Source organism: Paenibacillus puerhi, assembly GCF_009846885.1.
GTDB classification, from domain to species: domain Bacteria; phylum Bacillota; class Bacilli; order Paenibacillales; family NBRC-103111; genus Paenibacillus_G; species Paenibacillus_G puerhi.
Genome location: NZ_WUWM01000012.1, coordinates 1 through 57,671, shown reverse-complemented (window position 1 = coordinate 57,671; position 57,671 = coordinate 1). Strand labels below are relative to the sequence as shown.

Here is a 57,671-nt window from a genome sequence, read left to right as displayed (position 1 = left end):
CGCTAATTGATGGTAGATAAATAAGATATTATCGTAAGAGATGTAGTCCGCGGAACGGATTTCTCCACCGATCGTCTCCAATTCCCTAACGATGCAGTCGAGATCGCCGTGATCCAGGAAGTTGAGAATACGCCGTTCGCTATTGACGGGATAAACATATTTCTTATCGCTCCTGTCTTTCTCCTTCCAATAGGTGATGCCGCCGCTTCCCGCGATCATGCGATGCTTGATCACCTCCATCGCTTCGGCCACACGATCCGAGACCATGTCGCTCGAGTCCGCCGGACTGCTTACGCCGATGGTCACGGTGTGGGCTAGCAGCTCGGCCGCTTTATCCCGAAGCTCGCTGAGCGCGGAATGAACCCCCCTGCAATCGTTTTCATTTTCCGCCAGGCCATAGTTGATCACGAATACGAAACAGTCTTCGCCTTGGTAGACGCCGCGCGCATTCACCCCTTCCGGGAACAAGACGTCGCAAGCGGAGATGATCAGGTACCGGTGGTAGCTGCGTGTCTCCGGATTATGCGTGCTTACATACCTCCTGTATCCGTCGATGGAGACGACAGCCACGAGGAAGTACGGGGACGGAAACATATCGGCAGCCTGCGGTGGCGATTCGCCTCGCAGCAGATTATGTATCGCGAGACTACGGGCATCTTGTTCGCGGGCATTCAGCAGCCTATGGAGCACTTCCTCTTCTTCCTGCATGCGCCGGAACGCCGCATCGAGAAACGCGAGCTCATTCTTGCCCTTAATCTCCAAATTACCGCGCCTGCGAAGCGTCCGGACCAGCTCCCTAGCCGGCTTGGACAGCCATGTCGCTAGAAACACCGCCAGAACAGTCCCAGCCAAAATAATGACGGCGGTAAGAAAGATGATCTTTCGCTGCAAGGTATGTGTTTTGGTCATCAGTTCATCGACCGAGTAAATGTTCACGTTGATCCACCCGAATTGCTTCGACCTGGACCACGTATACAGCAAGCGTTCGCCCTCCAGCCCGTGGAATGCATATCCCTCCGACGAGTCATGATCCATAATCTCACGAATATACGGCACCTCGCCGCCGTTCTTGAGCAGCAAGCTCTTGTCATTATGGGAGATAACGGTTCCATGCGCATCCATGAGCAAATAGGCTTTCTCGTCCGCTTCTGCAGAGTGCACATAATGTTCGATCTGACTTTCCCGCAAATTGACAACGATCGTGCCTCGCGTCGTAGTGGAGAGTCGGTTGAGAGGAAACACATACGATACGACATGAATCCCCGAATCAAGCTTACGCGGATACCAGACGCCGGTGATTCCCCCTCGATTCGCCAGTGCCTCCTGCATCCAATCCAAGGACTCGTACCCGTCCAGCCTTGTGATGCCCTTGTCGGTGGACACCACATAATCCGAATCGCTGAGGTAGAAGAAAGAGGAATAGACGCCGTCACTCGATTTATTTAAATTCAACAGGTCCTGGTGCACGGCCAACGCATCACTGATGTTATCGAAATTCGAATTGAGCTCGGTAAAGGTTTTGTACGGACGGATTCGATCGAAGATGTGGGTATCGGCATGACGTATCGTGTTCTCGGACATGACGTTCAGCGCATGTTCGTTCAGATTGCGGCTTGCCTTCAAACCGGCGAGTGAGGATTCCGCAATGGCGTGCTCCGAATCCCGCAAGATTTGATCGCCGCTATACCAGGTTAAGATCCCCGTCGGAACAGCCATGACGCTGAACAGGATTAATGCCAGTTGAAGCATCATCGGAAATCGCTTCATATAGACCTCCCTTCCATCTATTAGCTTAGCATAAATTTCAAATAAAATCATAAATCCACCGGCTTTGGTTTTGTTTGACAGGCAGTATTCCTTCATATTCAATTATCATTTATTGTATGACTGATCCCTTTAAAACCTGGATGCTGTGTTGAATGCAGAAATGGAAAAACTGAAAAATCAAACATAAAAAAGGAGAGATCTTTCCGATGTATGCAAGTGCCGGCAAGCAAGACATTGTCATTACGCGCGAGTTTGATTATCCGGTGGAACTAGTTTGGAAGGCTTGGACGGATCCGGCGCTGGTTATGAAATGGTGGGGACCGACGCACTATACCTCGCCTCGATGCGAGATCGATTTTCGCGAAGGCGGGAAGTACGTGTTCTGCATGCGCGCACCGGATACGCACGGCGGCCTGGAATCGTATTCGGCGGGCATCTATACGAAGATCGTGCCGATGGAGCGGCTGGAATTCACTTCCTACTTATCCGACCGAGACGGAAACGCCATCGATCCAGCTCAAGCGGGCGTCCCGTCGGATTTTCCGCGACATATCGAGTTCGTTATCGAATTCATAGCCAAAGGCGAACGAACCGATCTTAAGATCACGGAGTTCGGATGGACAGTCGGAGAAATGCTGAAATACGCCATCATGGGTATGAACCAGTCATTAGATAAGCTTGCTGCAAATTTGATTGAATTCAAATAAATAAATCCGAGGTCCCCCGACGTAAGTCATCAACATACCAATAAGAATCGAGGAGAAAATACATGGGTAAAATTATTGCATCGGTTAGTTGTACCTTGGATGGAATCTACACAGGTCCGCACGGTGATGAGAATAACATGGTGAGCTGGGCAATGCCCGGAATTATTGACTCCACCACCGACAATTTGATTATGTTCCAGAAAGCGGATGCCATCTTGATGGGGCGGGTTAATTACGAAGGTCTCGCAAGCTATTGGCCATTCCAGGAGGGAGAGTTTGCCGAGGCCATGAACAAACCCCCCAAGTATGTGGCCTCGCGCAATCCTGAGGTAACGGAAGTGCAATGGGGGGACTTCGGCGACACCATTTCACTCCTAGCCGATGACCTACACGAAAGCATAGTTGCGCTTAAGAGCGACATTGAAGGCACGATTATCGTTCCGGGAAGTGCCGGTCTTGTGCAAAGTCTACTGAATGCAGGACTCGTGGATGAAATTAATATGATTATCCACCCTGTCGTTCTCGGGAACGGTAAGAGATACCTGGATAGCATTTCTGCAAGGAACGATTTGAAGCTCATAGGTACACAACTTTATGAAACGAGCGGGTCCATGAGACTGCGTTATGAGGTTGTGACCGTTAAGTGACCATTATTTAAGGCCGGTGGCCACGATATTCTATCCTACTAAAGTCAAGCTGGAATCTGGCTGTACCACCGACAGTTTATTATTGACTAATCATTCAACCAATAATAAAATAAATAAAAGAAGATGAATTTGGAACCGCTGATTATAATGACAAGCTGGAGGCTTGATAGTAAAAATGCCACGAACACCTGAAGAGAACGACCGTATTCGTCAGCTTTCCAAGAAAAAAATTTGCGACGCCGCCATCGAGCTATTTATTAAGCAAGGGTATTATGCGACTTCCATTAACGATATAGCGGAACGAGCGGGTGTTTCCAAAGGGCTGCTTTACAATTATTACCGCGGAAAGGAAGAGTTACTCGGGGAGTTGGTCGACGCCCGAATCAAGGAAGTAACCGACGTCATGGAAGGCGCGGCTTCTGGGGCTTCCCCCGGCAAACAGCTTGAACATATTGTGAATGGGGCGATCGATAATATCCGGCAAAGACCAGATGTTCACCGATTCTATTTGCACCTCCAAACGCAACCAGAGGCAGACGAAGAGCTCATCAAGTACAGCAACCGCCTCGTTGAAGAGAACGCGAAGCTATTTGAACTGCAATGCGAGTTGTTTGAAAAGCTGGGAGTGAAGGACCCGCGGCAGCGGTCATTATACTTTTCATCCGCACTTCAAGGCATCATGTTGATGATAGCTACCTACCCTCAGCAGTTCCCGACCGATACATTAAGAAAGCAGATTATTGAGGAATTTTGTCATCAATCCTACATGTAAAGGAGGAAGACGGAGATGGAAACAAAGGTACATCAAATTGCATTAAATGGGCTCAGTTTCCAATATCGTGAAAGCGGAGAGTCTTCTGCACCGCCGATTATTGCCCTTCATGCCATTGGAACAGGTGCGAAATCATGGGACTCAGTGGCTTCCGAACTTGGGAAATCTTATCGTTTCTTGGCTTTGGATCAACGAGGCCACGGAGGAAGTGCGAGAACAGGGACCTACACGTTTGAACTAATGTGCGACGATGTGCTTCATTTTGCCGATGCCATGAATTTGGAGCGGTTTACTCTGCTCGGTCATTCCATGGGGGGAACTGTATCTTATTTATTCGCGGAAACTTATCCGTCCCGAGTAGAAAGACTGATTGTCGAAGACACTCCTCCGCCCTTTCCGGATAAAAAGCTCGAAGCACCCTCCAAGCCCTCCGATCCTCTACCGTTCGATTGGCCGGTTGTGCCTTCGATTTTACAGCAGCTTAATGAACCCGATCCCGTATGGTGGTCACGATTGACAGACATCATCGCGCCGACTCTTATTATTGGCGGCGGAGCCAGCCATATTCCTCAAAACAAACTGCATGAAGTTTCCGAGCTTATTCCAAATTGCGAATTGGTGACGATCGAAGATGCGGGACATTTTGTGCACGATGACAACTTGCCGGCATTTTTAGCTGCTGTACAAAGTTTTCTTCCTTTCATAAAGGGGCATAAGTAAGCCGTTCGTTAATCGCGGCAGGCGGCTGAATCTGGAAGATCCGTCATACTCACATTCTCCTTGTGCACTATGTCCCTACCGTTAGAAATCGACGACCGCCTTCGCTAGCGCTTCCGGTGCCATTATAACTGCAGAATGATCTTGACCTTCCAGCGTATGAATCGCTGTATGAGGAAGAAGATCAACAAGTGTGCGTGCTGCGTCATGGAAAAGCGGCTCGCTGTTTTCCCCTGTCACGATCAACGTAGGGGCGTTCACTGCCCATCTGTTGGTTGGCAACGGCCTCCCTGACTGCGTACTGCCCATAATGAGGCCATCATACGCAAGCGTGTGCGCCAACGTCTTCATCCTATTCCAGGAGGGATCAGCCTTCATATAGCCGATAAATTCTTCAGGAATGCCGAGAGCCTCGGATGCGAAATATTCGACGGCTTCAGATCTTTTACCGGCTTCGGTCAGTGAATTCAATTGTTGTACGTAGTCCGCAGGCACAGGCTAGCGACTGTCATGGATAATGAACGGCGGTTCATACAGACAGAGCTTCGTAACTCGATCCCCAGTAAATTTGCCGTCTCAAGTGCCAACACGGCGCCGGACGAGCTTCCGAACAAGCTGGCTTGTCCGCCGTCAACCTCAATCAGTGCCCCGATATCTTCCACTTCTCTCCCAACGCTGTATGGTGCTGTATCCGTACTGTGTCCTCGTCCACGACGATCATAACCACAAAATGCTGAAAGAATCAAACCATTCATCCAGTTCCTGAAAAGGTCCGGCTTAGAGGCTATATATACGCTGTTGTGCCTTGCTGCGGGATCGCACGAGTCCGGCTTCGCTCAAAATGTGCAAATGACGAGACACATCGGCTGGCTGATACCCAGTGCTTTGACGATTTCCCCCACCAATCGCGGCCCCTTTTTTAGTAGTTCAACAATATTAAATCGATTCGGCTCGGCGAGTGTGAGCAACGTTAATTGCATGGCTGTTGTGTTCAAGCATTTAATATATATAAATGTATATACATGTAAATATATATAATGAATTTGAACCGATCTATAATGCTGGAACTACTCTTGCTGCCAAGCTAACCCGGCTGATGTTAAGCTAACAATCACAAAAAAAGCGCCCCTGATTTACAGGGGAACGCTCATCGGCTCATTTTCTTTATGTTTTGTAATCTCGTCCCTACACCTTAAACCTTCCCACGACCGCCTCGAGTTCATTCGTCAGTTTCTTCAATTGCATGGATAACGAATTCACTTCTTCTAATTGAGACGCTTGCTCCTCAGTTGCTGCTACAGCATCCTCAGAGGAGTCCGTATTCTCTTGAGCAATTCTAAGCAGCTTATTCATCGTTTCTTTAACTTGTTGAACATTATCGTCTATGGTGTACACCGTATTAGAAACTTTATCGAATTGAAGAGCTATTTGGCTGACCCCATCTTGGATCGCATGAAACTTGTCAATCGTTTGCTTGGAGACCTGTAATCCTGACTCCACACTCTTCGTTGACCCGCTCATGGCTTTCACCGAAAGTGCAGAATCATTACGAACCGCATGAATCTTCTCAAAGATTTCATCGGCGGAAATTTTTGTTTGATCAGCAAGCTTCTTAACCTCGTCTGCTACTATGGCAAACCCAAGGCCATGCTCCCCCGCTCTCGCCGCTTCAATGGAAGCATTCAATGCGAGCAATGTCGTTTGTTTAGTAATTCCTCCGATAACTTGAACAAGCTTATCAATCTGTTGCGAACGTTCATGTACCGATTGGACAATTTCATTCGAATCGGTAATGTTCTGATGGATATCCTCCATTTGATGCATAGTTTCATACACAGCATGCTGGCCTTCTGCAGCTAATTGTGTCGCTGTTACAGCAAGCTCGTTCACATGGGAGAAGCTATCTCGAATTCCCTTCATCCCCATATTAATTTGATCGACAGCTTCAGCAGCTTGCTGAATGACGGAGGCTTGTAGAACAGCCCCAGAGGATATTTGCTGGATAGCCGAAGCAATCTGTTCGGATGCCATCCTGCATTCGGACGTAGAGATCGTCATATGATTTGAAGCATCGGCAACCTGCAAGGTATTTTCATTTGCTTGTCTGATTACTAACCGTAAATTCTCTTTCATCTGTTGGAAAGACAAGGCTACGTCCCCAATTTCATCTTGATTGCTTATGTTAATATCTTGGGTAAGATCTCCTTGACTAACTAGATTAGCATTTGTTTGTATATCTAAGATCGGTCTAGTGATTGATCTAGTGAACAACACGGCAAAAATAGATCCAAACATAAAAGAGACCAGCACCGTGATGAATGTTTTGGTGAAAATCGGCTTTGAACTAGCTTCAATTTCATCCAGATACGCAACTGCGACATACTTCCATCCGGTTACGGTTTGTGTTTTAGCATGAATACGAACTTTCCCTTTCTCAGTCATGTATTCAAACTTATCCGCGTTGCCGTTATCAATTATGTCGAATAATGGATCATCAGGGATGCTTCCAGCTTCGAGTACCGGATGGTTAATGATCACTTTTCCGTTGTCCATGAGGAAAACATATCCCTTTTGGCCTATTTTAATTCTCCGTGTCATTTCATTAATAGAAGCGATCTTAAACTCAATGCCTAGAACGGAGGAGTGGTCTGATGCAGCCTTGGCCACCGTAATAGAAGTTACACCCTTTGAGAGAGAAGACGGTTTGGATATTGCAATTCGATTGGTATCCTTAAGGGCGTTCTGGTACCAACTCTGAGCATACAACGGATTCTTTTCATTAACATTGTTTTTCGTCAATAGATGTACCTGCATGACATCCATGCTCATACTGACGTATTGATCGACCTTAGCGCTGAAACCGGGGTCATCCATTCCTTGAGGGAGAGTGTCTGACATGCGAAGAAGCGATTCCAGATCTTGCATCTTCGTTAACAGAACATCCGTAATAAACGAATCTAATAATTCGCCATTACTCTCCACCGTAAATGAAATTTGTTCTTCCATTTCATCCTTTGCGCTAAAATAAGATAATATACCGGTTACGAGTGAAGGAGTAATCAGGATGAGCAGAAACGCCAATATCAATTTGGTTCTCAGATACAATCTGATCCCTTTGAATCTAGGTAGTAAGCGGAAATTTCCCTTTTCCATCATGTTCTCTCCTCCACCCCTTCATGTTCGACATCTTACTATTCTTGTTTCGTATTACCGATCCAAGTATCCCGGTCACTGAACTTAGATCCACTCAGCGTCGGGATGATACCCATGTCAGACAAAATCGGGGATTTCCAAACATTGCGGGTAGACGTAATCTGAACACTATCACTAACAAAGTGACAGGTGATCCGATCCGAAAGCGGATATTGAGTCATGAACAAGGTAATGTCTAGTACGTTTCTTTTTCTCCATGTTCCGCATGCCGCATAGTTAAAGGAAAAACCGTTCAGTTCGCCTTCCCCATATGAAAAGCATCCTAAGCCTGCACGCAATTCGAAGCTTCCTTTATCGCCGATTAAAGATAGGGAGATTTCCTGTTCATCTTCCGAGAAGACAGCTTGAGTGAACTGGTTAGCATTAGGCGCGATGCTATATGCAGCTGAATGACTTCTCCATTGGAATGGAGTTCTATGAACCCCCTGATCTGACACATAAGAGAGAGCATTTAACCGGGTAGACAAATCCGTATACCGTGCTGACTCGGGTAGAAGCTGACGATCTGTCATGCCCGGAAGAAGGTGCTTCCACACCAACGCTAGTACATCCTGCATTTCCATTAGACCCGCTGTAATCGCGATAACGGCATTTTGTTTGGGCATTACGATGCAGAACTGACCAAAAGCACCGTCGCCGCGATAGCTGTCATGTCGGCAACGCCAGAATTGATAGCCGTAGCCCTGTGACCAATCACTATGTTCATCATCACCATTAGAAACCTGCTTGCTAGTTGCAGCTTGAACCCAGCCCTCGGGAAGAATCCGTACCCCCTCCCAAACCCCATTCTGAAGGTATAACTGTCCAAACTTGGCGATGTCCTCTGTCCTCATGCTCATTCCAAAACCGCCGACATGAACCCCTTGCGGACAAGAAATTGTAGGAACGTCTTGAATGCCAAGCGGATCGAACAGTCTAGGGCGCAAAAAATCAAGCAGCTTTTGTCCGCTTACCCTCTCCAAGATAGCGGAAAGCATATAGGTGGCCCCGGTATTATACAGGAAATGGGTGCCTGGTTCATGTTTAATCGGCATTTCAAGAAACACTTTCGCCCAGTTGCTGTGATCCTCCCACATGACAAACGTTGTATCTTGATCGTGACCCGTAGACATGGAAAGTAAATGCCTGATCTTCATGTCCTTCATATTGGACTCGATTTCCTCGGTGACAAGTTCGGGGAAAAAGGAGATCACCTGGTCGTCCAAAGATAGTAACCCTTCATATTCGGCTATGCCAACGGCAGTAGAAGTAAAACTCTTACTTAAGGAATTCAGGAGATGAGGGCTCTCTGCCTCATATGGTTTCCACCAGCCTTCAGTCACTACATGACCATTGCGCACGATCATGATACTATGAAGCTCGAATTCTTCCTCATCCACTGCATCAAGAAAAGCCACTATCGAGTCGGAGCTCATTCCCTGTTGTTCGGGAACGCTACGAGGAAGTTTCTTCATTGGTTATCCCCCTCTGCATTATGCTGTTCCGGCAGCTTCAATCGTTTTGCTTGCTTTTTTCTTCTTGCTTGTCCGTTCAAGACCATCCAAACCGATTGCAACTAGGAGCACAATCCCTTTGATAATACTCTGGTAGTAATCGCCAACATTGAGCAGGATAAGTCCATTGCTGAGAACTCCGATTATCAATACTCCTGTCAGTACCCCCGAGATTCTTCCTACGCCGCCCATAATACTAACTCCGCCCAAGACGGCTGCCGTCAGTACATCAAACTCAAAGCCTGCGCCAATATTCGGCTGACCCGAATTCATTCTTGACAGCATAACAACCCCTGCGACACCTGTAAAAAATCCGCAAATAGAGAATATAGCTAACTTTATTTTGTTAGTATTAATCCCTGACAATCGGGCTGCTTCTTCGTTTCCGCCAAGAGCGTAGACATAACGACCAAAGTAGGTTTTATTAAGGATCCAGCTTCCTAACAGCGTCACAACGATAAGAATAATAACCGGAACCGGAATAATTCCGAGATACCCTTGCCCGATAACCGAAAAAGATTTAGGAAACCCAAAAATCGATAAGCCTCCGCTCACCATTTTGCTAGCCCCAGCAAGAATGGTCATCGTAGCTAGCGTGATCATAAGTGGATGGATCTTCATTCGTACCGTTAAAATACCGTTGAGCAGCCCAACCAAAGTGGACGTGATCAGTATAAGAACAATGGTTAGAACAGGATGGAGCCCCGCCTTCACCATCATCCAAGCGCCCAATATATTCACGACCGATATTTGAGAGCCTACGGACAGATCAATCCCCCCCGCAATTAATACGAAAGAGATTCCAACCGCCACTATGCCAATCATAGACACCTGCCGCAATACATTCATCAGATTGGACGTTGTTAGAAAGGCCTCCGTGGTAAGCGAGAAAAATACAACGAGTAAAGCGAGAACAAAATAAATCCCATATTTTTTTAGAAAGATAAGCATACTAAAAAGCTCCTCTACGATCAGTTTGCTGATGCAAGTTCCATAATAGCTTGTTGGGAAAAGTTATCCCTGTTCACTTCCCCTGTCTTTCTGCCTTCACACAGAACAATCACCCGGTCAGACATGCCTAGCAATTCTTCCATATCGGAGGAAATCATAATAACGGCAACACCTTGCTCTGCAAGGCTGCTCATGAGCTTATAGATTTCTTGCTTGGCTCCTACATCGATTCCCCGTGTCGGCTCATCGAAAATTAATATCTTACAGTTTTTCGCCAGCCATTTGGCTAGGACGATTTTCTGTTGGTTTCCGCCGGATAAATTATTGACAAGTTGAGAGATGGTTGGTGTTTTTATGAGAAGACTGCTCTTATAATCCTCGGCAAGCTGGATTTCCTTTTTCGAGTCAACCAGCTGCCACTTCGACAATCCCTTCAAGTTTGGCAGGGCAATGTTATCCTTAACCGTACTCCTTAAAATAACGCCTTGCCTTTTTCTATCCTCGGGAATTAATCCGATCCCGTAGTTAATTGCATCGAGCGGCCTTCTAATCTTGACTTCTCGGCCTTCCAGCTTAATCTTGCCCGATTCCGGGCGCTCTGCCCCAAATATGGCTCGCATGAGCTCTGTACGCCCAGCGCCGACAAGTCCGGAAAAGCCTAATATCTCTCCTTTTTGTAAAGAGAACGATATATTCTGGAAGCCATTACCGCTAAGTGATTCGACTTCCAAAATCGTTTCCTTGGGAGCGGTATTTCTTTCGGGATAGCTCTCTTTCAGAGCCCTTCCAACCATTAAATTGACCAATTCCTGCCGATTTGTATCTTTGGTGTCTTTCGTCGCGATATAGGTTCCGTCTCTCATGATCGTAATACGGTCTGATATTTCAAAAAGCTCATCCATACGATGAGATATATAAATGATCGTAACACCATCGTCCTTCAGCTTACGCACGATATCAAACATTGACTTCACTTCGCTAATCGAAAGAGGAGCAGAAGGTTCGTCCATGATTAAAACCTTTGCCTTTTTGGAAACAGACTTTGCGATTTCAACAATCTGTTGTTGAGCGGAGGATAAGTCGCCGACCAGCGTTTTCGGATTGAGATTGACGTTCATTTGTTGAAATAATTGTTCCGTTTTTTGATACATCGCTTTTTTATTCACGGTAATGCCATTACCTATCAATTCATCTAGGAAGATATTCTCCGCAGCCGAAAGCGTAGGAACAAGATTGAACTCTTGGTAAATAACTTGAATCCCTAGCTCTTTAGCCAAACGCGGATTCATCTGGTTGTATTCCGAGCCTCCAAATTGGATATAGCCTTCATCCGGAGTATAAGCGCCTGAAAGTATTTTAATTAATGTAGATTTTCCAGCTCCGTTTTCTCCGAGAAGAGCATGCACCTCGCCTTTACGAAATTCAATGGATAATCCGTCTAAGGCAAGAACGCCGGGGAATCGCTTCGTAATGTTATTCAATGTCAGTAGACTGGCTTCTTGTGGCACCAACACCCTCACTCCTACTTTCAAGTATTGTTTCTCCGGCTTCCGTTATCGCAGCTGTTCACCCATGAATAGCTTCTCTAGGTTAGTAGGAAGGCAGGGGCATGACCCCCTGCCCTAGCTGGTTAAATATGAGCTTAATAATTTTTCACATTCGTAGAGTCAACCAAGGTCAATGAGGCGTACTGAATTCTTTCCACCTGCTCACCTTTAGCCAGCTTGATAGCCGCTTCAACGGTCATATCAGGGATTCTCATAATTCCCATATCGAGAGTAGCCCGTAAAATCCCGTTAGCCTTTATTTTTTGAATCGCTTCAGGAGTGGCGTCACTGCCATTAATGTAGAAATCGTCACTTGCTTTGCCAGCAGCATTCACGGCTTCAAACGCTCCTAAGGCAACAGCATCACTATTTGTAGCGATCACTTTAATATTCGGGTAAGCCTGAATCATGTTCTCGGCGACCTGCTGCGCTTCAGCAACCGTAGTCGCTTCCTGTTTTGCCACTAATTTGGCATTCGGTGCGTCGGCCTTTAAAGACTCTTGCAATGTTTTGGCACGTACGGCTACGTTATTCGTCTGGGTCGTCACAATTAATCCAACTTCAGCAGTACCCCCGAGCCGCTCATTTATCCATTTCGCCGCATCTTTACCGAGGGCCATACCAATCCCGGCTTGGTCGGCTAGGATGTTCACGTCCGTATTAGTCAAATCTCCGCCGAACGAAATAACTTTTACTCCCGCATCACGCGCCGCTTTTAGAGAAGGCTCTATGCCTCGATCATCAACAGGTGCTACGATCAAAACATTAACTTTCGACGCCACGAAGTTTTCAATCGTATTGATTTGCTTATTCATGTCCATATCGCCGGATGAGACTTGTAGAGTAATATTTTCCTTGGCAAGCCCCTCTTTGATCATGTCGGCCATTTGAATAAAGAACGGGTTCGTGTTGTCCGGAACAGCGAAGCCGACCTTGATTTTTGAGCCTCCAGAATTGCTAGCGCCGCTAGGTTCAGAGCTCTTCTCCTGACCACACGCCGTCATGAGAACAAGCAGCATAGACAGCATCAGAAACATAAACACTCTCTTTTTATGCATACAAAAAAACCTCCCTTTGATGGTACGCCTTCAGATTCAACAACGGCTCAGAATCCTTGAAAGCTTTATACTCAGCATAAGGGAGGTTTGACTAAAATGAAATGGATGCATTATAGGCGACCACATGTATATATTGTACAGGGAAATTTTGGGGCGAATTGTTATAGTCTTCTTCCTTGTTCGAATAACATATCTAAAGCTTGCAACACATCTTCCGGAGTCTTCTCTTCGGCTAGCATATCAATAAGTAGCGAGGGGAAGTCTCCCGTCCATAACGTTGTATCTGTTAATTCCGACAAACCGAACTGTGTTAATCCATCATGAATATAAGGGCCAACCTCTGTTAATATCGGGTCAAGGTCTGTTTCAATACTCGACCAAGCAGGAACCATCCTCCTCAACATGTAATATTGACCCAGGGTCTCTGCTTGAGTAAGAAATGATACAAACTCTTTAGCCTGCGTTAAGTGCTGCGTCTGATTCAGTATGAATAGTTCATATGGAAAGCTGTAGGTGACCACCCGATTCTCCCCGTTAGGAAAAGGAAAGATACCGATCTCAGCTTCCGGATTGTTCCGCTTAAGCTGGGGGATGATGAAATCGGACTGAAATATCATGCCGACTTTGCCAGACGCCAGTAATGACAACGACTCGGAATAAGTACCGGAGAATAAATTTTTATTCACATAGCCCTTGTCCTTTAATTCAAGCTGCTTGTACAGAAGTTCTCTGAACGGCTCTAGTCCACTAAAAGTAAGCTCACCCGCATGCAGCTGATCTATTATTTCCGGCTTGTCCTTCAGGTTGCTTGAAAAGCCCATTAAAGAAAATTGGATCAACGGCCATTTATCTCCGCCAGATTCGTATATCGGAGTAACTCCAATACTCTTGATTCTCTCACATGCTTCAATGAATGCTTCCCAGGTTTCGGGGATGTCGGTTATGTCGGCTTTACGGAAAACATCCTTATTATAGAAGACTCCGTTTACAAAAATTCCGGACATGGGGATTCCGTATGTTTTTCCCCTTAGATTCCCATACAGCTTTCTAACTTCAGGGTTAATATAGGTTACGTACGGTTCGTTGGAAAGATCGACAAAATTCTTCTGTGGCTGCAGTTGTTCGATGTACGATTTAGTAGGAATATATAACAATAAATCCGGATAATCCTGTGTCGCAATTTTTGCAGTAACAATTTCTTCAAATCGTTGTCCTCCCGGTACTACTTGAACCTGAATGTGATTTCCGGATTTCTTCTGATACTCATGGAACAGTTGCTGATACACTCCATCAGCCATCCAATCGATATTCGTCAAAATAGTTAAGGTAACTTTCTCCTCCTGCGCATTAACCTGGTCCGTTTCCGAATCGTTATGTTGTAGGCAGCTAGTAGTCACTAGAACTAATCCAACTAAGACAATGCTTAATCGCCACATTTTCTTATTGCTCCGCTCTTTAGAGTAGTATTTATATTTTCCTATATGACAACATTATACGCTATAATGGATGGAATGAGGTGACTACCTGTGAGAAGAGTTGGTATTCAAACTAGAATATTTATGGCTCAAGCTCTTGTTATTACTTTTATTATATCTACATTAAGCATTCTGTACTATCAAAGAACCTCATCTATACTCGTCGAAAATTCACAAGAGCAAACACGACAAATCGTGCTTCGAATACATACTATGCTAGAGCAGAAGATCAAGGATATGGATGAAATTGCCACCCAAATTGCGTACAGCCGAGATATTAGAGAACAGTTTAACCAGTTAAATCAGATCGACCTTGAACCGCATACCTATGCTCACGTTAGAAAAAACCTGGAGGATCGTTTGGCCGAAATCAACGCACCTGCATTTTCGGCCAAACAGATCAATTTATTTAATACACATGGTACCTTAGTAAGCTATTTGAACACCTCGGACTTTATGGAATTAACCAGGAGTAACAACCAATCTTATCAATGGATTAATCGTGTCTTAAATCGATCCGGGGGCAAGTTTATTATCCGTCCGCGCTTAGATGAATGGAGCTCGAATCCTGAATTCGTTTTTTCGGTCGCCAGGAGTGTCATGATTTCAAACTCAGGGGCGCCGGTCATCGTTGAAGTTCAAAAAAGCTATGCCGAATTAGCCGATTCCATGTCATCCATATTTCCTGACTCGCTAGGTCAGGTCTATATTTATAATCAGGATAACAAACTGGTTTACCCCCTAGAAGAAAAGCCTACAGACATGGATATCATCCATTCATTTAAAGGAGATCGAAAGTCTGATACGGTTGTAAGTGAACGCTCAGGAGACTTTGTAATCAGTCAGTTAAGCTCAGAATATCTAGAACTTACCATCGTAGTCCGTCAACCCATTCATGTCGTATTACAGGGCATACAGGAATTGAGGCTCACAACCATCCTAGTCGCTCTTTCTTCAACCCTGCTGGCTTTATTGGGCTCCTACTTGCTAGGCGCCAATATCATTTATCCCTTAAAGCAGCTTCAAAAGCTCATCCTTCGCCTTGATATGGAGAGTGCTCCTCCCTTAAAAAGGGCGAATCTCAAGCCTAACACCCCGATAGAAATAGTAAGATTGCATCAAGCATTCGAGGATATGCAGGACAGATTGAATACGACTTTGAATGAAATTGTCGATGCTCACAACCGAGAGAATCTAGCGCAGTTGCAGGCTCTTCAAGCTCAAATGAACCCACATTTCTTGTACAATACCTTATACTCTTTATCCACCTATGCCGAAGAGCTTGGTCACCATCAATTTGCAGAAATGTGCTATAACTTAATCTCTATGATGCGATATATTAGTTTGCCGGTAGACAAAACCGTTGATTTGAAGGACGAAATCGCTCATACGCAAGCCTACCTGTCGCTCATGAAGCTTCGATATGAGGATCGATTATGGTATACAATTGAGTTCGATGAGTCGCTAAGCGACATTCAGGTTCCCAAATTTATTCTTCAGCCTTTCGTTGAAAATGCATTCCAGCATGGTTTTTTGAATTCAACTCCTCCTTATACGATTAACATTCAAGTTCAACAAGTCGATTCTTCGGGAGGCTGGTCCTTATTGGTAAGTGATAATGGGAGCGGCTTTAAGCCGGAGCAGCTGGATCGGATATTAAGTTGGCTGAGCAGTATGGAAGAGGATACGAGACAAAAGCGGAGTGACCTCTCCAGACAAGGGATCGGAGGAATGGGGCTCTTAAATACCTTTATGCGCTGCCGTCATTATTGGAAGGAGCATGTTTCGTATTCGGTTGTCACCTCTAATCAAGGCACTACGATCAACATGAGATTTAATGAAGAGAGGGATGTCCATGTTTCGTTTGATCATCGTTGAGGATGAATCTCGCTTACGTCGCCACCTGAAAGAGAAGATCATTACAATTGACCCTGACTTTAAAATAGTTGGCGAATATGAGAACGGCAAAGACGCGCTGTTGGAAATTGATCTTGTTCAGCCGCATGTGGTCATTACGGATCTGGTCATGCCGTGTATGAATGGACTCGAGCTTATTAAAGAAATACGCGAACGATATCCAGAAATGATCTGCGCCATATTATCCGGGCATCAAGACTTCGAATACGCACGGGAAGCAATCAAACTTCAAGTAAACGATTATTTGCTAAAGCCACTATCCATAGACCAAATGACGAAATTCTTTGCTTCATTAAAGGACAAGCTACAGCAAAATCGTTCGATGATGGAAGTCGAGCTTTTCCGTATTTGGGCTTTCAACTCCCCTTATGAGCGAGAGCCTGAAGAGCGTAATTCGGCCTTAGCATTAGATTATTTTTTTCATGCCAAGCACATCCTGTTGTTTGCACAGAGCATATCCGACATGAAGCTGAGTTGGATTGAAGATGCGAAACAGCAACTAAGAGACGAGTATCTCAAGCCAGGGGAGAAGATACTCGGTACTCCATCTCCTTTTTCCAATGAATATGTCTTCTTCTTAAATCTTTATGATTGCGATGCACCCCGGATGAAGCAGCTGCTCAGCATCATGGAACAGACTGCGAATTCCTCTCCCTATACTTTCGTTGCAGCTGCCATCGTGAGCCCGGAGTTAGAGTTGTACAGCAAGCTTCAGAGGGCACGAAAGACTGCGCAATTCATAGAAAAAATGGAGCTGCCGGCTTCAATGTGTCTGGATCAGGACGAGATGACAACCCCACCTTCTTATTCATTGCCGCATGAAGTGATAAGCAAACTAACGGAAGGGATAACTACTGGGAACAAAGAAGTTTTTTACAATCAAATTTCGCTCTTCCTGCAGGGTAAAGAAGTACGAAACGCAACCCGTAAACAGTGGAGCAAAATCGTATCTAAATTATTTGATTCCTTGATTGCCCCCCCTGAGCGCTCATTGCTCGCTCAAACGATACAGGATGATCACATTGAGGACGCATTACGCCAAGTCAGCAACTATAATGAAGCGATTGATTTAGTTAAACAATTCAGTAATGAGCTGTTCTTCGAAGAAAATAAAGACCATATTACCGATTGGGTAGACATGGTTGAACATTATATTTGTCTTCATTATCGGGAAAACCTCACGATTGCTGAATTAGCGGAACGTTTTGAGTTAAATCCAGCATATTTGAGCCGAGTTTTCAAGAAAAAGAAAGCCATCTCCCCCTTAGATCTCTTACTCAAATTGAAGATCGATGAAGCCAAGAGGATGATCGAAACTAATCCTCGCTCCCTATTTAAAGACGTGGCTATTCAGCTTGGATACGAAGACGCCTTTCACTTTAGCAAATTATTTAAAAAATGGACCGGCTTCACTCCAACCGAGTACAAAAATATGGCGATTAAAAATTATATGAACCCATAGTTCATTGGACGATATCCGTATCGGTCTGGGACCCGTATGAACCTATCTTCATGATCAGCCAGTTCTGTGTCGGGTTACCAGACATCTTCATACACAGTCTTACTGTATATGACGAAGAGCTCTAGCCATCTGGCTAGAGCTTTTTAAATCAAGCCATCATCGTTAAGAAGAAACACTCACTAATTGATTAAGAGCTTGTTCATTTTCTCGGATACGCTGCAGCATGTTTTCATTTTGATCCAACAGCGTTGACACCGTAGCTGACAATTGTTCCAGCGCCGCGGAGGTTTGCTCACTCACTGAGGCCATATGCTCCGAAGCCTCGCCAATGCTTTCCGCTGAACCCTTAATTTCCTGAATAGAGCCATCCGTCATGTTAGCCTGCTCACTTAACGCCTTTATAGCAGCGTTGATTTCAGCAAAAACCTTTCTAGTTTCCAAAGCTGTCTGTCTACAGGCTGTCATTTGCTCAGCCATCGTTTGGATACTAGCTTGCGTGCTGTTTGAATAGGCATGAATCGAACTTAAATTCGATAAAATGTGTTCGGCTGCCTGAGCGGATAAGTCCGCCAGCTTGCGAATTTCAGCCGCAACCACAGCAAAACCTCTTCCGCTTTCACCAGCTCTAGCAGCCTCGATACTGGCATTTAACGATAAAAGATTAGTTTGAGCAGCAATCTCTTGAATGGTTTCAATCAACTGTGAAGAACCTTTAACCTGCTCTGTCAGCTGGCCCACCTCTTCTTTTACCGTGGATACCCTCGCATCGAATGCAAGAATCACATTCGAGAGCGTCTCAACCTCTCCATCACCTCGGATTGACAACTGATGTGCAGCTTCCGCTTGCTGCTTCTGATCATTGATGGACTGAAACATACTTTCAAGTTGATGGATTGTCGAAGTCACTGAATCGGAAACCTGCAGGGTTAGCTCGGCTTGTGACGATGCACCACCCGCGATTTCGGTGAACGCACGATTCATCTCCCCAAAAGAGGATGCATTATCACTGCTTCCTTTCGCAATGACGCTCATGTTTTCAGAGATCACTTTAACATGGGACCGCAGTTTGGCTTCATGCGCCTCTACCTGCTGCAGCAGCGCTTGAGTCTTCTTCTGATTCTCTAAGATGTTAGCCATGATGGCCGAAGTAATCCGATCGAACGCTAAGAGAATCACGCAAATGATGATGTAATAAAACAAGATGCCAATGTTACTGTCTTTACTGAGCCCCAGTGAGTCCCCGTTGTAATATATATTAAAAATAAGTGTAAACGCACCGACCCCGGCACCGGTCCAGAGCACCTTCTTGTTCATATATACCAAAGCTACCGTCAAGATAAAAAAACCTTGAAATATGTTCGATATGCTTGAGATGATTAAAGCCGTACAGGTAAACGCCACACCAATGCCGATCACCGCTGCATAAGGAATGATCCTTTGCCATCTCTTCAAATAGTACAAAATGGCAACAATACCCAATGCCGTCCCATTTAGTAAGCCCAATACTACTTTTGTGCCTAAAGGCCGATTGATTGTGAAATACATCAACATGGCTATGGCTACCGTTACTGTCAGGGCTATGAGGATCAGCCTATTCTTCCTGCGCAAATCTTGATCTAATATGGCGGTGTCTGGGTGCATAAGGCGGCCTCCAATTGATGAAATAATATCTTCCCTCTCGTATTTCGACAAAATTTAACAAAGGCCTGCATGAAAATTCGCTTAAAAAAAATAATATATTGCCCTTTAAACAGGCAAAAACCCACTCAGTTGAGTGGGTTTTTAAGTATGGAGGCGGGGGGAAGTGACTAAAGCCTATTAGTTTTGATATTTCTATTCCATTACTGTTATATGCTTTAAAGGAACCAGAGTCGATCACACCATCAGACGAATTTCCATCACCTACATTTTCCACTTGCATGAAAACCTTAATGTAGTCTGTATCATCCTTAAGTCGATCTTCACCATGTCTTTCTTTTACGATTCCAGGATCCGTTAGTGTGATCATTACCTTCGAGGAACCGGTCTCATAATAAAATGGTTCACCGAAATTTTGCTCGAATATTTTTTGTTTATCACTTTGTTTGTTGCTTTGCTCACTGCTTGATGCAGGAATTTTCCCCTAGATTATGCTCACTATGCCATACTATCGCCATGAGTCAATTCCTCATCCACAACATGGAAAATGATCTCCATGTCCCGATGAGGATGGGTATCAAACCCGGTTTGCGGTGCAGCTAAATCATCATTAATAACTCGTAAAACGCCGAATCGAATATTTTCAGGATGTGCATCACATGCCTTAATAAACACGTCCTGCACCGTCAATTGATACGCCAGTTTAACAACAGCGGTTAATATAGACCGTAGAGCTTCTCCATTCGCTATTTCACCTTTTCTAGGCTGTGACCTATTGCGATCTTGGTCTCAATGTTTCTAACGGAGCCTGTTGGCTAAATCCCATCTCAGCATTCCTGTAATGATCATATCAAGTCCCCATTGACGCTTCCACACCAACTCGCGATCCCCCCCCCAAGCCGATACAGAAGTGATCCGTATAAGCGGGACGACCTCATGATCGGCCATCATGAATTTCCCTAGTCGTTCTACCTTTATCCCCCTTTCTTTGCAAGTCATCTGATCATTGGAAACGGACGAATACCAAGGCACATAAGAGAGCGTCACGGAGCATTATGCATAGTGATCGATCAACCGGTTAAGGACTCGGGTCCGAAGCGGCCCCACGTTATGAATACTGCCAGTGCGAGATAGAGTAGATTCAGCAGTACTACTTTAACTTCACCGTAGCGGAGGTGGGTGATGATCGCGCAGATCATCAATACTATCCAGCAGACAGCCGTCACCGGAACAAGGATTGGCGAGATGTCAACGACGGGCCAATCGCAGCTAAAATTTGAAGAACGCCAAGCATTTTGACGAAACTGACGCTAGCGTCTCCGACCCATCTCGCGTTAGGCAACTGAGCCAGTTTCTCCTTGGGAATAAACGTCTTGGTAATGCCACCGAGCAACGCTACTGCGGCAAGCAGTCCGGCCGCGATCCACAATGCCAGGTTCATTTTCCTCTCCCCTTTACGTTTTGCACATATAACGATGTATAGCTTTGATTCGTGACAACGGAAACGAGCGAAATGCGAGTCTTTGAATGAGTCCGTTTAATCAGCCGTCTTTCGTGCCAGTTTGTTGAGTAAACTCTACCCGTTACAAGCCCCTCTACACTAAAGAGTACACAACGCAACATCTTAGCGAGGTCTACGCATCCCGAAATATCGCCACAGAAGGTCCCTGTAGCTAGACTCGTCTACCGGGGTCTTGGTCATGACGCCGTCACACCACTCCGTGAAGAAGGAGGGAGTTAACGTGATCGATCCGCGCTCCGTGACCTTTGTGACAAGCGGTTTCTTGTTAAACGGCGAGTCGGAATGCTCGGCGATTATGCGCTGAATCGCATTGAGCTCGGTTTCGTCGGTAATTGTTTTCGCGGTATCGAATACGTAGCCGGTCATCCACTCGCTGTGCTTTTGCTTCAGCTTCATCCCCAAGATGTAATCACCAAGCTCGGCATGCTCGCCGTACGCCGGTATTATCCGAAAGTCCCCATTTGAAGAGGAGACAGGCTCGCCTGATAACGGCAAAGGTCGCAGCGGCAGATTACTGCCGAAGCCCGTATCGATGAGGTAAGTCCGATTCTCATGCCGGAGCAGAATCGTAACATGCGTACGTCCGGTGGCCGGGTAACGCTGCTTCTCGTGATCGTATACTACGCCGCTGACCAGCCGGGCGTCCAGCTCGTTGTCCAGCATGAAGAAGCAAAACAGTGTATTTAATTCATAGCATAGACCTCCTTGACCTTGAACCGTAATTTTGTCCAAGAGCTGCTCCTTTGAGATGGTCTTTGTTCTGGATTCGATGATGGCGAAATTTTCAAAAGGGATCGCGAACGCCGTTCGTTCTAGAACAGTGCTCAACTGGTCGAACGTAAGCGGTCCGTCGTCCAACAGTCCGATTCTTGCCCGAAATGATGTGTTCACATTGCGCATGATTCGTACCTCCGAGACTCAATAATAGATGGTCCGCTTCCATTATACGGCCGTTCTATGCGAAGAAATAAGCTGCCGATCGTGTGCCGCAGCTTCGTCCTGGTTGCATATCCAGCTATCGTCTAACTTTAGCTCAATCTTTAGTTGTTACTATGGAACGCCTCATTTATGGTTATTTAAAATATTCTACGTATTCAGAGACCCACTGGGCGAAGGTTCGTGCCGGGCGACCAGTGACCTGCTCGACGGTCGGAGCCACTGTATAAGAGAGGCGCTCGCTCGCGGATAAATATAAACCGTCGAGCCGATACCCCAAACCCTCTTATGAACGACTGATGCTAAGCAATGTAATCTTGATGGCTCAGTTAAATAGAGCTTTTTAGCAATATCTGAATGGTTCAGCTCCGCTGAAACTTATAAATTCTGATATTACAAAAAATGGGCTCTCCCACTAACTCGGAGTGCCCGATCAATAGCTCAAAAAGTTAGAATTACAGCAGAATCAAGATAGCGAACGCAGCGCTTCAGGGATGAAAGGCTTCAACTCGTCAAACCGGCCATCGCGGACCTTAGCCGCCCATGCCGGATCAACCAGCAGCGCACGGCCGACTGCAACCAGATCGAACTCTCGATCGTTAAGCTTGTCGGTCAAGGTATCTATATTCGCCGTACCAGCATTTCCCCCTCTAAACGAAGATAGAAACTCATTATCTAGACCTACGGAGCCTACAGTGATTGTAGGTTTACCGGTTAATTTTTTTACCCAGCCTGCGAAATTCAGATGGGAGCCGGCAAACTCCGGTTCCCAGAAGCGGCGGGTCGAGCAGTGAAATACATCAACGCCCGCTTCTACAAGCGGCGCCAGGAATTTAGCCAGTTCATCCGGATTGGTTGCCAATTTCGCCTCGTAATCACTTGATTTCCATTGCGATATCCGCAGTAGGATAGGGAAATCGGGTCCTACGGCGCGACGGCAAGCCGCAAAACGAGTTCTTTTCACAAGGTCACCGCCATAGCTGTCGGTACGTTGGTTCGTTTTCTCCCAGTAAAACTGATCGATCAAATAGCCGTGAGCACCATGAAGCTCAATCCCGTCAAAGCCGATCCGTTTGGCATCCGCCGCCGCTTGTGCGTAAGCGGCAACAACGGAATCGATCCTTTCTTGGCTCATCGGCTCATTGACCTTTTCCCCGGTCGCGAGATCCAAGCCTGAAGGTCCGATCGGCAACTCCTCCGGGTTCGGAACGGCTCCTACCTTACGGTCCGTGCCAATATGCCACAACTGCGGCATAATCAGCCCACCGGCTTCATGTACTTCCGCTACGACATTAGCCCAGCCCTTCAGTGCTTCATCCCCGTGGAAATTTGGAATATTCGGATTATTGGTGGCAGCCGGATCGTTGATCAGGGTGCCCTCCGTAATAATAAGCCCTACACCGTTCTCGGCACGGCGACGGTAATAAGCAGCCACATCAGGATCCGGCACTCCCCCGGGAGAGAAAGCTCTCGTCATTGGAGCCATGACGACCCGGTTCTTTAACTTCAAAGTACCAAGCTTGAAGGACTCGAATAAAGGTCCTAGCTTGGAGGCAGGCTGGATTCAGTATTTAGATATTCCCAATTGCTTGTGAGTCCGATTCCATTGTGCTTGAGGAGTATACGATAAAATATGATCAGAAGTAAATTCAGACTCAACCTCCGTCTTAAAAATCCGCTTCCGGTATTCGTAGAACTTCTTACCGTTTACAATCCGAGACCTCGGAAACTCGTGGCTTTGTCAAAACTCTGAAGGCGGCGTAGGGATACTATGCCGCCTTATTTGTATAACTACCTTTGGTTAAGAAGATAGGTGATCGGGAAATAAGCGCTGTGATTGGCTTCAGGTTTGGTGGGTTCCTAGCTGATCGAATCGGTACCACTCGTATGCTTTTCGGCAGCAATCTTTCATGTTCTCGCCCTCATACTGCTATCCATCATCTCTGGTTCGTTTATGGTCTCTATCACATTGCTCATAATCTGGATGATTGCTGCATGGTCGTTCGGGGCGATACAGAATTATAACGTTGTCTCTCTTGCTCCGGAAGCGTCCGGTATTATGGCTAGTCTAAACAGCTCTTTTACCCAGCTTGGCATTGCCGCGGGCGCTGGTATCGGGGGAAATGCCACAGGGAGCTCATCGATGCTGGTGATTACTTGGGTGGGCTTCAATTAACGTTCCCCGATTGCTGAACAGGCTGCCGAACGGCAGCCTCCAAATTATTAATAACTATAAAGTCATAAAATACATTTTCTATGCAAATAGAGTCAACTTTGTAAAGCAAAAAATTTTCTAAAAGGTAGGAGCAGGTGGCTCGGCTATTTTCATACGTAGTAAACTATAAGGCTTTTGCCGCAGGTCATTTCCATAATGAAATCTTGACTGCCGATGTAATTGGTTCACGATGAAATATAAGTATTGATCTGGACCAATAGAAAAAGTATCCGGCCATAAAATTCTCGGATCATGTGCGATGGTTTCCATTATTCCATTCGGCAATATCTTTCGAATACTATTGTTTTCATAGTCTCCAGCGTAAACGTTTCCTTTTGCATCGGTGATCATTCCATCTGAAGCACCTTTTTCTCCCCAATACTTCACGTGAGATTGTAAATTCATATCCGGTATCGTTCGGTCTCTTAGGGCTTCCGTTGAAATTGAGTACAGATGACGACTGGAGAGAGGACAAAAATACAATATTTTGCCGTCCGGGGAAATCGCTATACCATCGGATGCCAATCTAAAGGGTGAAGCAGATCCGTCTTTGTTTCGATTCATCAGGATTTTACCTTCGACTTTCGGTAAGAAAAAGCGATCGGGTGAAGTTGAATTTGCCCCGTTTAACCGTCTCCAGGCATAACCGGTTTCTAAATCAACAACAATAATGGCTCCTGGTCCTCGGGAAGACGAATCCGTTATATACGCATAACCTGCTTTACCAACACGAAAGTCAACTCGGACATCATTCAGATAAGTGGTTGGAAGGACAACATCCTCCGTAAATGTATATACCCTTCTTATGGTATTTGAATTTAAATCTACAGCGACTAACTTCGCCCCCCCTTTGATGGGTTCTGAGAAATTAGGAGCCCCCGTATCCAGTACCCAAAGCGTTCCCTTTCCATCCGCAACGACACTTTGGACACTAACGAAGGACGTTGTGATATTCGATGGGCTTACCACATTGGCGTCTAAACTAGGATAAGGCTGCAATGTGCCGCTAACGATTTCAGCCACCGTAAATTTAACGTCGTCTCCCCATTTCGGAAAGCAAATAAAAATGCGCCCAGTTTCAGAAACAGTAACACCTGTAGGCATGGCTCCGTAAAATAAAAAAACCGCCTCAAACTTACCGAAATACTTTTCACTCGGTAACATCACTTGTATAAAATCCTCCTCAACAAGTTCGAACAGCTATCACCTATTTATATGACTGAATGTGGTTCAAGTGCCTGGATAATAAAATAATTTTACGGCCCCCCACAAGTTCGTGTCTATGACGGACAACGAGTAAACGGTGTAGTGTTTTTGCCTAAGTACCACCGCACACGAGAGTATGAATAAAAAGAAGTACACTATACATAGGAGCCTATTTCCTTGTACAAGCTTTGGCCATGGACATGGAACGAAATTTATTGTTGCTAGTCTGCTTTGTGTGTATAACCACCATTTATTTTCTTGTTCCAAGAGCAGTTGAAGTGCTGCTTGTTCAATTTAATTTGGTGGCCTACCCGTTACGTGAATTCCCCAAAGCTTCGGATTTGAGTATCACGTTCAAAGTGTTGTGGACGCCTGTTGCGAGCGGTCTGTATTACATCTATAGGCCTCGTTCGAATAAATTGACAAAATGTTTTACTTTGCTGTCTGGATCTCTCTGCTCACCTTAATCGACGGAATGTTAGCCGCAAAAACCGAATTGGTGGATTATGTTCATTTTCACTGGAGTCTGATGGCGATCGTGTTATCAGTTATATTCCTGTCCGTCCACGGCGTAGCGAGCTGGTTCTTTAGAGATCGCAAAATTTTCAGGAAGGAAGCGAATGAGCGATGAGTTTGCTGCTGCAATACGGCATTATCGTTTCAGTGTGGATCCTTTCATTGTTATTGATTCTCATCATCCCGCGGCAGAAACGTCGATTGGCGATGGTCGCTTTTTTGTTCAAACAGTATATTACGTGTATTTTCGGTCATGCCGTGGTCGAACTCCAACTTCTTGCCTATCCCGTAAGGGAGCTTGCCGACGTTAGCCGGACGAGCTTCACCTACGAATATATGGCCTATCCGATGACATGCGCGGTATTTAACGCGTATTATCCTAGCCATTGGAGTGGCTGGATTCAATTCGGCTATTACGTGTTGTTCACTACTGTACTGACGATAGTTGAGGTGCTGCTCGTACAATACACCGATCTGATTCGGTATGTTCGTTGGAACTGGCTTTGGTCGTGGGCTACGATTTTCCTCACATTCCTGATGACTCGAGCGTTCTGCGTGATCTACTTCGGAACCATGACACGAGTGGAAACGGCAAAACAAAAGAACGCATCCAGTACGACACGTTCCTAAATGTGGGGCTATGCCCCCTAGGCAGCAGAAGAAAAAGGGGCTGTCCCAAAAGGGTATAGTGCAGTGGGCCGATCCCTGAATTATATTGAAGAAGCCTTCAAAACCACTATTAAAGTGGAATTGAAGGCTTCTTTTTGTTAGGGCAAATAACCAAAAAAACTTTTGGGACAGCCCCTTTCGCTTGTCATGATTCGCTGCGCTGGTCCGGCAAATCAAGAGCGTTCGTCGGTGACTCTCCATGTCTATGGCAAATACGTTCCTCCGAGCGTCAACGCAGGTCATTTGCCCATGCGGAGAGTATCTGCGTAAATTCGGAAATCATCATACGAAGCGTCTACATAGATAGACGACCATACCTCGACATTAGTGAGCTTGATTCCACGTGTATCCGAAAAAGAAGGAGAATCTCTGCCATTACTAAAGGCTACCGTTTTATTGTTGGTCCAGCAGACGTAATGCGTTTGCCGAAGTTTGCGCTTGATCTAAAAATTCCTCTGCTTGGGTCAAATGCTGCCGGGCCGTCTCCAAAGCTTGTGAATTTGTTGCCGCATTAGATTCACTTATTGAGCTTATCACCTGATTTAAAGCCGTTCGCGCATCAGAAACCGCGTTAGAAGCATGCTGCTCCAGCGTATTGCCGCTCGAGTGAAGTATACCTTCTGCCGGTTTTCTTGCATTTTCGGTAGATAGATCAATTTTGTTTTCATTGGGCAAGATGATTCCTCCTTCCTTGAGCAAAGATCAATAACTTAAACAGAAATAAGTATGCGGTTGAGATTTTGTTTATATTCATGCGACTGCATGGGAATATTCGGTCCCCACATTTCCGGCAATCCATTTCAGAATAGGGATCCAATGCGTTGGAAAATCTAACTTTGATGAAAGAAAGGAAGGGATAATTACTCAATGAATATGTCAACGCTAGCGCCACACGAATCGATGGAACTGCATGAAGCGTTAAACTTCAAAACGCTCTGCCTCGCTAAGTCAAAACTTATGCAAGGCTTGGTCTTTGACCAGGAGCTGAAATCGTTAATGCAGAAGGACGTCATTCTATCCACGCAACAGATCGCCGAGCTCCAGGCCATCTACGCAAGAGCTCCATTCCAAGCGCCTGTTCCGAATAGCCCGACACCTATCACACATTAAAGGGGAGCGCCAATGAACACCGATTATTTAGACCCGATTAATTCGTTAAATATGCCGGAGATGGCAGATATGACATTTGCAATGGACTTCCTTATTCGTGCCAAGGAGGGTGTGCGAAATTTGTCCATCGCCCTGACGGAAACGGCTTCTCCCGATGTAAGAGCGCTGCTGCGCAATCATCTTATGCAGGGGATTGCACTGCACCAAGAAATCACGGAGCTTATGATTCGCAAAAAATGGTTCCATCCTTATGAGCTGAACGAACAGTACCAACTCGACCAGCTTTCAGCGAAAAATACGGTGATGATCGGGCAGATGAATTTGTTCCCGGATGATACGTCGCGTAAAGGGATGTTTGATCGGACCCCAGATGAACATATTGGAGGACATAAAGCATGAAGGCGGTAACGTATCAAGGGATTAAAAATGTCGTGGTCAAAGAGGTGCCGGATCCGAAGATTGAGAAACCGGACGATATGATCGTAAGAGTCACCAGTTCCGCCATTTGCGGTTCGGACCTTCACCTAATTCACGGGATGATCCCTAACCTTCAGGAAAACTATGTCATCGGGCATGAACCGATGGGGATCGTAGAAGAAGTAGGCCCTGGCGTAACAAAGGTGAAGAAAGGCGACCGGGTGATCATCCCGTTCAACATCGCTTGCGGAGAATGCTTTTTTTGCAAAAATCAGCTGGAAAGCCAATGCGATAATTCAAACGATCACGGGGATATGGGCGCATATTTCGGCTACTCCGGAACGACCGGTGGTTACCCTGGCGGGCAAGCTGAGTATTTGCGAGTTCCGTTTGCTAATTTCACCCACTTCAAGATTCCTGAAAACTGCGAGCAGCCGGACGAAAAGCTAAGCTTGATCGCCGATGCCATGACGACGGCTTTCTGGAGCGTAGATAACGCCGGCGTCAAGAATGGAGATACGGTCATCGTGCTCGGCTGCGGTCCGGTCGGACTTCTGGCCCAGAAATTCTGCTGGCTGAAGGGTGCAAAGCGGGTCATCGCCGTTGACTACGTCGATTACCGCCTACAACATGCGAAGCGAACGAACAATGTGGAAATCGTAAACTTCGAACAGGATAAGAATATCGGCAACAATCTCAAGGAAATGACCAAAGGCGGTGCCGATGTCGTCATTGATGCGGTAGGAATGGACGGCAAGATGAGCGATCTCGAATTTCTAGCCAGCGGTTTGAAACTGCAAGGCGGCACCATGAGCGCATTTATCATTGCGTCTCAGGCTGTCCGCAAAGGCGGAACCATTCAAGTCACTGGAGTATACGGCGGACGCTATAACGGATTCCCGCTCGGCGACATCATGCAGCGCAACGTGAATATCCGTTCCGGGCAAGCCCCGGTCATTCACTACATGCCGTATATGTACGAGCTGGTTACGTCGGGCAAAGTAGACCCTGGAGATATTGTTACGCACGTCATTCCGCTTAGCGAGGCCAAGCAAGGCTATGAAATGTTCGATACGAAAACGGACAATTGCATCAAAGTCATCTTAAAGCCCTGAATACGGGTAAAAGCAGGGGAGGACAATCCGAATGAATTCCAATTACGCTTTGCATGAGATGCTGGAGGTTCATGAAATGGCTGCGTTCAAGACCGTTTGCATGACCAAATCCAAAACCATGCAAGCTCTGGTAACCGACCCAGAGCTCAAGCAAATTTTGCAGCAAGACGTGCAATTATCACAGCAGCAGCTTCAGGAGCTCGGTGGAGTGCTGTCTAAAGTGACTACAACCTAAAGGAGATAGAAACATGAACACCCTATTAGAACACTTGACAGGGCTTCATACGCTGACCGACGACGTGATCGCAATGGATTTTTTGATGAACGCCAAGAGCGGAGTCAGAAACTACGCCATGGCCGTAACCGAATGTGCCACCCCCGAAATCAAGCAAATTTTGATGAAGCAGCTCGATGAAGCTATAGACTCCCATGAAAAGATAACAAACTACATGATGCAGCGGGGCCTATACCATCCTTACCATATTCCGGAGCAAATTCAGCTTGATCTGAAAAATATTCAGACCGCTATGAACATTCCGTCCTGACACCGTATTCGTCCCACAAAACGCGCAAACCACCATGGTTCATGCGCGTTTTTTGAATTTAGCCGAAGACTTTAGAGAATAAAATGTTCCCCATGTCGGGAATTCAACAATACAACAATGGCAGACACGCTCCGCACTTATTTGGGCTTCATCACAAACACACTTGAACAAGCGTTCCTTCGTTTGTTTTGCTTCTGATTTTCATTGCCACGCACTCTGTGGATCTCTGCTCTCACGTCTACTCTTCTCTATTGGTATTCTTATGTTGCCAATCTCTGCAGATAACGTCTGATCTTTGATTTTAAAATACTCAATCCACCTGGCATTTTCTGTATAATTAATTCAACTATTATGTAGCATGTAAAAAATTACTTACTTAATATTAGCTTCGTATTATTGATCTTAATCTCTCTTTAAGTTGCATTATCTCAATAATTTCATTCTTGTCGTAATCATCCAGAATTCTAAAAACTTGAATTAACGTTTTTTCATAATCATCTTCAAAGATCTCCCCTTTTTTCAAGTCCTTACCTGTTAATAACCAATTTAAGTTCACATTATATTGTGTTCGGATAGATATAAGTGTTTCCGCAGAGGGATTACTATTTCCCATTTCAATTTCGCTCAGGTTTCCTTGTGATATGCCTATACTTTTTGCAAACTGAATTTGGTTTAAATTATTCTCTTTGCGGATACATTTGATTCTATAGCCAATGTCACTCATCAATTTCACCACGGGTCTTGAAGTTCTCTGTAAATCAACTTATACACAATTTAAAAGGGAGCACCGAATTATTCCTCTCGGGCTCCCTTCTAGATGTTCAATCATCTCTTATCGGTTCCACATATCTTTTACTGGTTCCAGACATCTTTTACTGGTTTCAGACATCTTTATCACCGGACAATATCCCCTTAAACCAAACCTTCCCCTACTCCACCGTCACACTTTTCGCCAAATTCCGTGGCTTATCCACATCATGGCCTAGCGCCAGCGAAGCGTAGTAGCTCAGCAGCTGCAGAGGCACTACCGACAGGGCCGGAGCGAGCAGCTGATGCGTTTGCGGGATAGCAAACGTTTCGTCGACAGCTTTGGCCAGCTCGTCGTTGCCAGTCATGTGGATGCCGTACACCTGAGCGCCGCGCGCCTTCATTTCCTTGATATTGCTGACCGTCTTCTCGAACAGTGCATCCTGGGTCGCCAGAGCGATAACCGGAATGCCATCCTCGATGAGAGCCAGCGTACCGTGCTTCAGCTCTCCGGCCGCATAAGCCTCGGAATGGATGTAAGAAATTTCCTTCAGCTTCAAGGAGCCTTCCAGCGCTGTCGCATAATCCAACCCACGGCCGATGAAGAATAGGTTGTGATGCTTCGCGATTTGCTCCGCTACTTCACGGATGGATTCGGCTTGTGCAAGCACTTCCTCGACCTGCTTCGGCAGCTCCTGCATAGCCGCGAGCACTTCCGCGACATAGCCCGCTTCCACCGTTTCGAGCGTCTGGGCCAGATACAACCCCAACAGGTAGAACGCGATCAGCTGCGACGTATAGGCCTTGGTCGAAGCGACCGCAATCTCCGGTCCTGCCCAAGTGACGATCACATCATCCGCTTCGCGGGCAACCGAGCTGCCGACCACATTGGTGATGGCCAGGACCCGTGCTCCGTTCCGCTTCGCTTCCCGCAGAGCAGCCAACGTATCCGCCGTTTCGCCGGATTGGCTGACCACGATGACAAGCGTCTGTGGCGTAATGATGGGTGAACGATAGCGGTACTCCGAGGCCACATCAGCTTCAACCGGAAGACGCGCCAAGGTCTCGATGACAGACTTGCCGACCAAGCCCGCATGATAGGCCGTTCCGCAGGCGACGATATGCACATTGCGGATGTCCGCTACCTGCTCCCGCGTCATTCCGACTTCAGGCAGAAGAACCTTCGTACCGGATGCATCGATTCTGGCTCCCATCGTATCCCGGTAAGCCTTCGGCTGCTCATGGATTTCCTTCAGCATAAAGTGATCGAATCCGGCTTTTTCCGCCGTAATAATATCCCAATCGACATGAAATAATTCCCGGGAAATAAAATTGCCCTCAAGCGTCATCAAAGTAACGTCGTCTTTTGTCAAAAGAGCCATTTCACCGTCGTTTAGAATATATACGTTGCGCGTATGCTCCAAGATGGCCGGAATATCCGAGCCGATGAAATTCTCCCCTTCGCCGACTCCGATGATCAACGGACTGGACAGACGCACCGCCACAAGCTTCTCCGGTTCATATTCCGTAAGAACGCCCAGCGCGAACGCGCCTCTCATCCGGGTAACCGCCTGCTGGACCGCCTTGACGATATCCCCTTCATACAAGCTGGCGATCAGATGCGAGATGACCTCTGTGTCAGTTTCCGATACAAACACATGGCCTTGCTCCATCAGCTCTTCCTTCAAAGCGATATAATTCTCAATAATTCCGTTATGCACAACTGAAAATTTGGATGAATTATCCGTATGCGGATGCGAATTGACATCCGACGGCTTACCATGCGTCGCCCACCGGGTATGACCGATCCCGATGTTTCCGCTCAGCGGCGCTTCGACAAGCTTCGATTCCAGGACAGCCAGACGGCCCTTGGACTTCTTAATCTGCAAGCCTTCCGTCGTATACACGGCGACACCGGCGGAGTCGTACCCGCGATACTCCAGCTTCTTCAGTCCGTCAATCAATATATTCTGGGAATTCCTTTTACCTACATATCCAACAATACCGCACATATGCTCATATCCTCCAATTTTTAGGAAAAACCCCGTAGGTCTCTCCTCGGGAGGATCGCATAGGCTGCCGGGAAGCTCGCTTCATGCTCCGTGCGCAAAGAAAGCTTCACCCGCCTAGGTCAGGCGTGATTATTCAATTGTCGACACGAAGCGAAAAGCTTCCACAGCTTGCGCTCCCGAGCGGAGAAACGTATGCCCGTGGCAAAGAAGCTTTTCATTCGTTTTAGTGTGATTAGTTCGATTAGCTTTCTTCTTGCTGCAATCCCATCGAGCTATTGTCTGCCCGGTCACCCGGACGATTTGTCGCTCGACTTACGGTTAGGATCATGACCGGAAGGTCCCCGCCGAATGTTTCGAACACCTTCACCTCGTCAACTGGACTTTCATCTTTGCCGCTAGCGTCTGATCTGTTGTCTGTGAGGTAAGTTGAGAAGCCATCTTTCTTTACCGATGACTTAAGACCGGATCACATCAGATTGCTAGGGTTTAGACGAACATGCCAGTTCTGGCGCTTGTCTTGCTCGCTGACCTCTGCCCACCTTTCTATTTCGGAATCAGACATAATCACATCTTATGCATTTTGCTTGCAAAGCGCAACCCTTAATTTTCATTCCGTTTTCATTTCATCCGTTTGTCCCATACGTCCCCTTCACTTCACGACCATTTACGACAAAAATCCCTGAAACCACCCGATGCGCGGTCCCAGGGATTGTTCGTTATCGTTCGTTAAAGCCCTGGAAAGCTTAGACAAGCTCCCGCTCGATGACATCGGCGATCTGCTGGACATATGCTTCGACAAGCTCTTTGTCCGGTCCTTCAGCCATGACCCGGATCAAAGATTCCGTACCCGAGGGACGAACAAGCACGCGGCCATTATCACCCAGCTGCTCCTCGACCTTCGCGATTTCCGCGGCGACGGCAGCGTTATCCTTCAGCTTGCTTTTGTCACCGACACGAACGTTGACCAGCTTCTGTGGATACTTGCGCATAATGGTCTTCAGCTCGCTCAGCGGCTTGCCGGATTGAACAAGGGTATCCACCAGCTGGAGAGCGGTCAGAATACCGTCCCCGGTTGTATTATAATCCAGGAAGATGACATGACCGGATTGCTCGCCGCCCAGGTTATAGCCTCCCTTGCGCATTTCCTCCATCACGTAGCGATCCCCGACTGCCGTCTTGGCTGCCTTCAGGCCGACCGCTTCGATTCCTTTGAAAAAGCCGATATTGCTCATCACCGTCGTAACGATGGTCTGCTCGCGCAGCTTGCCCGTCTGATTCAGCGCATGACCGATGATGCTGAGAATATAGTCGCCGTCAACCTCTTCGCCCTTCTCATCCACCGCAATCAACCGGTCGGCATCCCCATCGAAGGCAAGACCGATATGCGCTTTATGCTCGACTACGAGCCTCTGCAGCTCCTCAGGATGAGTCGATCCGCAGTGATCGTTGATATTGCGGCCTGTCGGCTCAGCGCCGATCGTGATGATCTCGGCCCCAAGCGCCTCGAATACTTTCGGAGCAAGCTCATAAGCAGCCCCATGAGCGCAGTCGAGCACGATCCGGTAGCCTTGGAAGGAGGACTGAACCGTAGACTGGATGTAGTCGAGATACGCAAACTTCCCTTTCGGGTCATCCGTCACCGTCCCGATATCTCCTCCGGTCGGACGGGGCAGCTCATCGGCTTCGGCATCCATCAGACGCTCGATCTCCAGCTCCGTCTCGTCGGACAGCTTGAAGCCGTCGGCTCCGAAAAACTTGATCCCGTTATCCTCCACCGGATTATGGCTGGCCGAGATCATAACCCCGGCATCCGCCTTCAACGCACGCGTCAAATAGGCGACGCCCGGCGTGGACAGCACGCCTAGCCGGATCACATTCGCGCCGATCGACAACAGCCCCGCTACGAGTGCCGCTTCCAGCATCGGACCGGAGATCCGCGTATCCTGGCCGATCACCACCACCGGCTTCTCCACTTGGCCGGCAAGCACATAACCGCCGCAGCGGCCGATTTTATAGGCAAGCTCTGGCGTTAATTCTTGGTTGGCGACTCCCCGTACGCCATCCGTTCCAAAATATTTCCCCATGTACGCTTCTCTCCCCTACCGGTTACCTTTATATTTTTTCGATGTTCTTTCGATCTTGAAGCAAACTATACTTATTATCTCTGATTCGGTTCAGGCGGTCAAATTGTTTCGGGACAGACAAAAGGATACGGCACCCGCTCCCGTATCCTTCTCGCTGTTTCTGCCCGTAGAGTCGCCGTCTTCCCCCGAACCTAAGGTGCTGCAGGAGCAGGCGCCGCGGCGCCTTCCCCTCCGGCTGCCGGCTTCTCGGCTTTGGCGCTAATTTCCACCGTGGCCTTGAAGTCCTGCGGAACTCCCTTCTTCACGAAGGTCGGCAGGTTCCACGTCACCGACACCTCATGCTTGCCCGGAGGCAGATTGCTGACATCAAGGATCGCTTGTACATCCTGCGGCTTCAGCTTCTCTATGATCGCAGGCGCGCCCTCGACCGTCAGATTCAACTGGCCGGACTCGGGAAGCACGACCTTGGTATTAAATCCGTCGTTTTGTCCCACGAAGGAAAGCGGGATAGCCTCCAGCGTCTTCGTTACAGAAGGGACGATGGACACATTGACGGTCACTTTGTCGGGATCGAGCTGCTTGACGTTATTGCTTAAAGGAATCGGCAAGGAGAACTCCGTATCCTCCTTCAATTCCCCCAGACTTACCTGAGGGCCTTCGTAAAATTCCATCCGGTCCAGCACATTCTGCGCCCCGTACACCGTAACCTTATCCGTGCTTTGTCTCACAGCCGATACGGCAAAGCCCCGCGGAGGCTCGCCTACAAGCTTGATCTGCAGCGGCACCAGCGTAAACGGACTCGTGATCGGAACCTCGACATCCACGACAGCCGGTGCGATCACGGCCGTCTCGATGAGGTTGCCGTCCTTGTCGTACGCTTGCAGCGTAGCCTTCTTCGTCACAGCCGATGTCGCTTTCTCCACATTCACATCCGCGCGCACCGAGTCCACTTCCTCATAGCTGCGGCTCGGGACGGATACGGTAACCTGCTTGGGCTTCACAACCGGCTGCCCGGCCTTCAGGCCTACGCCTGGAATACCGGTAACATTGATGGTGACCTGCATCGATTTGTTCATTTTCTCATCGATCACGACCTTAACCGTAGAGGGCAGCACCTTGGCCGTGACATTGCTTGGGATGCCCGCAGGCGTGACGGGAAGGACGAACTCCCCCTTGCTGACCTTAGTCAGGTCGAGCTCTACGGACAGCGTGCCCGTGCTCATGGCTCTCTTCAGCGCCGCATCGCGTCCGCTCAAGGTAAGGGAAACCTGAGGCGGGTCTATCGACTCTATGAAATATTTATCCGTATCGTATTTCGGCGTAATGGAGACATTGCCGATCTGCTGTTCCCTCGCTTCCAGACTGCTGGAACCCGACATGGAGCCTCCGTCCGACCGCACGACCGCCCATAGCATGATACCAATAACAAGGGCTATGACCTTGACGACGTTGGTATTGCGCAGCCATTGATCCATCTAACGCCGCCTCCATTTCCACATGGAGCTTAACTTGCTCTTTTCCTTAGGCTTCGCCTTCGGCTTCAGCTCTTCGAACATCTTCGAAAGCAGCGCCTCTTCCTTCACATCCCGCAGAATATGCCCATTCATCGTGACCGACACCTGGCCTGTCTCCTCCGAGACAATGATGCACATGGCGTCGGACACCTCGCTCATCCCGATCGCCGCCCGGTGGCGCGTACCAAGCTCTTTGCTGATAAATGGGTTCTCGGACAGCGGTAAATAGCAGCCGGCGGCCATGATCTGATGACGGCGTATGATGACGGCCCCATCATGCAGAGGAGTATTCGGCACGAATATATTAATCAGCAGCTCCGAACTGATATGAGATTCCAGGGCTATGCCCGATTCGATGTAATCGTTGAGTCCCGTCTCCCGCTCGAATACGATCAGGGCTCCTATCTTACGCCGGGCCATATAGTGGGCCGCCTTCAGCACTTCATTGATCTTGAGGTTAATGTCCTGATCTTCCTCGGTCGTGGAGCGGCTGAACAGCTTGCCCCGTCCGATCTGCTCCAGCGCGCGGCGCAGCTCCGGCTGGAAGATGATGATAACCCCGACGAGTCCGAAAGTGAACATCTGGTTCATCACCCACTGCAGCGTGTTCAGCTTGAACCAGGAGCTCAGCGCCCAAGTGACGACTACGACGAGAATCCCCTTCAGCAGCTGGATCGCGCGAGTCCCCCGGACGACAAGAATCAGCTTGTATATGACATAACTGACGATACATATATCGACGATGTCCAATATGCGAATGTCCGTAATCCAATCCATCTCGTAAGCCCCCAGCCCGTACGCGGGATGTTTGTCTCTCTGTCATTCCTTCCCTCCATCATACCATATTTGCAACAAAAAACCCTCCCCTTTCTGTTAGGAAGGGAAGGGAGAACTTTCGCTTATCGGACCGCCCGCCCTACTGGGCGTCGGACACCTGGGCGAACCATGTATTCATCTTGTACCACAACCAGCTGAACGCCTCGTCGATTTGTGTGATTTGTCCGGAAATATGCGCCGTGGATGCATAATGAACGGAACCGTCGATGACCGTCACGTTCCCCTCGACTTCGCCGTCGACCTGAAGCTTTCCGTTCTCGACGGTCAAATCTCCAGCCACCTTATGCCCTGCCGGGACAATTACCGTATCCCCTTTGATGACAACCGATTGCAAGTCCGACCCCTTCACCAGCAGCTCCCGATCGTTACTCCATGTCGAGACGAACGAGGACAGCATGACCAAGGCGAAAATAGCGGCAACCGAAACCGCCGGATGCTTGCGGACGTAACGGTAAAAGGCATTCCGGCGCTTAGCCGGAGGCAATGCCTGCATGACTCGTTCGGTCAAGCCTTCAGGTACAACGGGCCTGGACCAGGCATGTACCAGCGCTTCTACCTTCTCGAACTGCTGCAGCTGGCGCCGGCAATCCGCACAGACGAGCAGATGCTCCTTCAGGCGGATAGAATCCGTGCCATCAAGACCGCCATCCAAATACTCGTGTAACAAAGGGAGGGCTTCCTTGCATTCCATCTGCGAGCCACTCCTTTCTCCTGTCTCCATAAACTATCGTGATATACCATACGCAGCAAAGCATCGGACGTTTCAAAAACTAGAGAAGCTGCTCCAGTTTTTTTCGCAAATATTCCCGGCCGCGGTGCAGCCTCGTTTTGATCGTAGTGACGGGCATCGACAATGTATCGCTAATCTCCTGCAGGGACAAGTCCTGCAAGTAGCGCAGCACAACAACTGCCTTATATTTCTCAGGCAGCGCTTCGATCGATTCTCGAATCTGGGCCTGCGTCTCCGAGAGAACAACCTGCTGATCCGGGGTGCGGTCCAGGCTAGCAAGCGTCGAATACCAGTCGCTTCCCTCTCCATCGCTCATCTCCGCATCCAGCGAATAGCTGATCTTACGCTTACGCAAGCGGTCAATGCACAGATTCGTTCCGATCCGGTAAATCCATGTCGAAAACTTCTGCTGATCGTCGTACCGCTCCAAATTCGTATAAACCCGCAGGAACGTTTCCTGCACAATCTCCTCCGCCTCATGGCGGTTGTGCAGCATCCGGTATGCGAGATGAAAAATCTTATCTTTATACAGCTCCACCAATTCGGCAAACGCCCCACGATCTCCGCCTCGGGCGAGCTTGGCGAGCCGGGTATCCATATGATTCACCAACCTACCTCCACTCCGAACGCCCCGCTACGGATAGCCGGGTTCATTCAGATTCTACAGCGACGAATAAGTCGTCCTGCTTCGCTTATAAAGCGAAAGTATATTAGGAAAAGCATACCAAATCTTGGCCCTTCCTGTACAGTCTTGGGTCAAAAGAATTGTGTACAGTCCCCTACCTATCGTGTGCAAATAAAGATGACGATAGTCAAACTCACCGTTATAAGCTCGCAGTGCCGCCGGTATGCCAAACAGCCGGCAGCCTGGTAAGAACCAGGCTCCGGCTTAGGCAAGGAAATTCCGTGTTGAAGTCTATTGCTGTATGGGATCAGCCCGTATTCCGAAGTCCGGCTGCAATGCCGTTGATCGTAAGCAGCACCTCGCGGAGCAGCAGAGGATCGTCCTCGCCGCCGCCATCTCGCGAAGCACGGAGCTCCGACAACAGATCGACCTGCATATAGGACAGCGGGTCCACGTACGGATTGCGCAGACGGATCGATTCTTGAATAACCGGTACATTGTCGAGAATTTCCTGCTGCCCGGTGATTTGCAGAATAAGCTCCGACGTTTTGCGGTACTCATCCTCGATCAACTGGTAGATCCGGTTCGCGATTTTCTGATCTTTAATCATGCTGCCGTATTCCTTGGCGATCAGCAGATCGGCCTTAGCCAGCGCCATTTGCAGATTGTCGATCAGTCCCTGGAAGAAGGACCAGTTGTTGTACATGTCCTTCATAACCGCCAGATGCTCCGGATTATCCTGGTAGTAGCTTCCCAAACCCGTGCCTGCGGCATACCAGGCTGGAAGCAGATACCTGCACTGCGTCCAGGCGAATACCCACGGGATAGCCCGAAGGTCCTCGAACCGGTCGCTGTTTTTCCGTTTCGACGGACGAGAGCCGATATTCAGCTCGCCGATCTCCGGCAGCGGCGTCGATTCTTTGAAGAATGTCATAAAGTCTTCATCGCGGAAGATCAGATCCTGATACTTCTGCTGCGCTCTCTCCGAGATGCCGCGCATAATCGCCTCATATTGCGCCTCGGACGCATCCACCTTCGGGTTACGGGCACATAGCGCGCTCGTAATAAGCGCCGATGTAGCCTGCTCCAGACTGCGGTAAGCAATTCCTTTGATCGAATATCGCGAGGAGAGCACCTCTCCCTGCTCGGTGATCTTGATTCCGCCGCCGACCGTATCGGCCGGTTGAGCCAGAATGCTGCGGTTCAGCGGCATACCTCCACGGCCCAGCGCGCCGCCACGCCCGTGGAAAAACTTCAGCTTGACATCATATTTCTTCGCGGCATCCGTGATGCTGCGGAGGGCCATGCGAAGCTCCCAGTTCGCGGTAATGACGCCGCCGTCCTTGTTGCTGTCCGAGTACCCGAGCATGATCTCCTGCAGATTATTCGTGCTGTCCAGGCTCCGGCGATACGCAGGAATCTGGTAGAGCGTCGACATAATCTCCGGTGCCGCATGAAGGTCATCGATCGTCTCGAACAACGGTACGGACTGGAGCGTGCAGGTCACCGAACCGTCCGCTGCCTGCAGGTAGAGTCCCGCTTCCTTCGCGAATACCAGAACTTCCAGCAGATCGCTGGCTCCCTGAGTCATACTGATCAGGTAGCTGGAGATACAGCTGCGGCCGAACTCCTGCTGCGCCTTCTGGACCACCCGGTATACATTCAAGCACTCGTGCGTCGACTCGCTGTAGGAAGTATAAGGCGATGTGATCGGACGCGGGTCATTAAGCAGCGAGGTAAGCAGCTCAATCTTCTCCTGCTCCTTGAGCGCCGCATAGTTTGCCGTGATGCTCATGCCGGCCAATACTTCGGTCATCGCCGCTTCATGCTCCTTGCTGTGCTGACGCACATCCAGGGAAGCCAGATGGAAGCCGAACAATTCCACCTGCCGGATCAGCTTCTGCACATAGGCATCGGCGATATAGTCGGCGAAGTGATTGCGCAGGCTGCGCTCGATAATTTGCAGATCCGACTTGAATTGCTCCGGAGCCGTATATTTCTTAGTATCAGGCACAGAAGGGCAGCCCGTATGCCGGATTTTCTCCAACATAAAACGAACCTTAATCCGGTAAGGCTCCTTCTCATTGCGCAAGCCTTCTTCCAGATTCAGCTCTATGTTCGCCCGGTCCTGTTCGATCGAGTCCAGCAGTTCCCCCGTCACTTCGACAATATTCTTGCTGAAGCTCATATGGCCTATCAGCGCCTGCAGCTCTTCTTCGTACTTGGCAAGCGCCAGCTTGCGGTGCAGCGTCAGAGTCTCCCAGGTAATGTCCGAGGTGACCGAAGGATTGCCATCCCGATCGCCGCCGATCCATGAACCGAACTTCAGGAAGGTCGGTACATGCCACGATTCTTCCGGATAGTACTTCAGCAGACAGCGCTCGAGCTCCTGATACACTTGCGGCAGTACGTCGAACAGCGTCTCATCAAAGTAGTACAATCCATTGTTGACTTCATCGATAACCGTCGGCTTCCGGTCTCTCAGCTCATCCGTCTGCCAGAGGGTAATGACTTCGCCCAGCAGCTTCTCCCTCAGCTGTTCCCGCTCCCGGAACGTCAGATTAGGGTTGTCCAGTTCAGCCACATCCCGCGAGATGCGCTGGTGAATATCAAGCACCGCACGACGGGTAGCTTCAGTCGGATGCGCGGTCATGACAAGCTCCAGCGAGATGCCGGATATAATTTCCTGTACTTCGCCGGACGAAATATTCAAGCTCTTCAATTCGCGAATGACATCCTCGATCGATCCGGGCTGGACATTTTCGCCTGCCGAACGCTCGTAATCGCGCTTGCGGCGGATACGATGATTTTGCTCCGCTATATTAATGAGTTGGAAATAAATAGCGAAGGCCCGAACTACCTGGTGGCGGATCTCCGGCGCGAGTCCTCCTACCGTTTCCTTCAGCTCCTCATACATCTCGGGCGTATATTGGGCACGCAGCGTCTTACTCATCTCTCTGATTTTCTCTACGATGGTAAACAGCGAGTTGCCGCCTTGATGAATAAGAACTTCGCCCAGTATATGTCCCAGAAACCGGACATCCCGGCGCAGCAAATTGTTAGACGCGCTTTTGTTACTTGTTGTACTTAAGTCCGTCATGGTTCTCCTCCATCCATCTACATGCAAGGTCATAGCCTCTATTTTACCACATCCCCCGTCAGCGATGTACCCTATTTGTATACTTCCGCGAAAAAAACATCTTATTCCATACTCCCGCACTCCGGAATGTTTGGGAGCAAACGTGAGCGGTTAATACATCGAAAAGCGGCGTTTTAGCTAAGTGGTTCTTAGTCTTGGTGCATGCCAGCCGCTGTTTCATCGAACACTAGGAAGCGAGGGCCATACCAAGGACCATAATGAGGGAGGAAGCAATATGGGACAGCGGAAGGATCAAGTCGAGCCGGTCTGGGAGCAGCGGCTGAACGGCAAGGTAGCTTTCATTACGGGCGGGGGCTCCGGGATCGGACGGGCAACCGCTCTCTTGATGGCCAGACATGGCGCCAAAGTAGGATTTGTCGGTCGTACGATGGAGGAACTGGAGGAGGTCCAGAAGGAAATCGAAAGCAATGGAGGACAAGCCTTGGCGGTTGTCGCCGATATCTCGGCGCCTGAAGAGATCGAAGCGGCGATCGCCCAAACCGCCAAGAAGTGGGGCAGGCTGGACATCGTGTTCGCCAATGCCGGCATCAACGGCGTGCTGGCGCCGATCGAGGATATGCAGGTCAGCGATTGGGAGCAGGTGATGAGCATCAACCTGAAGGGGACCTTCCTGACGGTCAAATACGCGATTCCCTTCCTCAAGGAGCATGGCGGCAGCGTGATCATCACTAGCTCCATTAACGGGAACCGGGTATTTTCCAATTTCGGCTTTAGCGCCTACAGCACAACCAAAGCCGGACAGGTCGCTTTTATGAAAATGGCTGCGCTGGAGCTTGCCCAATTCAAGATTCGAGTCAATGCCATCTGTCCCGGGGCGATCCAGACTAACATCGACGAGAATACCAAGAAAACGCCCGAGCTGGAAGAAATCCGTATCCCTATCGAATACCCCGAGGGCAGCCAGCCGCTCGAGGAAGGACCCGGATCAGCGATGCAGGTTGCTCAGTTGGCGCTGTTCCTCGGCTCCGAGGAATCGTCTCATATTACAGGCACGGACATCTATATCGATGGCGCCGAATCCTTGATTCGCGGCTAATTTATAAGCTCTCTCTGTCCACCGGACGGAGGGAGTCTTTTTTGTTTTGGATAGTTTTACAAAAAAAACATATAAGTAAGACTCCTTGTTTACATTCCTTTCTTACAATGAACAGGATGGCCTACCTAAGAAAAGGGAGTGAATCCTGTTTTGAAGAAGAAAGCGAAAACGATCTTATCTTTACTTCTAGCTGGCGAGCTAATCGCGGGCTCGATCCTAACAGCCGTACCCGCATGGGCCGCCCCAGCTCCGCTCGCGGGAACGCCTTACACCCCAGCGGGCAGCTACGATGTGACGGTGCCCCATGTTTTCATTAATCAGATCTACGGAGGAGGACTATCTACCGCAACCGATGCCCCTGTCTCCCACGGGTTCATTGAACTGTACAATCCTACGGATCAAGACATCCCGCTCGACCAATGGTCGCTTCATTATGCTTATAACGACAAGAAAATTACGGCCAACCCCGACGGCACAACCAGTCCCTGGCAGCAGTTGAACCTCAATGGGACGATCAAGGCCCATTCTTCTTACCTGATTACAGGCAAGCCGACAGGCGCTACAGCGGCTAACCAGAAGCTCGATCTGACCGCCAAAAGCGATCTGACGCTGGACGCCTTTATTTACAATAAGGCCATGAAGGTCGCGCTAATGAGCAATCAATCCCCTCTTGCGATGGCTCAGCCCTTCTCTGTAGGCTCCAAGCCTGAAGGCTATGTCGATCTCGTAGGTGCAGCCGACAATGATTCGGAGAGCGCGATCGACGGCTTCGAGACCGCTTTCCCTACCGGCAGTACGGAGGGCAAGTCCAAGAAAAAAGGAATCGTACGCAAGGCACGGACGGATACGGACAATAACCAGGCCGATTTCCAGCAAATCGACTATAGCAGCGCCGATGCGGCAACTCTACTCAATCAGGGCCCTCGTGGCAGCATCGACGGCGCCTGGCCAACCTCTGCGGTCGGCATTTCAACAGACAAGCTGTCCGAAGCTTATGTCGGCTCGTCTTATTCGGTGACGGCGGCCGCCTACGGAGGCAAGCCTCCTTACAGCTTCAGCGCAGATGGCCTCCCTGCCGGACTTTCCGTCGACTCGCAGACCGGCGTCATTCAGGGCGTGCCCGCTGCACACGCGGAAGGAACCGCCACTGTGACGCTCACCGTGTACGACAGCGCGGAGCCCAGGGCCAAAGCAAACCGCCTGCTGAGCCTTACGGTGAAGCCTGCCAAACAAGTGCTGACGCCGGACAGCCTCGCTATCCGAAAAATAGGCCAATATCAGGTCGGCGTCTCGAATAAGGACGGCGGAGTAGCGGAGATTGTGAGATACAACAAAGATAATCGCAAGATGTACATCGTTAGCGGGTCAAGCAATCCGCCGAGTCTGGATATTGTTCCTCTGACCGGAAGCGGAACACTGAGCAAGGAGAAATCGGTTCTTGTGAAAGAGCTGGCGGAGCAGGATGGCTTCGTCTTTGGCGATCTGACCAGCGTCGATGTGAATACGCCCACCAAGCGGATCGCGGTCTCTGTCCAGCATGCCGATCCGATGAGCAAGGGCAAAATTTTGCTGCTCGATTATGACGGCAATCTGGTAAAGTCCTACGATGCGGGCATACAGCCCGATATGGTTAAATTTACGTCCGACGGCAAATACGTCCTGACCGCGGACGAAGCGGAACCCCGCTCCGGTAAGAACGACCCGGAGGGCAGCGTCACGATTGCCGACACGACGACAGATAGCGTAGTGCACGTGAAATTCGATGACCCCGCTGTCATAGACGATCTTGTCCATATTCGGGGCGCCGCGGACCCTGTCAGCGGCATCATCGGCGGCCCCGGACCAAAAACCGATGCCGTTCGAGACCTCGAACCGGAATACATCGCTTTCTCAGCAGACGAGAGCAAAGCCTATGTTTCGCTGCAAGAAAATAACGCCATCGCCATAGTGGACATCGCCGGTCAGAAAGTAGAGGCGGTCAAGGGGCTTGGCTTCAAAGACTTCCGCGACCCGCGCAACGCCCTCGACCTGGTGAAGGACGGCGAGATCAAGCTGGAGAATGTTCCATTCTACGGCATGTATATGCCTGACGGCATCGCCACCCACTCGATCGGAGGAAAGACGTACCTGTTCACCGCCAATGAAGGCGACGCTACGGAGTGGCCGAAGCTCACCAATGCCACGAAGCTGGGCAAGCTGAAGCCGAGCCTGAACCCTGAGTCCGAAGCCGCCCGCTTCCTGCAGGGACAAACCAAGTACGACGATGTCGAAGTCGTAAGCGATATGAGCAAGGATGGCGTCTATCTGTACGGCGGACGCTCCTTCTCGATCTGGCAGGCCGATACGATGGAGCAGGTCTATGACAGCGGCAGCGATTTCGAACGCATTACCGGTGAACGGCTGCCGGATTATTTCAATGCCAGCAACAGCAAGACGGAGAAGGATGACCGCAGCACGAAAAAAGGACCGGAACCCGAATATGTAGCCGTTGGGGAAGTCGGCAGCCGGGTTCTCGCTTTCACCGGACTTGAGCGTATCGGGGGCGTTATGACCTATGACGTTACGGATCCGGCTCAGCCTGCTTTCGTCAATTATTTCAACACCCGAGATTTCGCAGCTGGAATCAACACGGATACAGGCCCGGAAGGTTTGGAATTCATCCCGACGGCCGATAGCCCGACAGGCTTGCCGCTCCTTCTGGTAGCCAATGAGGTCGGCGGCACGATATCTGTTATGGAGCTCCAAGTTCCTCGGGTCACGCTTGACCGGACTTCGCTGGCGCTTAAGGCGGGAGAAGCTGCGACGAAGCTTACGGCTACGGTCACCGATACGGCGTCGGCAGCCTCGGACTTGATCTGGACTTCATCCAATCCGGCTATTGCCCAAGTCGATGAAGCCGGCAGCGTGACGCCTCTGTCCGGAGGAACAGCCGTCATCACCGTGCGCACCTCCGATGGTTACGGGCAGGCGGAAGCCGTCGTGACCGTGTCCGGCCCCTGGAAGCTAACGGTTATGCATACGAATGATACCCACGCTCATCTGGAAGATGTAGCCCGCCGGGCGACTGTCATTAACCAGATTCGTGAAGAGGGCGGTCGCAGCCTGCTGTTGGATGCGGGCGACGTATTTTCCGGCGATCTGTACTTTACGAAGTGGATGGGACAGGCCGATCTGGAGTTTATGAATTACTTGGGCTATGACGCGATGACTTTCGGCAATCATGAATTCGATCAGGGCACTCAGACGCTGGCAAGCTTTATCAGCAAGGCCAAATTCCCGCTGCTGAGCTCGAACATCGACTTCAGCGCGGACAGCCACATCAGCCCGCTGCTGCGGATGCCTAAGGTGATCGATACGCTTCAGCCCAAGTCCACGGCCAATGCCGGTGTTTATCCCTATGTCGTGATGGACGTGAACGGGCAAAAGGTCGCCGTATTCGGTCTCACCACCGAGGATACCAAGGAAACCTCCAGCCCAGGCAAGGATGTTCAGTTCAGCTCCGCCAACGCCGCAGCGGCCAAAACCGTCGAAACCATTCAGGCCGAAGGGATTCAGGTCATTATCGCGTTATCCCATCTTGGCTATAACCGTGACCGGGAGCTGGCTGAAGCCGTACCGGGCATCGACGTGATCGTCGGCGGACATACCCATACCAAGCTGGACGCCCCTGTCGTCCTAACAGGCAGCGCATCGGAGCCTACGGTTATCGTTCAAGCCAACGAGTGGGGCAAGTTCCTCGGACGCCTGGATGTGACGTTCGACGATCATGGCGTAGTTCTGACCGGTCAGGACCAGCTTCATGGTCAGCTTATTACGATTAATGCTAACGTTCCCGAAGAGCCTGTCGCCAAGAAGATGCTGCAGCCTTACAAAGACGAGCTCGAGCTGTTGAAGCAGCAGAAGATCGGGCAAACGGACGTCCTTCTGGACGGCAAGCGCGAGAACGTGCGCTCCAAAGAAACGAATCTGGGTAATTTTATCGCCGACGCCATGCTATCCAAAGGCAAAGCACTGAAAAATGCGGATGTCGCCCTGATGAACGGCGGAGGGATCCGCGACTCGATCCAGCAGGGAGCTATCACGATGGGAGCCCTGCGGACGGTAATGCCTTTCGGCAATACGCTGTATATCCTGGATGTAACCGGCCAGCAGCTTAAGGATGGCCTTGAGAATGGCGTCAGCGGCGCCAAATTAAGCGATCTGCCGGGTAAATTCCCTCAAGTGGCCGGGATGACCTTTAAGTGGGATCCCGCTCAGGAGGCCGGCAGCAAAGTATACGACGTGCGCATCAAAACCGGCGACAGCTACGTTCCGCTTCGTCTTGATGCCACCTACCGGGTCGCTACGAACAGCTTTGTCGCCAATGGCGGAGATGGCTATGCTTCCTTCGCCAAAGCTATCGAGCAAGGACACTATCATGAGGATCTGGGCTATCCGGATTATGACAATTTTATCGATTATCTGAACTCGCTAGGCGGCGTCATTGCTCCTGCCCTAGAAGGACGGATCGTCGAGCAAAGCAAGCCGTCCGCAGAAACAGGGTCTGGCTCGGACTCGGATTCTGACTCGGATTCGAATACAGGCTCCGGTACCGGCAGCTCGACCGGCGGCGGTTCCACTGTCAAGGAAGAGACTCCTGGGTCAAGTCCGGCGGCCGGAAGTGCGGTAAAAACCGTGGATCTGCCCGCCTCAGCCCTCCAAGTGGAAGAAAGCCGGAACGCTGCGGGCCTCGCGACCCAAACGGTATCCGTGACCTCCGAGGAGCTTAAGAAGGCATTGACGCAAGCCCTGTCCGGTATTAAAAGCGGGCAGCATGCTCAGGTTCAAATCCGTATCCCAGCCTACAGCGGGGCTTCCGTCATCTCCCTGCCTGCTGAAGCCTTAGCAGCGGCTGGCAGCCAGGCGGCCCAGGCTTTGATTTCCATTCAAACGGATGCAGCCGGGTACCGGCTACCCTTGCATCTCCTGAAGCTGGAGCAACCAAACGGCTCGGACTCGTTAGGCCAAACAACGGTTCGGGTATCGATCGCGCCCGTAACCGGCTCATTGCTGCAAGAACTGGAGCAGGCAGCACGCCGTCACGATGGGGCAGGATTGGTAGGTCGATCCGCAACCGAATTCGACCTAGACATCATCGTGAACGGACAAGCAAAGAAACTGAATGATTTCGGCAAAACCTACGTAACACGCACTATTCAAGTACCTGCCGCCAGCAGCTTATCGTCGGCGACAGGTGTAAGGTACGACCCCAACTCAGGCGAGTTTCAGTTCGTACCGGGATCGGCCAGCACCTCTAACGGCCAAACAACCTTTGAACTGAAGCGCCCCGGCAACAGCATCTACGCCATATTGACCAGCAAGAAATCGTTCGCCGATCTGAGCGGCCACTGGTCCCGGAACGATGTTGAAGCCATGGCGTCCAAGCTGATCGTCAAGGGCGTTAGCGACAACGACTATGCACCTGACCAATCGGTCACTCGGGCCGAATTCACCGCCTTGGTCGTACGCAGCCTCGGCCTTACAGCGGAAGGCGATGCTTCCTCCTTCAAGGATGTCGCTTCAGCTTCCTGGTATGCAGGATCTGTCGGAGCTGCGGTCAGGCTTGGCCTCGTCGAAGGGCAAGATACGGCTGTATTTGCCCCGGACGCCAAGATCACCCGGGCTGAGATGGCCGTGTTAATTACGCGGGCCATGCAGTTCGCGGGCGACAGCTCAACATCCAAAGCCCCAGAGGCTCTGGCTGCCTTTAAGGACGCCGCAACGATTCCAGAGTGGGCAGCGGCAGCAGCCTCCCGCCTCGCTGACAAGGGGATCATGGAAGGCGACTCCGCCGCGATGTTCTCACCTGAAAAGCCGGCTACTCGTGCAGAGGCAGCAGTCATTCTGCTGCGTACGTTGAAGAAGCTTGGTTTTGCCAGCTGACCGCTGTATTACTTAAAAAAGGAAGCCGGGTCCCCATGAGGGATACGGCTTCTTTTGGCTTGAGCAAATAAAAAACCTTGAATCATCAAGGTTGGGTCCTTTAAAGTTATGGAGCGGGTGATGGGAGTGGGAGGAGAACTATGGGATTAATACAAAGTGAAGTTGGTAAAGTGGTCTTTTTTAGTCGGGACAACGTCAATTATGTTATCTTCCTGTTACAGCTTTCATGTTTTTGATTTTTCTTTTTTAGGAATGGAAAAAGGCTCGGAAGATGGTTATGTTAGATTGTGGGCCCACGTTAGTCTTCTATTGGGGGGGAAACGTATCTATTTTACCAATAGCTTTTCGGTATAAAAATAGTAAGTTAAAGATAATACCAGCCATAGCTATACTACTATGTGGACTAGCCATAACCCTCATACAGGCACCGCCTCTATTTTGGTGGACACTTACGGGGCTCGGTAGACCTACATATCTGCTAATTTCCTTGCTTCATTTTGTCGTATTAGTGATGTCCATTGGACTTCTAATTGTTATTATTGAGGTTGTCGATTCACTGTGAGTAACTGAGTTGAAACGTTCTGCTTTCGTTAACGGACCTCAGCGTCTCTATTTGCAGCATTTTCGCGATATTGAAAATCTAACGGACTCAGATGACGCTATTTGGTGCATTTCTGCCCATTCTATGCGGTTTTGACGTAAGTAAGGTCGTCTGTGTCCGTTACAATTTGAACAGGCCCCCTTTTTGTGAAATAGCGACTGTGGTGTCCGTTACGATCAGCCTTTACTTAACTGCGCTGCCGTCCACAATGAATCGACAGCCTCATTATTGACACCTTGAGACGTAACCCCTATTAGCCGCGTGCAGAGGCAGCAACATTCTGCTGCGTACGTTGAAGAAGCTTGGTCTCGCCAGTTGACCGCTATATTACTTAAAAAGGAGCCGGGTCCCTATGAGAGGGATTCGGCTTCCTTTTGGCTTGAACAAATAAAAAAACCTTGAATCATCAAGGTTTGGTCATTTAAAATTATGGAGCGGGTGATGGGAATCGAACCCACGCTATTAGCTTGGAAGGCTAAAGTTCTACCATTGAACTACACCCGCATATGATGGTCGGGACGACACGATTTGAACATGCGACCCCCTGGTCCCAAACCAGGTGCTCTACCAAGCTGAGCTACGTCCCGACAATTAACATATAAGCTGTAATGGCGTGCCCTGAGAGATACGGCCTTCGGCCGACTGCGACGTCATCCTAACGAAGCGTAGCTCCGACGAACTCTTTCGCTCGAATCTTGATCTCAGTTCACTTGGTTATTCGATGAGGCTGTAATGGCGTGCCCTGAGAGATTCGAACTCCCGACCTTTTGATTCGTAGTCAAACGCTCTATCCAGCTGAGCTAAGGGCACATCATAAAATGGAGCGGAAGACGGGAATCGAACCCGCGACCCTCGCCTTGGCAAGGCGATGCTCTACCGCTGAGCCACTTCCGCATGTTATAATCTCACTTCATGTCCAATTCGTTTTAGCGACAAGATTCATAATATCATTTCCTAGATCGAAATGCAAGTCCTTATTGAAATTATTTTTTCACTGAATGCTTATTGTCTTGCAGGGGAAAAAGCTAGCCCAGCGATGCTCACCAAGACTAGCCGTGAGGTAGAAGCGGCCTTTATTTCACCAAAATGGGCTGAAGCGCCCCTCGACGCTCCTCTTCCACCCTGCGTTCCCAAGACTCCTCCCCCTGCAATAGATGAAACAGCCTGTCACGAAGCTGAACGAAATCCAGGCTGGTTCGGGTCCGCGGACGAGGCATCGGCACAGGAACGATCTCTTTGATGCGGCCGGGGCCAGGAGTCATCACGATAATCCGATCCGCCAGATATATCGCTTCTTCCACATCATGCGTGACCAGTATAAACGTAATCTTCTCCTTGGACCACAGGCGCACCATTTCTTCCTGAAGCTTCTGCCTAAGAATAGCATCCAGCGCGGCAAACGGTTCATCCAAAAGCAGCAGCTGCGGTCTTAAGCACAACGCCCTTGCAATCGCCACACGCTGGCTCATTCCGCCTGACAATTCCTTTGGGTATAGATGCACCACCTGCTCCAAGCCGAGGAGCCGCAAATAATGCTCTACGATCTCATTTTGCTGCCGCTTATTCATCCTTTTCATTTCGAGTCCGAACCTGATATTTTCCCCGACCTTTAGCCAGGGGAAAAGCGCATAATCTTGAAAAATAAATCCCCGCTCGGTCGAAGGAGCCTCCACGGCCCGGCCATCGACTAGAATACGACCCTGAGCCGTAGTCTCGATGCCGGCGATCAGCTTAAGCAGCGTGCTTTTGCCGCAGCCGGACGGCCCAAGAAGGCAGACAAACTCCGCCTTCTCTACCGATAAGGATACGTCCTGCAGCGCTTTTACGACGCGTCCGGCACCTGAGTCGTAATGCTTGATGACATTTCGAATCTCTACATGCAATGGCTATCACTCCCTGGGCAGACTTTTCGCTTCCGGGTCCGCCATGACTAGACTATCTCCATTTAATCATAAGCCTCTCTAGGGTTCGGACGGCGGCTGACGAGGCAAATCCTAGAGCGCCGATGGTGAACATACCGATGATCGACTGCCTATAATCAAGCAAATGGTACGCTTGCCAAGTTGTATATCCGATACCCGTCTGACCGGACATCATCTCGCCTGTAACGACTGCCATCCACGAAGCCCCTATTCCTACCGACAGCCCGGTGAAAATCTCCGGAGACATGGCCGGCAGATACACACGCCATATCGCCCGGATCGGACCGCAGCCGAGGCAGCGCGCGGCCTGTAGGAGCGTGACAGAGACACGGCCCGCAGCATCCTTCGTGCTGATCAGTATGGGGAAGAACGCCCCGATAAACGTGATGAATAGAATACTGCTCTCGATCGTCGGGAAGAGCAGCATCGCTACCGGAAGAAAGGCTATAAGCGGAATCGGGCGGAACAGCTCGAGACTTGGAAATAAAGCATCCCTAACCAGCTTGCGGTGTCCGATCCACAAACCGAGAGGTACAGCCGTTATAAAGCCTAAAATAATCCCGCCCAGTACCCGCGCCGTACTGACGGCTATATCCTTGAAATAATGAAGCTGCTGGAGATACGACAGCCATGTCACGATAATATCGGACGGACCGGGCAAATTGCCGAATTGAAGGGGCCAGCGCAGGTTGGCCCTAACCGTCCATTCCCATATCAGCAGCATGACAAAGATCGAGATCATCCGAATCGGATACGAGACGAACGGTTTTAGGCGATTCATGCTTAATATACCTTTCCTTTGATCCAATCTCCTTGCAGCTCCGCATCGGTCAAGTACGTTCTGCCGTTCATCTGCACCGCCGACCGCAAGTAACGATCATCGACGAATGACTTCAGATCAAGCTTTTTCTGCAGCTTGCCGATACTCGTCAAGAAATCGATGCTTCCATTCAGCGTCGCCACATCCTTCTGGTAGATGGCGGCGTCAAAGCGGATATTCTGCACCATCTTGGCGCATACCTCCGCGGGAAACTTGCTTTCCTCTTGGAAAATTTTCGCCGTTTCCTCTGGATGCGAGATGGCGTACTCATGCGCTTCGCTCAACGCCCGCAGAAATGCTTTCACATAATCGGGTTCGGACTCGGCCCAGTCCCGATTGGCCACGACCCCGGCTAAATAGTCAATTTGGGTGTCTTCGCCGAACTGCAGCACCTTGCCCACATCCTTGACCTGCATCAATGTGGGATACGGCTCCCAGGTCGAATGGGCGGCTACTTTATTCTGCTCGATGCTCTGCATCCCTACCGTGACCGATTGGTCAACGATGGTCACTTGATCCACCAAGTCGACCTTACGAAGCGATTCGAGCAGCATGCGATGGGCGCTGCTTCCGATTGGAGTCGATACCGTTTTCCCCTTTAGATCCACGATGCTCTTGATACCGCTGTCCTTGGGCACTAATAAAGCTTGGTTTCGCCCTTGGGCTCCTTTGCCATCGAAGGCCAGAAAGACGGAGCGGTAGTTGGCTTGAGTAATTCCCAGCACGCCGTTTAGCAGCGAGGGCATATCCCCGAGAAAGGAGATTTGAATTTTTCCGCCAGCCATGTTGTTGTTAAGCACAGAGCCGGCCGGAGCATCGAACCATTCGACCTTAATCTGACGGTTCGGATCCTGCTGCACCAAATACTTTTCAAATAGCTTCTGATTCTTGATGATGAGTGCACCCCAGGTCTGGGCTGTAGGCGACTGATAGCCGACCGTTATCGTGACGGCCTCCTGGGCCGAAGCCGGCTTATCGCCGCTGGCTCTCTCCGAGCTTCCTGCGGGCTGAGTTCCGCACGCTTGAAGGAGCGAGATACTGAGTAATAGAGCGATCCAGGCTGCAAAAGATCGCGAACGGGAACGTTTTTTCATAAGATCGACCTTCCGTCTTCAAAGAAATCAAATCCGTTTACCTGACCAAATAAGGAATATTGACCCTCACCGCATCAACCGGACAATCCGTTTGGCAGGGCGTGCAGTACCAGCATTCATCATATTTCATATAAGCTTTGCCGTCCTTATCTAGTGCCAGAATCCCCATCGGGCATACCTGGACGCAGATATTGCATCCGATGCACTTGTCGCGGTCGATGACCACGCTTGCTTCCACACGTTGTTGCACAAAATTCGCCGACCTGTTAGTCAATGTCTATCGCTCCTCGTCTTAGTGGGATGAGATTGGTTCTTCCGCCAGGGCCGCATCCGGCTCCAAGATATAGGGTGGTAGCTCCTTCGTATACAACTCGCATTGTCCATCGCTCCCCTTGCGGACAATGACTCGCTTCAGCCAGTTCTCATCGTCCCGTTCCGGATAATCGAGGAAGAAATGATAGAACCCCCAGCGGCTTTCTTTGCGAAACAGAGAGGCTCTGGCCATCATCTCCGCGCAGTCTACGATGCTGTGTACCTCCAGCGCGCGGCCGATTTCGTGGGGGTCGCGTGCCCCGAGCAATTGCATGTCAACCTTGCGGAAATGCTCTATTTTCTCTAGCGCCATATCCATCTTCGTAATGGTCTTGGGCGGCATCAGGTACTGAGTGACGATACGGCGAATTTTATATTCAACCTGCTGATGCGGTACGCCTTCCGGATTCGACGCAATCCGGCTGATCCGCTCCTTCTCCGCTTCGATTTGTGCCGGATCGGGCTCAATATGGCTTTGCCTTGCAGCATAATGCGAGGCATTCGTCCCGGCAATCTTCCCGAAGGTCAGCGCCCCTAGCAAATACTGATGGGGAACGCTCGCCATATCTCCAGCTGCGTACAAGCCCTCCATAGACGTCTCCGCTTCATGATTGACCAACACCCCGGAAGCACTGTGACCGCTGCACAAACCAAGCTCCGAGAAGTTCAGTTCGACCATATCCGTGCGATAATCTTTCCCGCGGCCCGCATGGAAGCGGTCGCGACTCGGCCGCTCGTTGTTGTGCAGGATGTCTTCGATCTTCGAAATCGTGCTGTCATCCAAATGAGATAATTTCAAGAATAAAGGCCATTCCCCTTTGTTCGCCATCTTCCACATGTTCATAATCAGTTCGCCGCTCCAGTAATCGCAGCCCGTTACACGCTCCCCCTTGGAGTTGGCTGTATACCCTCCGAAAGGTCCGGCCACATAGGCACAGGCAGGTCCGTTATAGTCTTTCATCGTCGGGTTGATCTGATAGCATTCGATACCGGTCAGCTCTGCTCCGGCGTGATAGGCCATCGCGTACCCTTCACCGGAGTTGGTAGGATTCTCATACGTGCTGTACAAATACCCGGAATCGGTCAATCCCATACGCCCGGCAGCCCCTGCCGTCATCACCACCGCCTTGGCTTGAACGATCACGAGCTCGCCCGTCTCTACATCATAGCCGAGTGCGCCGGTTACCCGATTGCCTTGGGTAAGCAGTCTTGTCGCCATGACCCTGTTCACAATTTTACAACGCATCTGCTTCACTTTTTTGGCCAGTATGAGCTTCAGATCGCTCGCCTTCGGCATGGGAAGCACATAACGGCCCTTTCGGTGCACCCGGTACACCTCGTAATTGCCTTCTTCATCCTTTTCGAAATCGACGCCCCATGAATCGAGCTCCTTCACGATCTCGTGACATTCCGAAGCTTGCCGGAAAACCGCCAGCTGATCGATAATACCGTCGTTGGAAGCGGTGATTTCAAGCGTATATTCCTCTGGAGTCGCTTTGCCGGGAATGACGGCATTGTTTAATCCGTCCATGCCCATGCTGATCGCTCCGCTTCTTCGGATATCCGCCTTATCGAGCACCAATACGTTCAAATCGGGATTCGCCGCCTTGGCCTTGATCGCCGCCATCGTGCCTGCGGTTCCGCCCCCGATAATCAATACATCCGTGGAATATTGTCTGTTTTGCATAAGGTTCTAAAACCTCCCTATTAAAAAATAAAAGACACAGTACCCCTCAGGGTAAGCTGTGTCTCTGGTGGACCAGTCGACTACATTATTCCGATTATGATACTGTGCTTTTAATTTAGTTGAATCTTATCACTCTCTTTTCGAAAGTGTCAACGCTTCTAGCACATATGCGGACTAATGAGGAACAATGAGGAGTATATCCACTTTATTCCATTACAAGAGGGGAATTAGTCACATTCTAGTTGCCTGAATAAAGAGAACTATATTACAATACAAATACATATTATTTCTATAAGTTATATCGGATAAAGAAACGAAAGGAGTTAGGATCGTGTCCGACAATCGGTTTCGCTTGATTACGCTGCAGGAAGCGATGAATGTATTCGGCATAAGTCGCGCCACGATCGACCGCTGGCGGCAAACCAAGCAGCTTCCTTTCATTAAGATCGGCAAGGAAGTATTTATAAATTCCGACGATCTGCACCAATGGATTCGCAGCTATACTTACGAGCAAGGACGTCCTGCTGATCGACATAACCAAGGTCCTTTGAAAATCTCCATCGGCTACCAGAGCGGGACCGCCCATATGTGGAGTTCCCTGTTGATCAAAGAGACCGGTTTTTTCGAAGAGGAGCTGAAAACCTTTTTTCCGCGCCGACGTTTCGAAATTGACTGGTATAACGGCTCCAATGGACTCGAGCTGCTGGAGGGACTGATTATGGGACGTATCCATATCGCTTCGCTTGGCGACTATCCCATTAGAATGGCTCAAACCTTGAGCGAGCTGCTCCCGTCCTTTCAAGCCGTATTCCTGGCTTTTGACGGCAAGACGCCGAACGGGAAAGGAATTTCGATTGTCGTTCCTCCCAACAGCTCGATTCGCAACCTTGAGGATTTAACCTGCACCCCGATATCGACCGTGCCTCATTCCAGCGCAAGCTCTCGTCTTGAACAATTGTTCGCTTCGATACGCGGCTCAGGAGAGCCCCGAATTATTGCCAGCCCCATGGGGGAAAGCATGACCGGGATTTCCAAATCTAAGGTTGGCGCAAGCGTCATGTGGGAGCCTTATCCCAGTCTGCTGCAAGATTCGGGCGCGGGAAGGATATTATTCGAGGAAGGCATAGGCGAGGATTATTTAACCGGTATTATCTCCCATGCACAATGGGCGGGGAATAATGCTTCCATCGTTATCGCCTACTTGAAGGCCCATCTTCGGGCGCATCATATGATTCGCACACAGTTTGACAAGGTCGTCAAGCTCATCCATCTTTCTACCGGTTATCCGGGGCATATTGCCCGAAAAGTACTACAGCGCGTTCGATGGGATGCGGCCATTTACGAACGCGACTTGCAAACACTGGACAGACTCCACCGACAACGGAATGGAGCTGCTCCGGGCTCAGTGACGATCCCGGTCCAGACGCATTTCCTACAGTCGGCCTTGGAACATCTTCGGCTGCCCTCCATTCCCGATGAGCCCATTCCGGGAGAATGGGCTGTAGAACAGAGGTACTAGCTTAGAGAAGAAGCACATAAGGTAAAATGGGCAAGTATTAAAAGAAAAAGACCTTTAGATCGTAATGATCTAAAGGTCTTTTTCTTAAGTGATGCGCGTAGAGGGACTTGAACCCCCACGGTCTCCCGCCAGATCCTAAGTCTGGTGCGTCTGCCAATTCCGCCATACGCGCATAAACGTGAGCCATGTAGGACTCGAACCTACGACACCCTGATTAAAAGTCAGGTGCTCTACCAACTGAGCTAATGGCTCAAAACATGGCTGGGGATCTAGGATTCGAACCTAGGGGTGACGGAGTCAAAGTCCGTTGCCTTACCGCTTGGCTAATCCCCAATACTTACTGGTGCCGCCGAGAGGACTTGAACCCCCAACCTACTGATTACAAGTCAGTTGCTCTACCAGTTGAGCTACAGCGGCATATGCAATTATGGTGGAGGCTGACGGGATCGAACCGCCGACCCTCTGCTTGTAAGGCAGATGCTCTCCCAGCTGAGCTAAGCCTCCATGGGCGGTGAGCATAATGCACACCTAGTATGACCCGTAGGGGATGCTCGATGCTTCGCATCGAGACTGCGGAGCTTAAGCTAACGAAGTATGGCTCCGACGAACCATAGGGTTCAAATCCCCTACTCACCTTATGACCCGTAGGGGATTCGAACCCCTGTTACCTCCGTGAAAGGGAGGTGTCTTAACCCCTTGACCAACGGGCCTTAACGAAGCTTCCAACCGGGATCGAACCGGTGACCTCATCCTTACCATGGATGCACTCTACCTACTGAGCTATGGAAGCAAATGGCTCCCCGAACAGGACTCGAACCTGTGACAACTCGATTAACAGTCGAGTGCTCTACCAACTGAGCTATCAGGGAATGTTAGTTTGAGGAGTCAAGCCATGAATCCGCTTGGCGACGTTCTACTCTCCCAGGACCCTTCGGTCCAAGTACCATCGACGCTGGAAGGCTTAACGTTCGTGTTCGGGATGGGTACGCGTGGTTCCCTTCCGCCATCATCACCAAACCTGCAAGTTTCACGAAGTGAAACTACTTCGGAAGCTTGGATTTTTCCAGGATTACTCCTCTGGAATCGCTGCGAGAAAATATCCCCGCTTTCTCAAGGCGGCTTGCACCTTGAAAACTGGATGCGAAACTAAGCATGCTGAATGCTGTTAGCTTGTCGCTTACGAAGTGGTATACTTCGTAAACCTATTGGATAAGCCCTCGACCGATTAGTATTCGTCAGCTACACGCGTTGCCGCGCTTCCACCCCGAACCTATCAACCTCGTCGTCTACAAGGGGTCTTACTAACCTGGGAAATCTCATCTTGAGGGGGGCTTCACGCTTAGATGCTTTCAGCGCTTATCCCTGCCGTACTTGGCTATCCAGCCGTGCCTCTGGCGAGACAACTGGTACACCAGCGGTACGTCCATCCCGGTC

45 protein-coding genes, 12 tRNA genes, 2 rRNA genes and 1 pseudogene (1 of these 60 running past the window's edge) are annotated in these 57,671 nt (G+C 49.4%); 16 read left to right on the top strand and 44 right to left on the bottom strand.

Annotated features, from left to right (window positions below):
* Positions 1–1,767, bottom strand: partial view of a helix-turn-helix domain-containing protein gene (locus tag GSF01_RS12785; protein ID WP_159884525.1) — the 5' portion only. It extends 504 nt beyond the left edge of the window; 1,767 of the gene's 2,271 nt are visible here — the first part of the coding sequence; it begins with the start codon at positions 1,765–1,767; its stop codon lies beyond the left edge, outside the window.
* A 206-nt stretch (positions 1,768–1,973) separates the two neighbouring features.
* On the opposite strand from GSF01_RS12785, the gene GSF01_RS12780 reads away from it, so the two are divergent.
* From GSF01_RS12780 to GSF01_RS12765, 4 genes are all read left to right on the top strand, one after another.
* Complete coding sequence (locus GSF01_RS12780; RefSeq protein ID WP_159884524.1) at positions 1,974–2,474, top strand: SRPBCC family protein; 501 nt, start codon at positions 1,974–1,976, stop codon at positions 2,472–2,474.
* A 62-nt stretch (positions 2,475–2,536) separates the two neighbouring features.
* Positions 2,537–3,121, top strand: coding sequence for a dihydrofolate reductase family protein (locus tag GSF01_RS12775; RefSeq protein WP_159884523.1), 585 nt, complete (start codon positions 2,537–2,539; stop codon positions 3,119–3,121).
* 175 nt (positions 3,122–3,296) lie between these two features.
* Positions 3,297–3,893: a TetR/AcrR family transcriptional regulator gene (locus GSF01_RS12770; protein ID WP_159884746.1), complete on the top strand. Its 597-nt coding sequence runs from the start codon at positions 3,297–3,299 to the stop codon at positions 3,891–3,893.
* A gap of 15 nt (positions 3,894–3,908) precedes the next feature.
* Positions 3,909–4,613 (top strand): alpha/beta fold hydrolase, encoded by a 705-nt coding sequence (locus tag GSF01_RS12765; protein WP_159884522.1) that lies wholly within the window; start codon positions 3,909–3,911, stop codon positions 4,611–4,613.
* Positions 4,614–4,694: 81 nt separating this feature from the next.
* Here GSF01_RS12765 and GSF01_RS12760 read toward each other — a convergent pair whose 3' ends face one another.
* The 8 genes from GSF01_RS12760 to GSF01_RS12725 all read right to left on the bottom strand — a co-directional run bounded on the left by GSF01_RS12760 (position 4,695) and on the right by GSF01_RS12725 (position 14,308).
* Positions 4,695–5,081 carry an alpha/beta fold hydrolase gene (locus GSF01_RS12760; RefSeq protein WP_159884521.1) on the bottom strand — a complete coding sequence of 129 codons (387 nt, stop codon included), beginning with the start codon at positions 5,079–5,081 and terminating at the stop codon, positions 4,695–4,697.
* Positions 5,082–5,446: 365 nt separating this feature from the next.
* Positions 5,447–5,590: an ArsR/SmtB family transcription factor gene (locus GSF01_RS12755; RefSeq protein WP_328803674.1), complete on the bottom strand. Its 144-nt coding sequence runs from the start codon at positions 5,588–5,590 to the stop codon at positions 5,447–5,449.
* 205 nt (positions 5,591–5,795) lie between these two features.
* Complete coding sequence (locus tag GSF01_RS12750) at positions 5,796–7,766, bottom strand: methyl-accepting chemotaxis protein (RefSeq protein ID WP_159884520.1); 1,971 nt, start codon at positions 7,764–7,766, stop codon at positions 5,796–5,798.
* A gap of 35 nt (positions 7,767–7,801) precedes the next feature.
* Positions 7,802–9,277 carry a serine hydrolase domain-containing protein gene (locus GSF01_RS12745; protein ID WP_159884518.1) on the bottom strand — a complete coding sequence of 492 codons (1,476 nt, stop codon included), beginning with the start codon at positions 9,275–9,277 and terminating at the stop codon, positions 7,802–7,804.
* A gap of 18 nt (positions 9,278–9,295) precedes the next feature.
* Complete coding sequence (locus GSF01_RS12740) at positions 9,296–10,267, bottom strand: ABC transporter permease (protein WP_159884516.1); 972 nt, start codon at positions 10,265–10,267, stop codon at positions 9,296–9,298.
* Positions 10,268–10,287: 20 nt separating this feature from the next.
* Positions 10,288–11,799 carry a sugar ABC transporter ATP-binding protein gene (locus tag GSF01_RS12735; RefSeq protein ID WP_235941431.1) on the bottom strand — a complete coding sequence of 504 codons (1,512 nt, stop codon included), beginning with the start codon at positions 11,797–11,799 and terminating at the stop codon, positions 10,288–10,290.
* Between the two features lie 110 nt (positions 11,800–11,909).
* Positions 11,910–12,872, bottom strand: a complete 963-nt coding sequence (locus GSF01_RS12730; RefSeq protein ID WP_159884514.1) for a sugar ABC transporter substrate-binding protein — start codon at positions 12,870–12,872, stop codon at positions 11,910–11,912.
* A 161-nt stretch (positions 12,873–13,033) separates the two neighbouring features.
* Positions 13,034–14,308, bottom strand: a complete 1,275-nt coding sequence (locus GSF01_RS12725) for an ABC transporter substrate-binding protein (RefSeq protein ID WP_159884512.1) — start codon at positions 14,306–14,308, stop codon at positions 13,034–13,036.
* 90 nt (positions 14,309–14,398) lie between these two features.
* Here GSF01_RS12725 and GSF01_RS12720 point away from each other — a divergent pair, with 90 nt between their 5' ends.
* Both GSF01_RS12720 and GSF01_RS12715 read left to right on the top strand, forming a co-directional pair.
* The gene (locus tag GSF01_RS12720; RefSeq protein WP_159884510.1) at positions 14,399–16,225 is read left to right on the top strand and encodes a cache domain-containing sensor histidine kinase; all 1,827 of its coding nucleotides are present in this window, start codon (positions 14,399–14,401) and stop codon (positions 16,223–16,225) included.
* A complete protein-coding gene (locus GSF01_RS12715; protein ID WP_159884508.1) occupies positions 16,203–17,726 on the top strand; it encodes a response regulator transcription factor in 1,524 nt (507 codons plus the stop codon). Before GSF01_RS12720 ends, GSF01_RS12715 begins: the two co-directional genes overlap by 23 nt.
* A 162-nt stretch (positions 17,727–17,888) precedes the next feature.
* On the opposite strand, the gene GSF01_RS12710 is transcribed toward GSF01_RS12715, so the two are convergent.
* The 7 genes and pseudogenes from GSF01_RS12710 to GSF01_RS12685 all read right to left on the bottom strand — a co-directional run bounded on the left by GSF01_RS12710 (position 17,889) and on the right by GSF01_RS12685 (position 25,201).
* Positions 17,889–19,367, bottom strand: coding sequence for a methyl-accepting chemotaxis protein (locus GSF01_RS12710; protein WP_159884506.1), 1,479 nt, complete (start codon positions 19,365–19,367; stop codon positions 17,889–17,891).
* A gap of 501 nt (positions 19,368–19,868) precedes the next feature.
* A pseudogene (locus tag GSF01_RS12705) lies at positions 19,869–20,066 on the bottom strand (pirin family protein); the annotation flags it as partial.
* Positions 20,067–20,434: 368 nt separating this feature from the next.
* Positions 20,435–20,563, bottom strand: coding sequence for a hypothetical protein (locus GSF01_RS30355; RefSeq protein ID WP_407945761.1), 129 nt, complete (start codon positions 20,561–20,563; stop codon positions 20,435–20,437).
* 23 nt (positions 20,564–20,586) lie between these two features.
* On the bottom strand, positions 20,587–20,805 hold the full coding sequence (locus GSF01_RS29320) for a DoxX family protein (protein ID WP_201305379.1): 219 nt from the start codon (positions 20,803–20,805) through the stop codon (positions 20,587–20,589).
* Between the two features lie 183 nt (positions 20,806–20,988).
* Entirely contained in the window at positions 20,989–21,786 is a 798-nt protein-coding gene (locus tag GSF01_RS12695) for an arylamine N-acetyltransferase family protein (protein WP_159884504.1), read from the bottom strand.
* Positions 21,787–22,288: 502 nt separating this feature from the next.
* Positions 22,289–23,386: an NADH:flavin oxidoreductase gene (locus GSF01_RS12690; RefSeq protein ID WP_159884740.1), complete on the bottom strand. Its 1,098-nt coding sequence runs from the start codon at positions 23,384–23,386 to the stop codon at positions 22,289–22,291.
* Between the two features lie 729 nt (positions 23,387–24,115).
* On the bottom strand, positions 24,116–25,201 hold the full coding sequence (locus tag GSF01_RS12685; RefSeq protein ID WP_201305383.1) for an L-dopachrome tautomerase-related protein: 1,086 nt from the start codon (positions 25,199–25,201) through the stop codon (positions 24,116–24,118).
* Positions 25,202–25,437: 236 nt separating this feature from the next.
* Here GSF01_RS12685 and GSF01_RS30350 point away from each other — a divergent pair, with 236 nt between their 5' ends.
* Both GSF01_RS30350 and GSF01_RS12680 read left to right on the top strand, forming a co-directional pair.
* The gene (locus GSF01_RS30350; RefSeq protein WP_407945760.1) at positions 25,438–25,710 is read left to right on the top strand and encodes a CBO0543 family protein; all 273 of its coding nucleotides are present in this window, start codon (positions 25,438–25,440) and stop codon (positions 25,708–25,710) included.
* 160 nt (positions 25,711–25,870) lie between these two features.
* The gene (locus tag GSF01_RS12680) at positions 25,871–26,389 is read left to right on the top strand and encodes a CBO0543 family protein (RefSeq protein ID WP_159884502.1); all 519 of its coding nucleotides are present in this window, start codon (positions 25,871–25,873) and stop codon (positions 26,387–26,389) included.
* Positions 26,390–26,821: 432 nt separating this feature from the next.
* Here GSF01_RS12680 and GSF01_RS12675 read toward each other — a convergent pair whose 3' ends face one another.
* Positions 26,822–27,103 (bottom strand): hypothetical protein, encoded by a 282-nt coding sequence (locus GSF01_RS12675; protein ID WP_159884500.1) that lies wholly within the window; start codon positions 27,101–27,103, stop codon positions 26,822–26,824.
* A gap of 192 nt (positions 27,104–27,295) precedes the next feature.
* Between GSF01_RS12675 and GSF01_RS29645 the strand changes: the two genes are divergently transcribed.
* Genes GSF01_RS29645 through GSF01_RS12655 form a run of 5 tightly spaced genes read left to right on the top strand, consistent with a single transcriptional unit; the run spans position 27,296 to position 29,615 of the window.
* Positions 27,296–27,538 carry a spore gernimation protein GerQ gene (locus GSF01_RS29645; protein WP_235941429.1) on the top strand — a complete coding sequence of 81 codons (243 nt, stop codon included), beginning with the start codon at positions 27,296–27,298 and terminating at the stop codon, positions 27,536–27,538.
* A 12-nt stretch (positions 27,539–27,550) separates the two neighbouring features.
* Positions 27,551–27,937, top strand: coding sequence for a spore coat protein (locus tag GSF01_RS12670; protein ID WP_120749736.1), 387 nt, complete (start codon positions 27,551–27,553; stop codon positions 27,935–27,937).
* Positions 27,934–29,070: a zinc-dependent alcohol dehydrogenase gene (locus GSF01_RS12665; RefSeq protein WP_159884498.1), complete on the top strand. Its 1,137-nt coding sequence runs from the start codon at positions 27,934–27,936 to the stop codon at positions 29,068–29,070. Before GSF01_RS12670 ends, GSF01_RS12665 begins: the two co-directional genes overlap by 4 nt.
* 31 nt (positions 29,071–29,101) lie before the next feature.
* Entirely contained in the window at positions 29,102–29,305 is a 204-nt protein-coding gene (locus GSF01_RS12660; RefSeq protein ID WP_159884496.1) for a hypothetical protein, read from the top strand.
* 13 nt (positions 29,306–29,318) lie between these two features.
* Positions 29,319–29,615: a spore coat protein gene (locus GSF01_RS12655; RefSeq protein WP_127462733.1), complete on the top strand. Its 297-nt coding sequence runs from the start codon at positions 29,319–29,321 to the stop codon at positions 29,613–29,615.
* A gap of 382 nt (positions 29,616–29,997) precedes the next feature.
* On the opposite strand, the gene GSF01_RS12650 is transcribed toward GSF01_RS12655, so the two are convergent.
* From GSF01_RS12650 to ppc, 8 genes are all read right to left on the bottom strand, one after another.
* Complete coding sequence (locus GSF01_RS12650; protein ID WP_159884494.1) at positions 29,998–30,339, bottom strand: helix-turn-helix domain-containing protein; 342 nt, start codon at positions 30,337–30,339, stop codon at positions 29,998–30,000.
* Between the two features lie 205 nt (positions 30,340–30,544).
* Complete coding sequence (glmS, locus tag GSF01_RS12645; protein ID WP_159884492.1) at positions 30,545–32,374, bottom strand: glutamine--fructose-6-phosphate transaminase (isomerizing); 1,830 nt, start codon at positions 32,372–32,374, stop codon at positions 30,545–30,547.
* 743 nt (positions 32,375–33,117) lie between these two features.
* A complete protein-coding gene (gene glmM, locus GSF01_RS12640; protein ID WP_159884490.1) occupies positions 33,118–34,458 on the bottom strand; it encodes a phosphoglucosamine mutase in 1,341 nt (446 codons plus the stop codon).
* 191 nt (positions 34,459–34,649) lie between these two features.
* Positions 34,650–35,933 (bottom strand): CdaR family protein, encoded by a 1,284-nt coding sequence (locus GSF01_RS12635; RefSeq protein WP_159884488.1) that lies wholly within the window; start codon positions 35,931–35,933, stop codon positions 34,650–34,652.
* Positions 35,934–36,749 carry a diadenylate cyclase CdaA gene (gene cdaA / locus GSF01_RS12630; protein WP_159884486.1) on the bottom strand — a complete coding sequence of 272 codons (816 nt, stop codon included), beginning with the start codon at positions 36,747–36,749 and terminating at the stop codon, positions 35,934–35,936.
* A 139-nt stretch (positions 36,750–36,888) separates the two neighbouring features.
* Positions 36,889–37,500 (bottom strand): zf-HC2 domain-containing protein, encoded by a 612-nt coding sequence (locus GSF01_RS12625; protein ID WP_159884484.1) that lies wholly within the window; start codon positions 37,498–37,500, stop codon positions 36,889–36,891.
* Between the two features lie 79 nt (positions 37,501–37,579).
* On the bottom strand, positions 37,580–38,146 hold the full coding sequence (gene sigW, locus GSF01_RS12620) for an RNA polymerase sigma factor SigW (RefSeq protein WP_159884481.1): 567 nt from the start codon (positions 38,144–38,146) through the stop codon (positions 37,580–37,582).
* Positions 38,147–38,471: 325 nt separating this feature from the next.
* Complete coding sequence (ppc, locus tag GSF01_RS12615; RefSeq protein WP_159884479.1) at positions 38,472–41,264, bottom strand: phosphoenolpyruvate carboxylase; 2,793 nt, start codon at positions 41,262–41,264, stop codon at positions 38,472–38,474.
* Positions 41,265–41,538: 274 nt separating this feature from the next.
* Here ppc and GSF01_RS12610 point away from each other — a divergent pair, with 274 nt between their 5' ends.
* Positions 41,539–42,360 carry an SDR family oxidoreductase gene (locus tag GSF01_RS12610; RefSeq protein WP_159884477.1) on the top strand — a complete coding sequence of 274 codons (822 nt, stop codon included), beginning with the start codon at positions 41,539–41,541 and terminating at the stop codon, positions 42,358–42,360.
* 150 nt (positions 42,361–42,510) lie between these two features.
* Positions 42,511–48,282, top strand: a complete 5,772-nt coding sequence (locus GSF01_RS12605; protein WP_159884475.1) for a choice-of-anchor I family protein — start codon at positions 42,511–42,513, stop codon at positions 48,280–48,282.
* Positions 48,283–49,313: 1,031 nt separating this feature from the next.
* Here GSF01_RS12605 and GSF01_RS12600 read toward each other — a convergent pair.
* The 9 genes from GSF01_RS12600 to GSF01_RS12560 form a co-directional block, all read right to left on the bottom strand.
* Positions 49,314–49,387: transfer RNA gene (locus GSF01_RS12600), tRNA-Gly, on the bottom strand.
* Between the two features lie 6 nt (positions 49,388–49,393).
* Positions 49,394–49,470, bottom strand: a tRNA-Pro gene (locus GSF01_RS12595).
* 146 nt (positions 49,471–49,616) lie between these two features.
* Positions 49,617–49,693 (bottom strand) — tRNA-Arg (locus GSF01_RS12590).
* Positions 49,694–49,702: 9 nt separating this feature from the next.
* Positions 49,703–49,777 (bottom strand) — tRNA-Gly (locus GSF01_RS12585).
* Positions 49,778–49,956: 179 nt separating this feature from the next.
* On the bottom strand, positions 49,957–50,766 hold the full coding sequence (locus GSF01_RS12580; protein WP_159884473.1) for an ABC transporter ATP-binding protein: 810 nt from the start codon (positions 50,764–50,766) through the stop codon (positions 49,957–49,959).
* 52 nt (positions 50,767–50,818) lie between these two features.
* The gene (locus GSF01_RS12575) at positions 50,819–51,586 is read right to left on the bottom strand and encodes an ABC transporter permease (protein ID WP_159884471.1); all 768 of its coding nucleotides are present in this window, start codon (positions 51,584–51,586) and stop codon (positions 50,819–50,821) included.
* 2 nt (positions 51,587–51,588) lie between these two features.
* Entirely contained in the window at positions 51,589–52,719 is a 1,131-nt protein-coding gene (locus GSF01_RS12570; protein ID WP_159884469.1) for an ABC transporter substrate-binding protein, read from the bottom strand.
* 37 nt (positions 52,720–52,756) lie between these two features.
* Positions 52,757–52,993 (bottom strand): 4Fe-4S dicluster domain-containing protein, encoded by a 237-nt coding sequence (locus tag GSF01_RS12565; RefSeq protein WP_159884467.1) that lies wholly within the window; start codon positions 52,991–52,993, stop codon positions 52,757–52,759.
* A gap of 18 nt (positions 52,994–53,011) precedes the next feature.
* On the bottom strand, positions 53,012–54,718 hold the full coding sequence (locus GSF01_RS12560; RefSeq protein WP_159884465.1) for a fumarate reductase/succinate dehydrogenase flavoprotein subunit: 1,707 nt from the start codon (positions 54,716–54,718) through the stop codon (positions 53,012–53,014).
* Between the two features lie 331 nt (positions 54,719–55,049).
* On the opposite strand from GSF01_RS12560, the gene GSF01_RS12555 reads away from it, so the two are divergent.
* Complete coding sequence (locus tag GSF01_RS12555) at positions 55,050–56,237, top strand: helix-turn-helix domain-containing protein (protein ID WP_235941427.1); 1,188 nt, start codon at positions 55,050–55,052, stop codon at positions 56,235–56,237.
* Between the two features lie 92 nt (positions 56,238–56,329).
* On the opposite strand, the gene GSF01_RS12550 is transcribed toward GSF01_RS12555, so the two are convergent.
* The 10 genes from GSF01_RS12550 to GSF01_RS12505 form a co-directional block, all read right to left on the bottom strand.
* Positions 56,330–56,409, bottom strand: a tRNA-Leu gene (locus GSF01_RS12550).
* 7 nt (positions 56,410–56,416) lie between these two features.
* A tRNA-Lys gene (locus tag GSF01_RS12545) sits at positions 56,417–56,489 on the bottom strand.
* Between the two features lie 6 nt (positions 56,490–56,495).
* A tRNA-Gln gene (locus GSF01_RS12540) sits at positions 56,496–56,570 on the bottom strand.
* A gap of 8 nt (positions 56,571–56,578) precedes the next feature.
* Positions 56,579–56,654: transfer RNA gene (locus GSF01_RS12535), tRNA-Thr, on the bottom strand.
* An 11-nt stretch (positions 56,655–56,665) separates the two neighbouring features.
* Positions 56,666–56,741: transfer RNA gene (locus GSF01_RS12530), tRNA-Val, on the bottom strand.
* A 134-nt stretch (positions 56,742–56,875) separates the two neighbouring features.
* Positions 56,876–56,947, bottom strand: a tRNA-Glu gene (locus tag GSF01_RS12525).
* Between the two features lie 7 nt (positions 56,948–56,954).
* A tRNA-Thr gene (locus tag GSF01_RS12520) sits at positions 56,955–57,027 on the bottom strand.
* Between the two features lie 3 nt (positions 57,028–57,030).
* A tRNA-Asn gene (locus tag GSF01_RS12515) sits at positions 57,031–57,106 on the bottom strand.
* Between the two features lie 31 nt (positions 57,107–57,137).
* Positions 57,138–57,254: ribosomal RNA gene (gene rrf, locus GSF01_RS12510) — 5S ribosomal RNA — on the bottom strand.
* Between the two features lie 188 nt (positions 57,255–57,442).
* Positions 57,443–57,671: ribosomal RNA gene (locus tag GSF01_RS12505) — 23S ribosomal RNA — on the bottom strand; the annotation flags it as partial.

Coding starts and splice junctions, on each gene's coding strand:
- GSF01_RS12635 (WP_159884488.1), bottom strand. CDS start 35,933: ATGGATCAATGGCTGCGCAATACCAACGTCGTCAAGGTCATAGCCCTT.
- GSF01_RS12625 (WP_159884484.1), bottom strand. CDS start 37,500: ATGGAATGCAAGGAAGCCCTCCCTTTGTTACACGAGTATTTGGATGGC.
- GSF01_RS12750 (WP_159884520.1), bottom strand. CDS start 7,766: ATGATGGAAAAGGGAAATTTCCGCTTACTACCTAGATTCAAAGGGATC.
- GSF01_RS30355 (WP_407945761.1), bottom strand. CDS start 20,563: ATGATCTGCGCGATCATCACCCACCTCCGCTACGGTGAAGTTAAAGTA.
- GSF01_RS12650 (WP_159884494.1), bottom strand. CDS start 30,339: ATGAGTGACATTGGCTATAGAATCAAATGTATCCGCAAAGAGAATAAT.
- GSF01_RS12665 (WP_159884498.1), top strand. CDS start 27,934: ATGAAGGCGGTAACGTATCAAGGGATTAAAAATGTCGTGGTCAAAGAG.
- cdaA (WP_159884486.1), bottom strand. CDS start 36,749: ATGGATTGGATTACGGACATTCGCATATTGGACATCGTCGATATATGT.
- GSF01_RS12575 (WP_159884471.1), bottom strand. CDS start 51,586: ATGAATCGCCTAAAACCGTTCGTCTCGTATCCGATTCGGATGATCTCG.
- GSF01_RS12685 (WP_201305383.1), bottom strand. CDS start 25,201: ATGTTACCGAGTGAAAAGTATTTCGGTAAGTTTGAGGCGGTTTTTTTA.
- GSF01_RS12755 (WP_328803674.1), bottom strand. CDS start 5,590: ATGCAATTAACGTTGCTCACACTCGCCGAGCCGAATCGATTTAATATT.
- glmS (WP_159884492.1), bottom strand. CDS start 32,374: ATGTGCGGTATTGTTGGATATGTAGGTAAAAGGAATTCCCAGAATATA.
- GSF01_RS12710 (WP_159884506.1), bottom strand. CDS start 19,367: ATGCACCCAGACACCGCCATATTAGATCAAGATTTGCGCAGGAAGAAT.
- GSF01_RS12610 (WP_159884477.1), top strand. CDS start 41,539: ATGGGACAGCGGAAGGATCAAGTCGAGCCGGTCTGGGAGCAGCGGCTG.
- GSF01_RS12765 (WP_159884522.1), top strand. CDS start 3,909: ATGGAAACAAAGGTACATCAAATTGCATTAAATGGGCTCAGTTTCCAA.
- GSF01_RS12780 (WP_159884524.1), top strand. CDS start 1,974: ATGTATGCAAGTGCCGGCAAGCAAGACATTGTCATTACGCGCGAGTTT.
- GSF01_RS12775 (WP_159884523.1), top strand. CDS start 2,537: ATGGGTAAAATTATTGCATCGGTTAGTTGTACCTTGGATGGAATCTAC.
- GSF01_RS12660 (WP_159884496.1), top strand. CDS start 29,102: ATGAATTCCAATTACGCTTTGCATGAGATGCTGGAGGTTCATGAAATG.
- GSF01_RS12770 (WP_159884746.1), top strand. CDS start 3,297: ATGCCACGAACACCTGAAGAGAACGACCGTATTCGTCAGCTTTCCAAG.
- GSF01_RS12745 (WP_159884518.1), bottom strand. CDS start 9,277: ATGAAGAAACTTCCTCGTAGCGTTCCCGAACAACAGGGAATGAGCTCC.
- GSF01_RS12715 (WP_159884508.1), top strand. CDS start 16,203: ATGTTTCGTTTGATCATCGTTGAGGATGAATCTCGCTTACGTCGCCAC.
- GSF01_RS12725 (WP_159884512.1), bottom strand. CDS start 14,308: ATGTGGCGATTAAGCATTGTCTTAGTTGGATTAGTTCTAGTGACTACT.
- GSF01_RS12730 (WP_159884514.1), bottom strand. CDS start 12,872: ATGCATAAAAAGAGAGTGTTTATGTTTCTGATGCTGTCTATGCTGCTT.
- GSF01_RS12570 (WP_159884469.1), bottom strand. CDS start 52,719: ATGAAAAAACGTTCCCGTTCGCGATCTTTTGCAGCCTGGATCGCTCTA.
- GSF01_RS12655 (WP_127462733.1), top strand. CDS start 29,319: ATGAACACCCTATTAGAACACTTGACAGGGCTTCATACGCTGACCGAC.
- GSF01_RS12695 (WP_159884504.1), bottom strand. CDS start 21,786: ATGCGCAATGTGAACACATCATTTCGGGCAAGAATCGGACTGTTGGAC.
- GSF01_RS30350 (WP_407945760.1), top strand. CDS start 25,438: ATGGACATGGAACGAAATTTATTGTTGCTAGTCTGCTTTGTGTGTATA.
- GSF01_RS12670 (WP_120749736.1), top strand. CDS start 27,551: ATGAACACCGATTATTTAGACCCGATTAATTCGTTAAATATGCCGGAG.
- GSF01_RS29645 (WP_235941429.1), top strand. CDS start 27,296: ATGAATATGTCAACGCTAGCGCCACACGAATCGATGGAACTGCATGAA.
- GSF01_RS12560 (WP_159884465.1), bottom strand. CDS start 54,718: ATGCAAAACAGACAATATTCCACGGATGTATTGATTATCGGGGGCGGA.
- ppc (WP_159884479.1), bottom strand. CDS start 41,264: ATGACGGACTTAAGTACAACAAGTAACAAAAGCGCGTCTAACAATTTG.
- glmM (WP_159884490.1), bottom strand. CDS start 34,458: ATGGGGAAATATTTTGGAACGGATGGCGTACGGGGAGTCGCCAACCAA.
- GSF01_RS12740 (WP_159884516.1), bottom strand. CDS start 10,267: ATGCTTATCTTTCTAAAAAAATATGGGATTTATTTTGTTCTCGCTTTA.
- GSF01_RS29320 (WP_201305379.1), bottom strand. CDS start 20,805: ATGAACCTGGCATTGTGGATCGCGGCCGGACTGCTTGCCGCAGTAGCG.
- GSF01_RS12680 (WP_159884502.1), top strand. CDS start 25,871: ATGAGTTTGCTGCTGCAATACGGCATTATCGTTTCAGTGTGGATCCTT.